This window comes from Mesorhizobium sp. B2-4-3, from assembly GCF_006442815.1.
Taxonomy (GTDB): Bacteria; Pseudomonadota; Alphaproteobacteria; order Rhizobiales; family Rhizobiaceae; genus Mesorhizobium.
The window spans coordinates 226,821-281,934 of the sequence record NZ_VFVL01000001.1 but is presented as its reverse complement, the minus strand read 5'-3'; the positions used below and the strand labels follow the sequence as shown (position 1 = coordinate 281,934).

Here is a 55,114-nt window from a genome sequence, read left to right as displayed (position 1 = left end):
GAGAAGGATTGGACGATGAAGATCATTGCGTGCGGCTCGGTGCCGACAGTCATCGCGCCGGACAAATACTTTACCGGGCGGGTATTGCAGACGCCGATCGTCGAGAAGGAGGCGCCGGCAAGGCTCAGGGCGACGCTGGTCAGCTTCGAGCCCGGCGCGCGCACGCATTGGCACACGCACCCGCTCGGACAGACGCTCTATGTCACCTCCGGCGCCGGGCTTGCACAGACCTGGGGCGGGCCGATCGAAGAGATCAGGGCAGGGGACGTCATCTCCTTCGCCCCCGGCGAAAAGCACTGGCACGGTGCCGGGGCGAAAACCGCCATGACGCATATCGCCATGCAGGAGGCGCTGGACGGCGTCCACGCCGACTGGCTGGAAGAGGTGACGCAGGAGCAATATGGCAGCTGAGGCCAATAAAAAACCCGGCCGAGGCCGGGTTTTCCGATGTGACAGCGTGTGCGCGATCAGGTCAGCGACGCGGTAAAGCGCTGGATGCGCGTGCAGGCTTCTTCCAGCAGCGCGTCCGAGGTGGCGTAGGAGATGCGGAAGTTCGGTCCCAGACCAAAGGCCGAGCCGAACACCACCGCCACACCTTCGGCCTCGAGCAGCTCCGCGCAGAAGGCCTCGTCGGTGTCGATGACCTTGCCGGCTTTGGTCTTCTTGCCGATCAGCTGAGCGCAGGACGGGTAGACATAGAAGGCGCCTTCGGGCGAGGGGCAGGAGATGCCGCGCGCCTGGTTGAGCATCGAGACGACAAGGTCGCGCCGGCCCTGGAAGATCGCCTTGTTCCTGGCAATGAAATCCTGCGGCCCGTTGAGCGCCTCGACGGAAGCCCATTGCGCGATGGTGCAGGCGCCCGACGTCTGCTGGCCCTGGATCATGTCCATTGCCTTGATGAGCGGCACCGGGCCGGCGGCATAGCCGATGCGCCAGCCGGTCATGGCATAGGCTTTCGACACGCCGTTCATGGTCAGCGTGCGCTCATAGAGGCTCGGCTCGACCTCGGCGATGGTCTTGAAGACGAAATCGCCATAGGTCAGGTGCTCATACATGTCGTCGGTCAGCGTCCAGACATGCGGATGTTTGAGCAGCACGTCGGCCAGCGCCCGCAGCTCGGCCTCCGTGTAGGCGGCGCCCGAGGGGTTCGACGGCGAATTCATCAACAGCCATTTGGTCTTCGGCGTGATCGCCTTTTCCAGCACTTGCGGTGTGAGCTTGAAGCCGTTGTCGATCGAGGTGTCGGCGAACACCGACGTGCCGCCGCAGATCGCCACCATTTCGGGATAGCTCACCCAGTAAGGGCGGGGGATGACGACTTCGTCGCCAGGGTTCAGCGTCGCCATGAAGGCGTTGAACAGGATCTGCTTGCCGCCGGTGCCGACGATGGTCTGCTCCGGCCGGTAGTCGAGGTTGTTCTCGCGCTTGAACTTCCTGGCGATCGCCTCGCGCAGCGGCACGATGCCGGAAACCGGCGGATATTTGGTCTCGCCGCGGCGGATCGCCTCGATCGCCGCGTTCTTGATGTTGTCGGGCGTATCGAAATCCGGCTCGCCGGCGCCGAGGCCGATCACGTCACGGCCGGCATTTTTCAGCTCGCGCGCTTTCTGCGTCACCGCGATGGTCGCGGAAGGCTTAACGCGGGAAAGGGCGTCGGCGAGAAAGGCCATGACAAAATGTCTCCTAGGAAAGCGGCCAGGAGCGGCCGCGGCGCCTCTCATGTCGCATCGTGGCGCGGAGCGCAAGCATTGTGCGATGAGCCAGAGGTCAAGGAGGCGTGACCAAAGTCAGCCTGCGTGAGCGGCAACGCTAAATTCATCAACGGCCGGTAAACCCTTGGCTGGCAGGATCGCAGATCGGATTGCGCCTGTTCGCGGAGCGAGAAACCTTGTCGCGCAGCATCGGACTTGCCCACACCATCCGTCATGATGACGGCACCTCGACCGGTGTCTGGGGCATCTATACGCTGCAGAGCGCGTTCCAGCCGATCTTCGCCTTCAAGGAGGGCAAGCTTTCGGTCACCGCTTTCGAGGGGCTGATCCGGCCGTTCCGCGACGGCGAGCCGCAGTCGCCGGGGACATTTTTCGGCACCTGCCCGGCGGCCGACCGGCTGCATATCGAGGCGCTGACGCGCACTCTGCATCTTCTGAACGCCGGTGCCTGCCTCCCACAAGAGGCGTCCATCTTCGTCAATTTCGACCCGTCGGTCTTCACCGATCGCAGCATCGCCGACAAGGCCCTGCGCGACATGCGGCTGGTGCTGCACGAAGCCGGCATCGATCCGCGCCGTATCGTCTGCGAGGTCACCGAGCAGAAGTCGGCTTCGCAGGAAACACTCTACGATTTTGTCGAGGCGCTGAGGGCCAACGGCTTCCGCATCGCGGTGGACGACTACGGCGCCGATGAATCCGACATCAACCGGATCAAGGAACTCAAACCCGACATCGTCAAGTTCGACGCGCATTGGATCACCCAACTGATGGAGTCCGGCGCTGGCTTCGCGTTGCTGACGGCGATGGTGCAGAGCTTCGAGAACCAGGGCATCCGCACCGTCTTCGAAGGCATCGAGGAAGGCTGGCAGCTGGAGCTTGCCGAGAGGTCCGGCGCCTCCATGGTGCAGGGCTATGTGCTTGCCCGGCCGGAACTTGCCCCCACCAGCTTTCGCATTTTCAGCAAGGATGCGCTGCCTTCGACCGGAGACAGCAAGGCATCGGCCGCCGCAAGCCCGGCGGCTGCAAAGCTGCATGGGCGGCCGGCAAGGGTGTTCGGGCGCAAGGTCACGCCATGAGCGAACAGCCAGACAGGCGGCGCAACGTCGCCGAGGCGATCTTCGCCGACGAGATCGGCCTCCAGTTCGGCGTCTATGGCGAGTTCCGGCTGTGGAGCGCCTATCAGCCGATTTTCGCGCCGGAGGGCAAGGTGCTCAGAGCCGTCGCCGTCGAGGGGCTGATCGAGCCGCGCCGAGTCGCGCAGCCGGTAGCCTCTTCGGTCTTCTTCGGCGGCATTCCCGCGCCCGACCTGCTGTTTGTCGAAACGATGTGCCGGATGCTGCATCTCGGCAATTATCGCAACATCGGTGTCGAGGGATTGACGCTGTTCTTCAACTATAATCCGACCATCAACGACCATCTCGGACGGGCGCTCGCCGAGATCCGGCTGATGACCAGGCATCTCGGCGATTGGGAGCTTGAGCCCAGCCTGCTGGTCTGCGAGATCACCGAGCAGGCAGCCGACGACCAGGTTCTTGCCAGCCTGGTGCGCGAAATGCGGCGCGACGGCATCCGCATCGCCATCGACGATTTCGGCACGGGGCATTCGACCGAGGCCCGCATCGATCTGCTTGCGCCCGACATCGTCAAGATCGATGGCGCCTGGTTTGGCGAGCTCTGCCGCCATGCCGCCGCCGAACGCTTCTTCCGGCCGTTGGTGGCGGTGCTGCACGAGCGCGGCGCCAAAGTGCTGGTCGAGGGCATCGAGAACGCACGGCATTTGCGCGTCGCGCTCGAGGGCGGCGTCGACCTGCTGCAGGGTTTCCATCTCGCCCGTCCGGCGCTCGCCGGCACGATCTTCAAGGAAGAACCGCTTTCCGTCGACGCCCTGCTCGGCGCCGTCAACAAGGTCGTGCCCCTGCATCAGCATCGCTGATGCAGACCAAAGAAAACGTATCAGCATCGCTGATGAAGCGGGACTTCAAAGGACGCATCAGCGCCGCTGATGTTTCGTCTCAAAAACAAATCACTGGATGGGAACTAGCCGCGCGCGTTAGAGCGTTCCCAGGAGACGCGAGAGGGCAACAGGCATGATCCTTTACGATATGGCCGACAGCGGCAATTGCTACAAGCCGCGGCTGTTGATGGCGAAGCTCGGCATCCCCTTCACCCGGGTCGAGGTGAGCTCGCATACCGGCGAGACGCGCAAGCCCGACTATGTCGCCAAGAATCCGAATGCGATGGTGCCGATGCTCGAGCTCGACGACGGCAGGCGCATCGCCGAGAGCAACGCCATCCTGCTCTACCTCGCGGAAGGGACGCGCTTCCTGCCGGCCGACAAATACGAACGCGCATTGGCTTACCAATGGCTGTTCTTCGAGCAATACAGCCATGAGCCCAATATCGCGGTGCGCAAGGCGCTTTTGACTTTCCCGGAGCGGGCGAAGGACGCGACGGCGGAACGATTGGCGCAGACGCTGGAACGCGGCAACAAGGCGCTCGGCGTGATGAACAGCCACCTGCAGCAAAACGCGTTCTTTGCCGGCAGCGCCTACAGCGTCGCCGACATCGCTTTATATGCCTATACCCACACCGCCGGGATGGGCGGCTTCCAGCTCGACGCCTATCCGGCGGTCGCCGCCTGGCTGAAGCGGGCCGAGGCGGACAAGGGGCATGTGCCGATCGAGTGGAAGGGATAATTCCTTACGCGGTCGCCGCATTGCACCTGACCTGTACGGGTGGCCAACGAGCCGCTCGGTATGCATACGGCCGTAAGCAGCTATTTCAAAAGGCGTTCATATTCCGAGTGAGTGCCGATCCAAAACCAGATCATGTCGTCCTGGTCACGGACTGCAACAGCACGATAGTCCAGATCAACTCGAGCTGACCAATAACGTCCAACCCGCTTGAAATGGAGCGAAGGATGAAACGGATCTGCACGCAGCTTGGCGAAGCTGCTGTCAGCCTTCATCTTGATTGCTTTAGGTAGTTTATCGTAGGCATCCCAAAACGCAGGGGCGGCAAAGTGGTTCACAGGGGTCGGGTCCGACCCGCGCGATGGTCAGCCAGTGCTTGTTCTGCAAGCTTGTCCAGCCGGCCCGCCTTCGCGTCGGCTTCGATCTGCTTGTCCCACAAATCGGCCCGCAGAGCCTCGAACCAGGCGGCAAATGCCTTCAGCTCTTCAGGGCTCAGTTCGGCGACGGATTTTTCGATCTGTTCAAGCTTGGTCATGCGCCAATGGTACCATTATTGGGCTAAAATGGTACCACCAGTGGGACCATTCAACCCAGACAGCAACTCGCCAAAATCCAGACAACAAAAAAGGCGGGCAATGCCCGCCTTCCTATGCCGGTAGCCTGATCGGGAGCGTCTGGTCCGGGCCGGCAGCTATCTGCTGTTCCAGCTTGTCGGGTCTTTTCGCTCCGGCGCGCTTCTCGCGCGACCGTCAGTACATCCGTGACTTGCCGCGCGCCCCGAACCTTCGTCCGGCGCGCGCCTTTGCTTACGCATTTCTGCAACGCCAAGCGATTCCGCTTGGCTGCAAAATGCTTAAGCCAAATCAGGCTGCCTTGCTAAGAGACCCAGCAGCGGACTTGCCGGTGCGGCGGTCCTGCTCGATCTCGAAGTTGATTTTCTGGCCTTCAGCCAGGCTCGTCATGCCAGCGCGCTCGACAGCGGAGATGTGGACGAAAACGTCCGCGCCGCCATTGTCAGGCTGGATGAAGCCGTAGCCCTTGGTGGCGTTGAACCACTTGACCGTACCAGTTGCCATATAGAATGCCCTTCACATTTGCTTTTGTTTGACCGGACCAACGTCCGGCCGGCGGTATCGAAATTTTGGAGATAGACGTCAGCAAACGCGAAGATCGCGGCCCGATCGATCGGCCAAATTCAATGCTGCGGATATAGGATAGTTTGAGCAAGAAAACAAGACGGGTTGCTTGGACGCTGCCCCGCATCCCGGATCGAGCGGAATACAAGCGTGGAAGTTTTGACAGCGGTCCCGCGTTGTGAAGGGATGGGATGCTTGCCCTTCCGAGGAGAGAAGCCATGAAGACCATTCTGCTTGCCGCCTGCTTCGTGCTGCTGGCCGCCGAGGCGCAGGCGGTGTCGCGCTACGATCCGACACGCATGAGCTGCGACCGGGTGCAGGCGACGATCGCAAGACAGGGGGCCATCATCCTGCGCTACCAGTCGACGCGCGTGCCGGGGCTGCCGCTCTACGACCGCTATGTTCGCGACGAGCGCTTCTGCAACGCGGGCGAAGTGAGGGCGCGCGCCTATGTGCCGAGCGCCGACACCAGGTCCTGCATGGTCTATGTCTGCAAGCGTCCGGATTTCGAGCGGCGCTTCCGCCGGCGGTTCCTGCAGGACTGATACGCAGCGCTTTAGAACCCGAATGAGGCCTGCGTCGCCGGCGGTGGGCCGACGCGCACGCCTTCCATGGCCAGCATCTTTTCCTTGGTGGCCGAGCCGCCGGGCGCGGAGAAGCCGCCGATCTTGCCGCCGGCCGCCAGGATGCGATGGCATGGAATGACCAGCGGCACCGGATTGGCGCCGAGCGCCGCGCCCGTTTCGCGCGGAAGGCCGGCATGGCCGGCGCGCTTAGCCAGTTCGCCGTAGGTGGTGGTCTCGCCGAAGCGGAGCTTGCGCGCCGCGTCATAAATGGCGAGGCGGAAATCGTCGATGCCGTCGAGATCGACCGGCACGCTGGAGAAGTCGATGTCCTCGCCGGCTGCATAGGCCTTGATCGAGGCGATCAGCTTGACCACCCAGGACGGCTGGTCTGTCGAGGCTGAGACGCCGGGGTGGCGAAGCAGCCGGCGCTCGACCGCTTCGCGGCTGCGTTCCGGCAGGCAAAGCCGGATCAGGCCCTTCTCGCTCCAGGCGATGCCCATGAAGCCGATCACTGTTTCTAACACTGCGTGGCCGGCCGTGATCTGGGATGTGGGTTTCATGACGTATTCCTTCCGCAAAACAGCGAAAAACGAGTACATATCCAGAACAATATGGCACTTCGGCCCTGTTGTCGCCACCCGAAAACCGCCTGGTGGCCCCGATTGCCGGGTGTGAATCGCTGGTGTAAGGACTTCTTAACAACCGACAACCGGACCCGCACGGCTTGGCAGCGAAAATCATAATCACCGCGCTCGGCGTGCTCGTTGCCGCTGCTGGCCTGAGCGGTTGCACCTCGACCTCGCAGATGAAGGCCGCGCCCGCGCTTGCGGCGGCATCGACGCCTGTCGCCGCGGACGACACGCCGACGCTTGCGCTGCCCGAAACGGTGGCCGTATTGCCGGAGCCGTCCGGCCTCGCGCAGGTGCAGACCGTGGCGCTGGCCGGTGATGCCGCTGCAGCGGCAACCATGCCAGGCTCGCCCGCGACGCAAGGCGCACCCGCGACGCATGGCGCGCCCGCGACGCAAAGCGCACTGTTGCCGCCGCCTGTCCAACCTGGCGCGCCCGCCGCGACGCTGGCTCAGCCCGCGGCCTTCGCGGGAGCGACGCCGATGGCCGGCCAGTTTCCGCCGCCGCCGGTGCTGACGGCCGGCGGCTCGCCGACCGGCCCTGGATCCATCAGCGGAGCGGCATCCATCAGCCGAGCAGCGGCCTATACGACCGCGGGCGTCGCCATGCCGGTCACCGGCCAGTCGGCGAAAGTCGCCCCGATGCCCGGCGTCCAGCAGGTCGCCTATATGGTGCCCGAAAATCCGGCGCTGCTTGCGGCACCCAGCCAACCCGAGCAGCACGCCAGCGGCCCGCGCGGCGAGATCGAACGGCTGATCGAGAAATATTCGGCGATCTATGAGGTGCCGATCGACCTGGTACGCCATGTCGTCAATCGCGAAAGCACCTTCAACCCGAAAGCCTACAATCACGGCCATTGGGGACTGATGCAGATCAAGCACGCGACGGCGCGCGGCATGGGCTATGACGGACCGGCGACCGGCCTGTTCGACGCCGAGACCAATCTCAAATATGCGGTCAAATATCTGCGCGGCGCCTGGCTGGTTTCGGGTGGCAACGCCAAGCGGGCCGACACGCTCTACCAGACCGGCTATTACTACGACGCCAAGCGCAAGGGGCTGCTCGAGGCGACGGGCCTGGGCGTCGATCGCAAGCGGCATCGCCTGCCACCCGACGCCTGAGCGGGCGGTCCGGTCCCGCGCGGCCGTTTCGAGACAGCGCCATGCATGAAAACACAACGCCCCGCCCGCCGGCTCCCAACGACATCCGCCTGCGCAAGCTGCTCGACGATACGCTCACCGCGCCGCACTGGCCGGAGGGCTTCGTCATGCGCGCGTTCGAGCAGCGGGACGCGTCAGAGACGGAGCATGATGTTGCCCGAAAACCGCTTCACACTTTTCGGCATCATGCTCTGGCCTTGCACGCGCTGCTGGAAGAGGTGTTCGACGACGGCACCGACGGGCCGTTCGACGAATGGTGGCCGCGCATTGCCGGCAATGCGGAATTCGACCCCGCCCTCTGTTTCCTGGCGATCGACGGCAAGGGCCTGCTGGCGGGCGCGGCGCTTTGCTGGACGTCCGGTTTCGTCAAGGACCTCGCCGTCCATCCGGAATCGAGACGGCAGGGCCTCGGCGAGGCGCTGATGCGGCACGTGTTCCTGACGTTTCGCGAGCGCGGGGCGGCCCATGTCGATCTCAAGACCAACGCGGTTAAGAACACGGCGGCCTTCAGGCTCTACGAGCGGCTCGGCATGACCCCGGTCGACTGGGAGGGCTGACGCGCAAAGCGCGGCGTTGCAACCGCCTGCGCGCGAGCATTGTGAACTTCTTCACATAGGCTGACGTTAGGGCATGCTAATGCGTCGTCGTGCCGGGCGGCCGATCGGCGGATCGACGCGGGCAAGGCGTCGGAGGAGGCTGTGCCGGCATGCGTCAGCCACTCCCAGGCGGGCTCCGGGGCGGGGGTTTCGGAGCCCGTCCGCTTTGCGTGAAGCGAGGCGGACGGAACGGGCCGCCGACGCGGTCGAGCCAACCGAGATCGGCTTCACCGACCCGCCGGCCCGGTCAGCGCGCACAAGCGCGGGAACCCTAAGCGGCGTCGCGCATTCAACGCAGGGGCCTTGATGAGCCGCGACCTGTGCGTCGCTGGCCGCTGAGGGAGGTCCGCAACCCCGTGAAACTCGCTTTAGCATTCCTGGCCGCCGGCATCCTGCTGGGCGCTGTTCAAGCGCGAGCCGTGGAACTGTCGATCGTGTCGGGCGATACCGGCAACGGCATCAAGGTGCTGCGCGAGATACTCGATCGTTACGAGAAGAAGAGCCGCAACAAGGTCGACATCGTCGTCATTCCGCCTTCAACCACCGACCAGTTCGGTCAATACCGGCTCTGGCTCGCCGCCGGCAGCAGCGATATCGACATCTACCAGACCGACGTGATCTGGGCGCCGCAGCTTGCCAGCCAGTTGGTCGACCTGACCGAGGCGACCAGGGATGTGGTGGGTGAGCATTTCCCGTCGATCATCCAATCACAGACGGTCAACGGCAGGCTGGTCGCGCTGCCGATCTTCACCGACGCGCCGGCGCTCTACTACCGTAAGGATCTGCTCGACAAATATGGCGCCAAGGTGCCGACCACCTGGAAGGAGCTCGCCGATACCGCGAAGCTTGTGATGGACAAGGAGCGGGCGGCCGGCAACAGGGATCTCTGGGGCTTCGTCTTCCAGGGCAACGCCTATGAGGGGCTGACCTGCAACGCGCTCGAATGGGTGATGTCGAATGGCGGCGGTCGGATCATCGAGCCGGACGGTGAAATCTCCATCGACAATCCAAAGGCGGCTGCGGCGCTCGACATGGTCAAGGGTTGGATCGGCACCATCGCGCCGCCGGGCGTGCTCGCCTATCAGGAGGAAGAAGCGCGCGGCGTCTGGCAGACAGGCAATGCCGTCTTCATGCGCAACTGGCCCTACGCCTATGCGCTCGGCAACAGCGAGAATTCGCCGATCAAGGGCAAGCTCGACGTGGCGCCGCTGCCGGCCGGCGAAGGCGGGCATCCGGTCGCCACGCTCGGCGGCTGGAACCTTGCGGTCTCCAAATATTCGAAACATCCGGACGCTGCGATCGAGCTGGTCAAGTTCATCGCGTCGCGCGAGATGCAGAAATACCGGACACTCAAAACGTCCAACCTGCCGACCATTCCGGCGCTCTATGACGACCCCGACATTGCCCGGCAGCAGCCGATCGTGCCGCGCTGGAAAGAGATTTTTCTCAACGCGCAGCCAAGGCCCTCGGCAACCGCCAGGATCAAGTACAACGAGGCATCCAGCCAGTTCTGGACGGCCGTGCACGACACGATCTCCGGCCAAGGCACCGCCGCCGACAACCTGGCCGATCTCGCGGCGAGGCTGACCAGGCTGAAAGGCAAGGGCTGGTGAGCGCGGCAAGGCGATCGCCGCTGACGCGCCAACGCGTGCGCACGGCCTGGCTGTTTCTCGCGCCGATGCTTCTCGTGCTCGCCGCCGTTGCCGGCTGGCCGTTCCTGCGCACGGTCTATTACAGCTTCACCGATGCTTCGCTGGCCGACCTGGACGCGCGGCAATGGATCGGCTTCGACAATTACTTCTCGGTGTTGCGCCTGCCGAGCGGCCGCCTGCTCTATGACGGGTTGCTGGTCGATCCGGTCTGGTGGCGCGCGGTGTGGAACACGGTGCGCTTCGCCGTGGTGTCGGTGGCCTGCGAGACGGCGCTGGGCATGGTCGTGGCGCTTGCGCTCAACGCCGAATTCCCTGGACGCGGCATCGTGCGGGCTGCGATCCTCGTTCCCTGGGCGATCCCGACCATCGTCTCGGCCAAGATGTGGCAGTGGATGCTCAACGACCAGTTCGGCATCATCAATGTCGCGCTTCTCAATCTCGGCCTGATCGACACCAAGATCGCCTGGACTGCCAATGCCGACACCGCGATGATCGCTGTGCTGATCGTCGATATCTGGAAGACGACGCCGTTCATGGCGCTGCTGATCCTGGCGGCCCTGCAGATGCTGCCGCGCGAGATCCTCGAGGTGGCGAAGCTGGATGGCGCGAACCCGTGGCAGATCTTCTGGCGCGTGACGCTGCCGCTGATCCGCCCGGCGGTGATGGTCGCGGTGATCTTCCGCGCGCTCGACGCGCTGCGCATCTTCGACCTGATCTATGTGCTGACGCCCAACAACGTCCAGACCAAGTCGATGTCGATCTTCGCGCGCGAGAACCTGTTCGAGTTCGACAAGTTCGCCTATGGCTCCGCCGCTTCGACGCTGCTTTTCCTGATCATCGGCCTGCTCACCATCGCCTATATCCGGCTCGGACGGCTGAGTTTCGACGGAGGGCGCTGACATGAAAATGCTGAAGCGCGCCGCCTTCTATCTTTTGCTCCTGGCGATCGTCTTCGTCGCGGTGTTTCCGTTCTACTACGCCATCGTCACCAGCCTGAAATCTGGAACCGAGCTGTTCCAGGCGGGCCTGTGGCCGCGATCGTTCAGCCTCGCCAATTACCGCAACGTGCTGAGCGAAGGTCCTTTCCTGCGCAATCTCGTCAATTCGCTGATCGTCTCCGGCGCGGTCGTGGCGATCTCGCTGCTGCTCGGCGTCACCGCGGCCTACGCGCTGGCGCGCATTCGTTTCCGCGGGCGCTCGGCGCTGATGCTGGCCATCCTGTCGGTGTCGATGTTTCCGCAGGTCGCCGCATTAGCCGGGCTGTTCGAGATCATCCGGGCGCTGCACCTCTACAATTCGCTGCTCGCGCTCATCCTGTCCTACATGATCTTCACACTGCCGTTCACCGTCTGGGTGCTCACCACTTTCGTGCGCGACCTGCCGGTCGAGATCGAGGAAGCGGCGATCCTCGACGGCGCGGGAGCGTGGACCATCCTCACGCGCATCTTCCTGCCGCTGATGTGGCCGGCTTTAGCCACCACCGGGCTGCTCGCCTTCATCAGCGCCTGGAACGAGTTCCTGTTCGCGCTCACCTTCACCTCAACCAATACGCAGCGCACCGTGCCGGTGGCGATCGCGCTGCTCTCAGGCAATTCGCAGTTCGAGATTCCGTGGGGCAACATCATGGCCGCCTCGGTGATCGTCACCGTGCCGCTGGTGGCGCTGGTGCTGATCTTCCAGCGCAGGATCGTGTCAGGTCTCACGGCAGGCGGCGTCAAAGGCTAGATGCGACGCAAAAAAGTGACCGGAAAGCGTGTGCCGAAATGTCGGACCAGATCGCGGCGAGCCGTCCTTGGATCGTAGAGCAACCCGCGCCGGGACGCCGGCGCCAAGGAGAAGATCATGATCACCTTTCCCAATGAATCCGCCAAATATCGCACCGCGCGTGAAAAATTGCTGCGCAAGGAAATCGAGCTGCGCCGCGCCATGGAAGCGGTGGCGGAGGCAAGGCGCGCTTTGCCGCCCGGCGGCTTGGTGTCGCAGGACTATGTGTTCGACGCCCTGGACGGCGAAGGCAAGCCGGCGAAGGTGCGGCTGCCGGACCTGTTCGCGCCGGGCAAGGATTCGCTCATCCTCTACCAGATGATGTTCCCGCGTCACCCACAGGAGACGCGCGAGGTGGCGAAAGGCGGCGAGACCGCGAAGCTTGCCCGGCAGGACCAGCCATGTCCGTCCTGCACGGCGCTGCTCGACCAGCTCGATGGTGCGATCGGCCATCTCGAAGCGGCGGGGTTCAACTTCGCCGTGGTCGCCAAGACCGCGCTCGACAATCTGGTAGCGCTCGGCCGCGACCGCGGCTGGAAAAACATGCGGCTCGTATCGTCGGCCGGCAACGCTTTCAAGCGCGACTACAACTCCGAAACGGCCGAGGGCGCGCAGATACCGCTGCTTTCGGTGTTCCACCGCGATGGTGACGGCATCCGGCATTTCTGGTCGTCGGAGCTCGGTTTCGCGCCGACAGAGCCGGGACAGGACCCGCGCGCTATCGGCACCTGCGAGATCCTGTGGAACCTGATGGATTTCACGCCCGAAGGCCGGCCGGACTGGCACGAGCAGCTGCAATATGCCGGGCACGCCCCCGGCGCGCACTGCCACTGATGACGATGCGGGCGCCCGGCCCGCGCGCTTCTTTTCGAGGCAACCTCTTAGGCAACCCTGGGGCCGGTGCCGCGTTGGGGAAGGCGGAGGGGCTGTTTCGGATCGGAGATCGAGATGAAAACGCTGCTGCCCCTGGTCGCCGTCGCGCTTCTTGCCGGCGCGCCCGCCGCGTTCGCCCAGTCGGACGACACCAACACGGATGCCGTCGGACCGATGGTGACCGACAACAAGGTCGACACCCAGACCTTCGTCACGACCGTGCCCAACGCCAATGAATTCGAGATCGAGTCGAGCAAGCTGGCGCAAGAGAAGTCGGCGTCGGCCGACGTCAAGGCTTTCGCCGCGCAGATGATCAAGGATCACGGCAAGGCTGCCGAGGATTTCAAGACCGCGTTGAGCCAGGGCCAGACCACGGCATCGATCAAGCCCGCCGGCCCAGCGCTGCAGCCGAAGGAACAGCAACTGCTCGACGACTTGAAGGCTGCCACCGGCAAGGAATTCGACGCCAAATACATCAAGATGCAGGCCGACGCGCATAAGGACGCGGTGGCGCTGTTTTCCACCTATGCCAATTCCGGCGACGACCCGGCGATGAAGGAATTCGCCAAGAAGACGCTGCCGGTGCTGAAGATGCACGAAAAGCACGTGAAGGACCTGGCGGTGGCGCATCAGTGAGGGAGCAGGAGCTAATCGGCCAGCGACGCGCTCTACGGCCCCCCTCTCTGCCCTGCCGGACTGTCCGGCCCTTCGCTGTCGCTCAGGGCTTTCGTCGCTCGGAAAGCCAAGCAATTGGCTTTCCGCCCGCTGCGCGGACCGCTTCTCAACCCCCTCAAGGGGGAGATTGGCAGCTTCGGCGCCTCGCCTTTCCTGCAACGTTGGAGATTGGCGAAAGCCGGCGTGACGGCTAATCTCCCCCCTTGAGGGGGAGATGTCCGGCAGGACAGAGAGGAGGCGAAGGAACGCTACGTTGCGCATTTTTTGCGCAAGGATCGGTCGGCTTATCCGGGGCAGGGTGAGACAAGCGCAGCTTCTCCATGTGCGCCAACGGCTTCGTGTTCATCTCGGCGACGCCGCCGGTCGACATGGTGACAGGCGAGATGGTGCGCGGCGACATCGAGACCCAGACCGATGCGTCGCTGAAGGCGCTGAAACACTGCCTGGAAGCGGCCGGCACTTCGCTGGACAAGGTGGTGATGGTGCGCATCTACGCCCCGGCTTCTACAACGCCATCAACCGGGTCTATGCGAAGTATTTTGCGACCAACCCGCCGGCACGCAGCTTCGTGCCGGTGGCGTCATGGCCGATGGAGTTAGTGTGTGGCGGTGCGTGATTTGCGATAGCCACCGGGCACATTTTTCAAGCCGGCGTAATTTCTGCTTGTCTTTAAAGTAAAGTCGTCCTCAAATCCCGGTGGGGATAGGGAGGGCGAGTCATGAATAAGCTACCTAAGAAGTTCGTCGACCGGATTGCGTCGAATATCAAGAAATACCAACGCATCGCCGTAACACAGCAAAAATCGGATGTGGCCGAAGCTGACACCGTTACGCTGGTGAAAGACATTCTCGCAGAGGTGTTCGGTTACGAGAAATACCAGGAGCTTACGTCAGAGCATCAGATTAAAGCCACTTACGTCGATCTGGCGATTAAAATAGGCGGCAAACTTCGATTGCTTGTCGAGGTGAAATCAGCGGGTGCGGAACTCGCTGACAATCATTTGCGTCAGGTCATCGACTATGGTGCTCATCAGGGTATCCATTGGGTAATCCTGACGAATGCGGTCGAGTGGCGGCTGGTGCGGATTTATGTGGCGAACCAAATCAGCCACGAAGAAGTTTGCCGTATCGTTTTAGCCGACGTGAATCCAAAAAATGAAGACCATCTGCAGTGCCTGTTCCTGTTCGCCAAGGAAGGGCTCACCATCGATGCGATGGACGCCTTTCACCAGCAAGCCCAGCTTTTCAACAAATTCACGGTCTCTGCGCTCATGCGGTCCGAACCGGTGATTTCACTTGTGCGGCGAGAAATCCGCAGACTCTTTCCCGATATTAGGGTTGGGAATGAAAACCTATCACAGTTGATCGAGAATGAGGTGATCAAGCGCGATACGATTGAGGGAGACAAGGCAAAGGAAGCAACCGTGAGGATTAGAAAGGCGGCAGGAAAATTGGAGAGGGCTAAACTCAAGGCCGAAAAGTCGGTCGTACCCGAGGCGATGAGCTAACGTCTTTGATCAATCTCTAAACGCATGAATTTCTGGATACGTTATGACTGATTTGCATCGTTTTATTCGAGTGGACTTTAATCGGTTTAAAGCTTTTGAAAAATTTACGCTCCATCTGCGAAATTTCAACATCCTTGTTGGCCCGAATAACGCCGGGAAGTCGACGATATTGGCTGCCTTTCGGATTTTGGCGGCTGCTCTGCGAAAGGCGACGTCGAGAAAACCAGAAGTTGTAAGTGGCCCACAGGGATCTGTTTACGGGTACATAGTGGATCTCGGCGCGATATCGATTGCTGAGGAAAACATATTTTACAACTATGATGACAGTCAACCAGCTTCCATTCGCTTCAGTTTGTCAAATAGAAACGAACTTTTGTTATTTTTTCCCGAGGCTGGCTCTTGCCATTTAATAGTAACCAATAACAATGGAAAAACCCCTCATTCGCCAAAGGAATTTATTAAGCATTTTAATTGTCCTATCGGATTTGTTCCAATATTAGGACCTGTTGATCACAACGAAATCCTGTATGGGAAAGAAGCCGCCCGTTTGGCGCTTTTCAACTATCGATCAGCTCGAAATTTCAGGAATATATGGCATCACTATCCAGAGAAATTTGATGAGTTTCGAGAGGTGCTTTGCCGAACCTGGCCTGGCATGGATATCGAAGAGCCCATAATTGATTATTCGCACAAAGACGCCAGATTGTATATGTTTTGTCCGGAATCACGAATTCCAAGAGAGATATTTTGGGCTGGGTTTGGATTTCAGGTATGGTGTCAAATGTTGACACATCTTATTCAATCGAGTGACAATTCCATTTTCCTAATCGATGAACCTGATATCTATCTTCATTCTGAGCTACAGCGCCAGCTATTGACTCTGCTTAGGAATCTTGGACCTGACGTACTCATAGCTACTCACTCTACGGAGATAATAACTGAAGCGGAGGCGGATGACATCGTAGTTATAAACAAAAAAAGAAGACAGGCTCAGAGGGTAAAGAACCCTTCGCAATTGGGTGATGTCTTTTCGTCATTGGGGTCAAATTTAAATCCGATCCTCACTCAGTTGGCCAAAACACGACGAGCGCTGTTTGTCGAAGGTAAAGATTTTCAGATACTTGGGAAATTCGCGGGTAAGCTGGGGTTTTCGGATGTAGGCAATCGTGGGAATTTTGCGGTTATACCGGTGGAGGGCTTCAACCCCGAGCGGGCGAAAAACATTAAGGCTGGGATGGAGCTAACGCTCGGGGGAAAGATTTCGTCGGCGATTGTCTTCGATAGAGACTATCGCAGCGAGGATGAATGCGCAGCTATCAAACAGGCTTGCGAGAAATTTTCACAACTAGTTGCGCTTCATCATAGGAAGGAGATCGAGAATTTTTTGCTCGTTCCCACTGCGATCGATAGGGCGGCTGCAAGCAAAGTGAGCGAGGTTCTACGGCGAGGAGGTAGTGCGAAGGCGTATATGCCTATCGCGGAGGCAGTACTTAACAAATTCTCTTCAGAAAAGAAAAACTATGTGGCAGGCCAGTATCTTGCTAACCGGCGTCGGTTTGAAAAGCAAAATTCTCCCGGTTTGAATGATGCAACCGTAAGTGAAGCTGCCATGGATGAATTTGACAAGTCTTGGAACAGTGCGGAGTTAAGATTGGGACTAATCCCAGGAAAGGAGGCACTGACTTTCATAAATCAGGCGCTCCAGGACGAATACAAAATAAGCGTGACGCCAACTTCTATCATAGACGCGATGCGACTGGAGGAGATTCCAGTCGAGATGAAAGAGCTAATCGAGAGGATAGCTGCCTTCTCAAGCTTGGGCGTCGATGACGAGATTGAGGAGAAGTAGAGTCTAGCCTGTGGTTTCGATGGTGCTATCCGTCGCACGCTAAGCAAAATACTCCTGCAGCGGCCGCACTTCGAGGTTCCCCGCCCGCAACGCCGCAATCGCCTCCGCCACAGCAGCCGCACCCGATAGCGTCGTGTAATACGGCACCTTCTGCATCAGCGTGGCCCTGCGCAGCGACTTCGAGTCCGATACCGCTTTCTGGCCGTCCGTCGTGTTGAAGACGATCTGGACCTGGCGGTTGCGGATGGCGTCCTCGATGTGGGGGCGGCCTTCCAGCACCTTGTTGATCTTTTCGGCCGTCACGCCGTTCTCGGCGAGGAAGCGGGCGGTGCCGGAGGTGGCTAAAACCTTGAAGCCCTGGCCGGCGAGGCGTTTTACCGCCGGCAGGATGCCCTTCTTGTCCTCGTCGCGTACCGAGACGAACAGCGTGCCCGCGCGGGGGAGATCGACACCCGCTCCGAGCTGGCTCTTGGCGAAGGCCAGCGCAAAGTCGCGGTCGAGGCCCATGACCTCGCCGGTCGAGCGCATTTCCGGGCCGAGCAATATGTCGACGCCGGGGAAGCGGGCGAAGGGGAAGACGGCTTCCTTGACCGCGATGTGGCCCGGGTTGCGAGGATCGGGCATGGCGCCGTAATGGGCGAAGGCGTTTTCCAGCGTCTCGCCGGCCATGATCCGGGCCGCGATCTTGGCGATCGGACGCCCGATGGTCTTGGCGACGAAGGGCACGGTGCGCGAGGCGCGGGGGTTGACCTCCAGCACATAGACCGTGCCGTCTTGAATAGCGTATTGCACGTTCATCAGGCCGCCGACGTTGAGCGCGCGGGCCAGGGCCGCCGTCTGGCGCTCCAACTCGTCGACGAGGTCGGAGGGCAGCGAGTGCACCGGCAGCGAGCAGGCCGAGTCGCCCGAATGGATGCCGGCCTCCTCGATATGCTCCAGGATGCCGGAGACGAAGGTCGCCTTGCCGTCGCACAGACAATCGACATCGACCTCGATGGCGCCGGAGAGATAGGTGTCGAACAGCAGCGGGTTCTTGCCCAGCAGCGTGTTGATCTGGCCGGTCTTGTCGTTGGGGTATTTCTGCTTGATGTCCTCCGGCACAAGGCCGGGCACGGTGTCGAGCAGATAGGTCTGCAGCATGCCCTCGTCATGGATGATCTGCATGGCGCGGCCGCCGAGCACATAGGAGGGACGCACCACCAACGGGAAGCCGAGCTCGCCGGCGACGAGGCGGGCCTGCTCGACCGAATAGGCGATGCCGTTCTTCGGCTGGCTGAGGTTCAGCTTGTGCAAGAGCTTCTGGAAACGGTCGCGGTCCTCCGCCAGGTCGATCATGTCGGGCGAGGTGCCGAGGATCGGGATGCCGGCCTTCTCCAGCGCGTCGGCCAGCTTCAGCGGCGTCTGGCCGCCGAACTGGACGATGACGCCGACCAGCTCGCCCGAGGCCTGCTCGGCGCGCAGGATCTCCAGCACGTCCTCCGCCGTCAGCGGATCGAAATAGAGCCGGTCGGACGTATCGTAGTCGGTCGAGACCGTCTCCGGGTTGCAGTTGATCATGATCGCTTCGTAGCCGGCGTCGCGCAGCGCGAAGGCGGCATGGCAGCAGCAATAGTCGAACTCGATGCCCTGGCCGATGCGGTTCGGGCCGCCGCCGAGGATCACGACCTTCTTGCGCGACGACACGCGCGCCTCGTTGGCGGGCTCGCCGACGAAGGGCACTTCATAGGTCGAGTACATGTAGGCGGTCGGCGAGGCGAACTCGGCCGCGCAGGTGTCGATGCGCTTGTAGACCGGATGAACGTCGAGCTTTTCGCGAGCCTTCTGAATCACTTCGGCGTCGGTCTTCGTCAGCGACGCGAGGCGGGCGTCGGAAAAACCCATCGCCTTCAGCATGCGCAGATTGACGGCATCCCGCGGCAGGCCCTGCTCGCGGATGCGTTCCTCCATGGCGATGATGCCGGCGATCTGCTCGAGGAACCACGGGTCGATCTTGCACATGGCGTGCACGTCCTCGAGCGAGGTGCCCATGCGGATCGCCTGCGCCACCATGCGCAGCCGGTCCGGCGTCGGCGTGCCGAGGGCGGCGCGGATCGCGTTGCGGTCGTCGGCGTGGCTTGCGGGGGTGCTCCCGTGGCCAAGGCCCGGAATCTCGATCTCGTCCAATCCGGTGAGACCCGTTTCCAGTCCGCGCAACGCCTTCTGCAGCGATTCCTGAAAAGTGCGGCCGATGGCCATCACTTCGCCGACCGATTTCATGGCGGTGGTCAACACCGGCTCGGCGCCGGGGAATTTTTCAAACGCAAAGCGCGGGATCTTGGTGACGACGTAATCGATGGTCGGCTCGAACGAGGCCGGCGTCGCGCCGCCGGTGATGTCGTTCTCCAGCTCGTCCAGCGTGTAGCCGACGGCAAGCTTCGCCGCGACCTTGGCAATCGGGAAGCCGGTGGCCTTGGAGGCCAGCGCGGATGAGCGCGAGACGCGCGGGTTCATCTCGATGACCACCAGCCGGCCGTCGGCCGGGTTGACGGCGAACTGCACGTTGGAGCCGCCGGTCTCGACGCCGATCTCGCGCAGCACCGCGATCGAGGCGTTGCGCATCATCTGGTATTCCTTGTCGGTCAGCGTCAGCGCCGGCGCGACGGTGATGGAATCGCCGGTGTGCACGCCCATCGGATCGAGGTTCTCGATCGAGCAGATGATGATGCAATTGTCCGCCTTGTCGCGGACGACCTCCATCTCATACTCCTTCCAGCCGAGCACGCTCTCCTCGATCAGCACCTCGGTGGTGGGCGAGGCGTCGAGGCCGGATTGGACGATGTCGTAGAATTCGGCGCGGTTGTAGGCGATGCCGCCGCCGGTGCCGCCCATGGTGAAGGAGGGGCGGATGATGGCGGGAAGGCCGACATGGTCGAGCGCCTGGGCGGCGATCGCCATGCCGTGGCTGATATAGCGCTGCTTGCGGTCGCCTTCGCCGAGGTTCCAGCGGGTTTCCAGCGCATCGAGCGCGGCGTCGAGGTTTTCCGGATGTTCGGCCTTCAGCGCGGCGCGCTCGGCCTCATGCGTCTTGCGGTCGGCGTTCTTGACGTCGGTGGCGTTGGCCAGCATCGACTTCGGCGTTTCGAGGCCGATCTTGCTCATCGCCTCGCGGAACAGCGCGCGGTCCTCGGCCTTGTCGATGGCATGCGCGTCGGCGCCGATCATCTCGACATTGTAACGGTCGAGCACGCCCATGCGGCGCAGCGACAGCGCCGTGTTGAGCGCCGTCTGGCCGCCCATGGTCGGCAGCAGCGCGTCAGGCCGCTCCTTGGCGATGATCTTGGCCACCACTTCTGGCGTGATCGGCTCGATATAAGTGGCGTCGGCCAGCTCCGGGTCGGTCATGATGGTGGCCGGATTGGAGTTGACCAGGATGACGCGGAAACCCTCTTCCTTCAGCGCCTTGCAGGCCTGGGTGCCGGAATAGTCGAACTCGCAAGCCTGGCCGATGACGATGGGGCCGGCCCCGATGATCAGGATCGACTTGATGTCGGTGCGTCTTGGCATGTCCACGGGTCCCGTTCGGCGAGCAGCTTGCACGAAAAACCGGGCGGGGGAGGACCCGGCCGGTTGTGCTTGCGATTCTGGTATCAGGCTAGGAGGGCCTTATAGGGAAGAGTTTTGGTGGATGTAACCCCGAAAATGAGGGGAGTAGGGAGTAGGGGAGTAGGGGAGCATTCCCTAACTGTGTTCTCCAAATGCGAACCTACTCCCCTATTCCCCTCCTGCCACCTGATCCGTGATCTCGAAGCGTTCGGAAACGCCGATGCGGATCATGTTGAGGCTGCCTTCGCGCGTGAAGCGGAATTCGTCCGGCGAGTCCGAGCCGGTCGGCTTGCCGCCATGGAAGGTGATGACGCGACTGCCGCCATCCGGCCAGGTCACCGTCACGGTGCTGTCGGCGCCAGTGCGCGCGACGTCTATCTCGCAACGGGTCATCGGCTGGCCGACATGGCGGGCGCAGGGGACGCCGGCGTCCGGGGTGTCGGATCCGGCGCTTGCCGAGGCCGCGAAGGCGAGACCATACGCGTCCTGCATGGCGGTTCTGCCGATCTCGGCCGCAGACGGCGGCTCGGCTGGCTCCCCGCCACCCAGGCGCGCCGCTATATCAGGCTGCGGCTCTTCGGAGGGTTGAGGCGCAATGGCCGCGGCCGCCGGCGCGGCGGCATCTTCGGGCACCGGCGCAGGGTTGTTGGGGCTGAGATAGCGGGCGGGCGCCCATCCGACGATATGCGCGTCCTGCGTATCCTCGACCTTGCACCAGGGATAGCCGTCGACGACGTTGCAGCCGAAATTCCTGACGGCCGTGCCGTTGGGCAGCCGCGCCGCCACCCTTCCACTCGGCGAGGCAGTGGCGCGGATATTGAGGAGATCGTCGGGCGCGAGGCCGCCGATAATCGAAACGATCGGTCCCGGCGCATCCTGAGCCGTGGCCGGCAGGGCCGCCGCCAGCAATGGAGCGACGAAGAGTGCCTTCAGCGTCAGTCGGAGCGTAGTTTTGCGCTTCATCTTTGGCTGCATTTTTCCGAGTCGCGACCAGGACCAAAGCTCCGACCGCCAGGCGATGGGTTATAGTCGGCAAGACCGCGGGGTGTCATGCTGAATTTACGCGGAATTGTGAGGCCAAGGGCACGCGCAGATCGTTCAGGCCGAAACCTCGACTTCGGCGGTGCCGACCGCTGGCAAATCCTTGTCCCCGCCAGCCGCGGCAATCACGCTGTCGAGCAGGCCGGGGAAACGCCTGTCGAGATCGTCACGACGCAATGTGATCAACCGGCTGGTGCCGACCGCCTCGCTGCGGGTGACGCCCGCCTCGCGCAGCTTGGCGAGGTGGTAGCTGAGATTGGTCTTGGAGGCGAGGTCGAGGAACTTGCTGCAGTTCAGTGGCACGCCTTCCTTGCTCGCCAGGTAGCGCACGATGGCAAGCCGGGTCGGGTCGCCGAGCACGGCAAGGACGATCGGCAGGCTGATCTGGTCGGCGGTTGGATGGGGCAGGGTCATGGCCCAGAATTAAGCACAAACGGCACGGACTTCAACGCGGCTCCTCTTTCTACGGCAGGCGCTACTTCTGCATTTTCGTTTCTACGATAGACGCGGCTGCTTCATTCTCTGCCCGTCCTGACACAGGGCTGTCAGCAGGGTTCAGCTATTTTGTCCCGGCTCGGTTGACATCATGCCCTGTTATGTCCAATTGTTCAATAACTTTTGAACTAAGGACAACTCCCCATGGACAAGCGGATCTTCTGGCTTGCGCTCGGATCGTTTGCGATCTCGACCGAAGGCTTCGTCATCTCAAGCCTTCTTCCCGATATCGCCACTGACGCCGGCATATCCGTGCCGCTCGCCGGCTCGCTGATCACGGCCTTCGCGCTCGCCTATGCGATCGGGGCGCCGGTGCTGGCGACGCTGACCGGCGAATGGGACCGGCGCCGCGTCATCCTGTGGACGCTGGTGTTCTTCGTCATCGGCAACATCGTTGCCGCGCTCAGTTCGTCCTTCGAGCTGCTTTTGATCGCGCGCATCGTCATGGCGCTGTCGTCCGGCCTGTTCGCGGCGACCGCGCAAGGGACTGCCGTGGCGCTGGTCGACGACCATCACCGGGCACGCGCCATCGCCGTCGTCGTCGGCGGCACCACGGTGGCGGTTGCTGTCGGCGCGCCGCTCGGCGCGCTGGTCGCGGCCATTGCCGGCTGGCGCGGCACGTTCTTCGCCATTGCCGGGCTCGGCGCCCTGGCCGGCGCGATCCTCTGGTATCGGTTGCCGCGCGGCATCGTCGGCACCAGGCTGCCGCTGGGGCGCAGGCTGGCGGCGGCAGTGCGGCCCGGCGTGATGCCGATCCTGCTGACCACGGTGCTGGCGCTGATCGGAGCCTTCACCGTCTTTGCCTTCATCGCGCCCTTGGCCATAGAAGGCGGCGGGCTCTCGCCGATCGCGCTGCCGGGCATGCTGCTCGCCTTCGGCGTCGGCGCCGTCATCGGCAACATCGCCGGCGGGCAGGCTTCCGACCGATTCGGCGCCACCCGAACCGTCGTCTGGTCGCTGGCGCTCTCCGCCGCGATGCTCGCCACCTTCTCGCTGATCCCGACCTTCCTGCCGCATCATCTCGCCGGACCGGCGCTGATGGCCATGATGGTGCCGTGGGGCATCGTCGGCTGGGCTTTTCCGCCGGCGCAGGCGAGCCGTATCATCAAGATCGCTCCCGACGCCGCGCCAATTGTTTTGTCGCTCAACGCCTCGGCGCTTTACTTCGGCGTCGCGCTGGGCGCCGTGGTCGGCGCCGCCGTGCTGCGCTTCGGCGTCCCGGCCGACCTCGGCCTGATCGCGGCGGTGTTCCCGATCGTCGGGCTGGGCGTCGTGCTTGCGGGCCGGATGTTGGGTCGCCCCGTGGCGATGCCGGCAGAATAAGAGGTGCCGATATTCAGGTGAGCCCGGCCCGACCTGAATCTCAGCACGTCTTCACAGCCAAAGAATTGACCGGCGGCCGCTTCTTCAGGGCGAAGGAGCGGCCGTAGGCATTTCGAGATCGAGGTCAGCCACGGCATCCAGCGCCGCGCGCAGCTTCGCCGCCTGCTCCGCGCCGACCTTGCCCTCGAATTGGCGCTGGGCGACGCTCCAGAGCTTGAGCGCCTCGTCGAGCTTGGCCTGGCCTTGCGGTGTCAGTCGCAAACGCTTGATGCGGCGGTCGTTCGTGTCGGGAAAGGTCTCGACATAGCCGTCGCGGATCAGCGGCTTCAGCGTGTGGCCGAGCGCCGACAGGTCCATGATCAGTGCGTCGGCGACGGTGCTCATCGCAGGCTCGTTGCTGACATGGATCTGAAAGAGCAGTCCGAACTGCGTGCCCTTCAGGCCCGAAGACGCCAGCGCGTCATCGTAGAAGCGGCCGAGGCTGCGCGCGGCGCGGCGCAGCGTCGCATTGTTGCAGTCGCTGAATCCCGGCTTGCGAGCTTCGGTCATGATCACTCCTTGCCGGCGCAAAGCCGCGCCAGCCTGGTGCAGAAATAGTTTTCGCCGCCGCCGTTGACAAGATAGTGGCATATACCTACTTCGGCGAAAGTGGCATATGCCACTAATTAAATCGGAGGCCCGGCGGATGATGCGATCATCGACGCCGAACCAAGCGAAGTGAACAAAGGAACGGGACTATGAGCACGAAGGACAACAAGGGCACGGCTGTCATCACCGGCGCCTCCTCAGGTATCGGCGCGATCTACGCCGACCGGCTGGCGGGGCAGGGCTACGACCTGGTGCTGGTGGCGAGGCGCGCCGACCGGCTGCAGGAAGTGGCGGACAAGGTCGCCTATGCCTATGGCCGCAAGGTCAAGACGATCGTCGCCGATCTTGCGGCCGATGCCGATCTGCGCCGCGTCGAGCAGGCGGTGTCGACGGACGACAGCGTGACGCTGCTGATCAACAATGCCGGCGTGGGTGGCCTGGAGACGATTGCCGACGCCGACGCCGACGCGGCCGAACGCATGATCAAGGTCAATGTCGTGGCGCTTACCAGGCTGACCCGCGCGGTGCTGCCGGGCCTGCTTGCGCGCAATCGCGGCGCCATCATCAACATCGCCTCTGTGGTTGCCTACGGCATTGCCGTCGGCGGCATCTACAGCGGCACCAAGGCCTATGTCGCCAACTTCACCGAAGCGCTGCAGAAGGAAGTCGCCGGCACCAATGTGAGAGTCCAGTCAGTGGTGCCCGGACCGATCCGCACCGAGTTGTGGGACGTCTCCGGCATCAGCCTCGACAGGATCAATCCGGACTGGATCATGAGTGCCGAAAATCTGGTCGATGCGGCACTTGCCGGATTCGCCCAGGGCGAGACCGTCACCGCGCCCGGCCTTGCCGATGCGGCCGGGCTGGCCACCTATCTCGGCGCCAGGGACCAGTTCTTCGGCAGCCTGTTCTCAGGCAAGCCGGCCGCGCGCTACGCCGTCTGAGGGTGTGTTCCTCGCCCCCGCAAAGCGGCTACGGCATGCACACATTTCCAAGCGGCTGGCCTTTGGCGATAGCGTGCATGGCAGCTTGGCGCATGCATTGTCCAATATAGCGCTGGTCGACCCCCACTCCGTCTCGACTTCGCCGAGCCACCTCTCCCCCGATCGACGGGGTAGAGGAAAGGCGCCAAGCTTTTTGCCGTCAACACCCGTCCAGCAACGCTCCTTTCCCTCCGGAGGGGGGAAAGGTGGCGCTGCGAAGCAGCGACGGATTGGGGAACCACCTGGCAGTCAAGCCTCAGGTCGATCAGTCAATCACAAAAGATGTGTGCATAGCGCCATCTTCGTGGGGTGAGGAACCAGCGTTCATACTGGCCGCCACATCTGCAGGATCGAGGCGGCCAGCAGCAGGCCCAGCACGATGTTGAGCATACGCCACTGGCGCTCCGTCTTGAGCAGGCGGGCAAGGAGAGTTCCCGCCACGCACCACAGCGACAGCGAGAAGGCTGCGGTCAGCCCGAACACGGCCCCGAGCAGCAGCGCGAGTTGCAAGGGACCATCGGCGAGCGCCGCGAAAGATGCGGCGGCGCCGAGCCCCATCGCCCAGCCTTTCGGATTCATCCACTGGATGCCGGCGCCGCCGAAAAAGCTGTTCGGCTTGGCCATGCTGATGTCGAGATTGGGCGGACCGCTGCGGCCGATCTTGATCGCTAGCCAGATCAGATAGAGCGAGCCTGCTATCTTCATCGCAAGCTGCAGGGACGGCACCGCGGCGAGCAGGCCGGCGAGGCCCGCCGCGCCCGCAGCCGCCACGGTGGCCAGCCCCGCGGCGCTGCCGGCCATCAGCGGTACCGAACGGCGAAAGCCGAATTGCGCGCCGGACGCGGTCGACAACGTCGTGGCGATGCCCGGCGTGGAGGTCGAGATCAGCGCGAACAGGACCAGCGGGATGATGGTGTCGGACATGCGGGCTTCCCATCGAAGGAGCCGGCATGCTTAGGCGCTTCGTCGCATCAGTAAATGCAATGTTTGATATGGTTCGCATTAGGGAATATAATGCTAATCATGATCCGCGATCTCGACATGACCCTCATCCGCACCTTCGTCACGACGGCCGACAAGGCCAGCATGACGGCGGCGGCCAATGCGCTTCACCTCACGCAAGGCGCCGTCAGCCAGCAGGTCAAGCGGCTGGAAGAGGTGCTCGGCCAGAGCTTGTTCGAGCGCGACCGCCGCGGCCTAAAACTGACGCGATCCGGCGAGCGGCTGCTCGACAGGGCTCGGCGCCTGCTGCAGCTCAACGACGAGATCCTTGCCGAAATCAGGGGCAGGGCGGTTGCCGGGCAGGTGCGGATCGGCGTGCCTTACGATCTCGTCGGCACGCTGCTCGCGCCCGTGCTGAAGGCCTATGCCGAAGCCTATCCGCAGGTGGAGATTTCGCTGGTCTGCGCGTCCTCGCCGGAACTCGCGGCGGCCCTGGCGGCGGGCACGATCGACCTTGCCGTCATCGAGGAGCGCGTTGGTCCGACCGCCGGAGAATGCCTGCTCGTCGACCGGCTGGTCTGGGTCGGCGCCACAGGCGGGGTGGCGCGCCTGAAACGACCGCTGCCGGTTTCCATCGTCGCCGACACCTGCGCCTTCCGGCCGGCGGTGCTGGCAGCGCTCGGCGAGCATGGGCTCGACTGGCGCACGGTGTTCGAGAACGGCAACATCGATGCGACAACCGCCACGGTGCGGTCGGACCTCGCGGTGACCACCTGGCTCGCCTCAACGGTTCCGGCCGACCTCGACATCCTGTCCGATGCCGGCCTACCGGCGCTGCCGAATTTTTCCGTCAACCTGCATCTTCCGAAACATGCCACCCAACCGGCCGCGCAGGCGTTTGCGGCACATATTCGGAAAGGCCTGGTTCGGCGGCGCGAGGCGGCTTGAAAGTCTCACTCCGCTGGAACACCCCTCATCCGTCTCGGCGCTGCGCGCCGATCCACCTTCTCCCACAAGGGGAGAAGGCAAGATCGCGCTGATGGCGCTGCCAATCGTCGATGTCGGAGATTGGCATGCGCCAGGCTCCGCCTTCTCCCCTTGTGGGAGAAGGCGGCCGAGCGAAGCTTGGTCGGGTGAGGGGGTGTTCCAGCTTGGCGACAGGTTCCCCCAGATTCTACTTCCAGTTCTTGCGCCGCTCGAGCTCGGCGTCCGACGGCGCCTGCGTGACAAAGGAGCCGACGCGGATTTCGCCCGCGCGCTCATAGGTCGCGATGATGATGCCGCTGGCGGAGGTCTGCGATTTGACGAGCTTGAAGGCCGCCGGCATCGCGTTGTCGCCGAACAGCCGCTTGCCCTTGCCCAGCAGCAGCGGGAAGATCATCAGACGGATCTCGTCGACCAGCCCGTTGGCGAGCAGGGTCTGGATCAGATTGCCCGATCCCTGGATGAGCAGGTCGGGTCCGTCTTCCTGCTTGAGTTCCTTAAGCCTGGCAACGATATCGGGCCCGAGCGACTGGGTGTTCTGCCAGGTCAGTGAATCCGGCCGGTGCGTGGCCACATATTTGACCGCGGGATTGAAGGCATCCGCGATCGGATCGTTCTGATATGGCCAGTACGCTGCGAAGATGTCGTAGGTTCTGCGGCCGAGCAGCAGGGCGAAGGGTTTGGAGAACAGTTCCTCCATTGCCGCGCCCCCCACCTCGTCGAAGTAATGGAAGGTCCAGCCGCCGAACTTGAAGCCGCCGACCGGATCCTCCTCCGGCCCGCCCGGCGCCTGCATGACGCCGTCGAGGCTTACGAATGTGGCGGCGATGATCTTGCGCATCTGTCTTCTCCGTTTCACGATCCGCGCCGTCAGGGCCGGATTTCTGGTTAGAGCGGTTCGACGCAATTCCCGACGGAACCCGCTTTGCACCTAGGACGAACGGCAACGCGCGTTTTCGACAAGCGCCTTTAAAAATTTCTATCCGGTGCTGTCGGCCCGGACCGTGCGAGATGAGAACCAGACGTCGCCGAACACGGCGGTTGCCGTCCGGTCCGGCGCCTTGTCCTTCCTCAGCCAGATCGAGCGGGTGCGCGCGGCCCGCTCGCGGGTCGGTATTTTCGCGGCCGGCTCGGCAATGGAGGCGCCGACGCAAGGGATGAACCAGGAGCCCATGAACGGTCGGCAGGCAAAGCCGTTTTCCAGGCGTGTTATGAGGACCGCGAGGCCGACGGTTTCGGACGGGCGCCACGGAAAGATCATGCGGCCGCCAAGCTTCAGCGAATTCAGCCACGCGGCGGGCGGAGCGACGACGCCGGCATTGACGTAGATGACGTCGGACGGCGGCAATGGATTGGCGACGGCATCGGCCTGGACAATTTCGACGTTGTCGTAAGCCGCAAGGTTCGCTTTGGCGCGCGCGGCGAGACCAGCCTCCAGCTCGAAGGCGGTGACGCCGCCGCCCGGCTCGACCAGCCTCGCCAGCAGCGCCGTGTAATAGCCGGTGCCGGCGCCGATATGGGTGACGTGCTCGCCCGGCTTCGGCTCGACCTTGCCGAGCCACATGGCATGCAGAAGCGGCTCGCCATTGTTGATGCCTTTGTCGGCATCGAGCACGACAAGCACGTTCTGGTAGATATAGATTGGATCGGCGCTCGGCGTCTCGAACCGGCCTTCGCCGGCAAAAACAGTCCATGGTCCCGGACCCAGGAAAGCCTCGCGCGGCACCGAGGCGAATACCTCCTCGATGCGCGGATCGGACGACCGGGCCTGCGCGGCCATCAGCCTGGCGTAGAATCTGCGGGCTTCGTCCGGTTCGGCCATAGCGCGAAGATAGCGCGGCCGGCGCGAATGTCTCGGTCAGCCGGCGATGGTGTCGTAGAGCAGCTTGAAGTTAAGAACGAGGATGATGGCGGCCACGACCCATGCCAGCGCCGCGACGGCGCGCGGTATGGCGAAATTGCCCATCTTCTTCTTGTCCGACACGAACTGCACCAGCGGCACCACCGCGAAGGGGAGTTGCATCGACAGGATCACCTGGCTGAAGACGAGAAGCTGGCCGGTTCCCTTCTCGCCATAAAGTGCCGTGACAACCACCACGGGGACGATGGCAATGCCGCGCGTCACCAGGCGACGCGCCCATTGCGGGATGCGCAGGCGCAGGAAGCCTTCCATCACGATCTGGCCGGCAAGCGTCGCGGTGACGGTCGAGTTGAGGCCGGAGGCAAGCAGCGCGACGGCGAACAGGATCGAGGCGATGCCCAGGCCGAGCAGCGGCGAGAGCAGCTCGAAGGCCTGACCGATCTCAGCGACGTCGTGATGGCCGGTATCGTGGAAGGCGACCGCCGCGACGATCAGGATCGACGCATTGACGAACAATGCCAGGATCAGCGCGATGGTCGAATCCGTCGTCGCCCATTTGATGGCGTCGCGCTTGCCGCTGTCGGTCCGCTCATAGGCGCGGGTCTGCACGATCGAGGAGTGCAGATAGAGATTATGCGGCATGACCGTCGCGCCGATGATGCCGATGGCGATATAGAGCATCGTCGGATTGGTGACGATCTCGGGTGACGGCACGAACATCGAATGCAGGATCGTGCCGGCCGGCGGCGCGGCGACGAAGATCTGGATGGCAAAGCAGCCGAAGATGATGATCAGCAGCGCGACGACGAAGGCCTCGAGATAGCGGAAGCCCTTGTTCATCAAGAGAAGCACAAGGAAAGCGTCGAGCGCGGTGAGGATGGCGCCGCCGATCAGCGGGATGCCGAACAGAAGCTGCAGCGCGATCGCCGTGCCGATCACCTCGGCGAGGTCGCAGGCGATGATCGCCAGCTCGCAGGCGATCCAGAGCACGTAATTGACGGGGCGCGGATAGTAGGCGCGGCAGGCCTGGGCGAGGTCGCGCCCGGTGGCGATGCCAAGGCGGGCGGACAGCGCCTGCAACAGGATCGCCATCAGGTTCGACAGCATGATGATGAAAAGCAGCGTGTAGCCGAACTGGGCGCCGCCGGCGAGGTCGGTCGCCCAGTTGCCCGGATCCATATAGCCGACGGAGACCATGTAGCCCGGTCCCATGAAGGCGAACAGGCGGCGGAACCAGACTCCAGTCTGTGGCACCGCGATCGAGGCGTTCACCTCGCGCAGGCTGGGCTGCTCGTCGCCGGGCCTGTCGAAACGCCATGCGGGTCGGGCTACGGTTGCTGCATCAGCGTCGGACATGAGGGATTTCCGCTGGAATGTATCGAAGGTGCCTTTTATTTATGCCATGGCTCAACATTATGCAATAGGCTATATTTCATTGATCATGCTTTCGCGATGCGCCGGAGCAGGTCTGGACGCGGGCGCCCGCAAACGCTGGTTGCGCCCGCGCGGGAATGCAAATAAACGGCCGGACCATCAGGGGTTCGTGTTATGGATAACGCCCCCGATTCAAGGAGGAGCGCGTATTGGCGCTTAGGAACAAACCAGTTCGACGCGAGGAGCCGCTTCCCGATGCCGAAATCCATTCGGAGGGTTTCCGGCAGACGCGCGAAGCGCGCCGCGGCGCGCTGGTCGAGGACTATGTCGAGCTGATCGCCGACCTGATCGAGGACGGCAACGAAGCGCGGCAGGTGGATATCGCGGCAAGGCTCGGCGTCGCGCAGCCGACGGTGGCAAAGATGCTGACCAGGCTGTGCGCCGATGGGCTGGTGTCGCGAAAGCCTTATCGCGGCGTGTTCTTGACCGAGGCCGGCCGCAAGGTCGCCGAGGAAAGCCGTATCCGCCACCAGACGGTGGAGGCCTTCCTGCGCTCTCTCGGCGTCAGCGCCGAGACGGCGCGCATCGACGCCGAGGGCATCGAGCACCATGTCAGCGCCGAAACGCTGGAAGCTTTCCGCCGGGCAATGACGAACCGCCAGGCCTAGGTCCGCGGTCTGTCCGAGCGTATCGAAGCGGAACCGACGCATCTGCGCCGCATTACGTCCCACATCGCGCGATTGTCGCGCTTAGGGAGGAAGCAATGGGCGTCGAACAGGCACCGACCGCTAAAGGGAAGCAGGCAGCCAGGGGATTGCGGCAGGCGGCCGCCAAGGACGAGCGCAAGACCGAGGCCGAGACCGGCCGTCCGCTGAAGAAGGGCGCGGCGCGTTTCGAGGAACGTTCGAAAAGTTCGGACGGCAAGAGCGCCGGCGCCAAGCAGAAAAGTCGAGGCTTTTAGCCGGGTTACGGTCTGTGGAATTTTACCCGTCAGATCGGGGTTGCCTGCGCGTGGGCGCTCGTCGAGTGCGAAAAATTCTGTGACTTAGGCCAGCCGTTGCGATAATTGTCTGCAGGGGGCGGTGGCATGCCGGTCCCTCCAGGACATTCGCGTCGCGAGGAGTTGCCATGCTTTGGAGAGGCCGTCGTCAGAGCGACAACATCGAGGATGACCGTAGCGACAGCGGCGGCGGACTTGGCGGTGGATTGGGCGGCGGCGGTCAATTCCGACTTCCCATCGGCGGCCGTACCGGTGGTGGCGGCAGCATTCTCTTGGTCATCCTGGTCGTGCTCGCGGGATGGTATTTCGGCTTCGACCCATCGCAGATCCTGGGTGGCGGCGACGGCGGACTGCTCCCGGGTGGTGGCGGCCAGATCACCGACAACAGCGGCTCGCAGAACAGTGGCGGCGCGCCCGCCAATGACGAGATGAAGCAGTTCGTCGCGACGGTGCTGGCGGAAACCGAAGACACCTGGACCGGCATTTTCAAGTCCCAAGGCCTGACCTATGAGGATCCCAAGCTGGTGCTGTTCAGCGGCCAGGTCCGTTCGGCCTGCGGTTTCGCCTCGGCGGCGGCCGGGCCGTTCTACTGCCCAGGCGATCACAAGGTCTATCTCGACATGACCTTCTTCCAGCAGCTCGACCAGCAGTTCGGTGCTTCCGGCGAGTTCGCGCGTGCCTATGTGGTGGCGCACGAGGTCGGCCACCATGTGCAGAACCTCACCGGCATCATGGGCAAGTTCAACCAGATGCGGCAAGGCATGAGCGAGGCCGACGCCAACCAGCTCTCGGTGCGCATCGAGCTTCAGGCCGATTGCTTCGCCGGCGTGTGGGCGCATTACACCGCGCAAAAAGGCATATTGGAGCAGGGTGATATCGAAAGCGCGCTGAACGCCGCCAAGCAGATCGGCGACGATACGCTGCAGAAGAGGATGCAGGGCTATGTCGTGCCGGAAAGCTTCAACCATGGCACCTCGCAGCAGCGGCAGACATGGCTGGCGCGCGGCTACAAGAGCGGCAAGCTGTCCGACTGCAACACGATGAGCGGTCCTATCTGAGGCGGCGCCCGCCGCTTCATTTTCGGCGACGATCCGCGATAAGCGGCAGCTGGCAAGTGATGTCAGCATAAGACCTTTGCCTTCGTTCGCGGATTGTTCCCGCCGCTAACCTCGCCTATAAGGTCCCTCCCGCCTGTGCCCCAAGGCGGATGAGGAGCTTGTCACCATGATCGACCCGAAAACCGCCAAGCGGGGCCTTGCGCTCGTTTTCACGACGCTGCTGCTCGACATCATCGGCTTCGGCATCATCATGCCGGTCCTGCCGGCCTATCTGGAGGAACTGAGCGGCGTCAGCGTCAGCCAGGCCGCGATCGAGGGCGGCTGGCTGTTCTTCGTCTATGCGGCGATGCAGTTCGTCTTCGCGCCGATCATGGGCGGCTTAAGCGACCGCTTCGGCCGCCGGCCGATCCTGCTTGCCTCGGTGCTGACCTTTTCCATCGACAACCTGATCTGCGCCGTCGCCTGGTCCTATCCGATGCTGTTCATCGGCCGCGTGCTCGCCGGTATTTCCGGCGCCAGTTATTCGACGACGTCCGCCTTCATCGCCGACATCTCGAACGACGAGAACCGAGCGAAGAATTTCGGCCTGCTCGGCATCGCCTTCGGCGTAGGCTTCGTCATCGGGCCGGTGCTGGGCGGGCTGCTCGGCACGTTCGGGCCGCGCGTGCCGTTCTATTTCGCCGCAGCGCTTGCCTTCGTGAATTTCCTGATCGCGATGTTCCTGCTGCCGGAGACGCTGGATGAAAAGCACCGTCGCCGTTTCGAGTGGAAGCGCGCCAATCCGGTCGGCACGCTCATGCAGATGCGCAATTATCCGGGCATCGGCTGGATCGGGCTGGTGTTCTTCCTGATGACGCTCGGCCACATGATGTATCCGGCGGTCTGGTCGTTCGTCTCCACTTATCGCTATGGCTGGAGCCAGCAGCAGATCGGCTTTTCGCTCGGCGCCTTCGGCCTGTGCGGCGCAATCATCATGGCGACGGTGCTGCCGCGCATCATTCCCAAGCTCGGCGAGTGGAGGACGGCGGCGATCGGGCTGACCTTCACCGCGCTCAGCGCCTTCGGCTATGCGTTTTCGACGCAAGGCTGGATGATCTATGCGGTGATCGTGGCCGGCTGCCTGGAGGCGCTGGCCGATCCGCCGCTCAGAAGCCTCGCCGCCGCCAAGGTGCCGCCCTCGGCGCAGGGCGAATTGCAGGGCGCGATGACCTCAATCTTCTCGATCACCTCGATCATCACGCCGCTGCTCTACACGGCGATCTTTTCCTGGTTCACGAGCCCGACCGCGCCGGTCGTGTTCGGCGGCGCGCCCTATGTGCTCGGCGCGATCTTCCTGACGCTGGCGGTCATCGTCTTCGTGACGAAAGTGGCCAAGCCGACGCCGAAGGAAGTCGAGCGCATGCACACGCAGGAGGCGGTGACCGACCCGGCCTGAGGCGTGTCGGTATTCAGGTGAGGCCGGTCCGCAAATGGCGACTTCCTGCGTAGGTCGCTACGCGCGTTCGGCCAGCGCTTTCTCGCCGCGCCGCTCGCGGATCAGATTGACGAAGCGCCGGAACAGGTAATGCGAATCCTGCGGGCCGGGGGAGGCCTCGGGGTGATGCTGGACCGAGAACACTGGCCGGCCGGTCAGCGCGATGCCGCAGTTCGAGCCGTCGAAGAGCGAGACATGGGTTTCCTCGACGCCTTCGGGCAGCGAGTCGGCGTCGACGGCGAAACCGTGGTTCATCGAGACGATCTCGACCTTGCCGGTGGTGTGGTCCTTGACCGGATGGTTGGCGCCGTGGTGGCCCTGGTGCATCTTCTCGGTCCTGCCGCCGAGCGCGAGCGCCAGCATTTGATGGCCGAGGCAGATGCCGAACACCGGGATATCGGTCTTCAAGAGGTCCTGGATCACCGGCACGGCATATTCGCCGGTCGCTTCCGGATCGCCGGGGCCGTTCGACAGGAAGATGCCGTCCGGCTGCATGGCCATGATCTCCTCGGCGCCGGTCTTTGCCGGCACGACGGTGACCTTGGCGCCGAGACCCGCAAGCAGGCGCAGGATGTTGCGCTTGACGCCATAGTCGACGGCCACGACGTGCATGGAAGGCTGGCCTCGCTCGCCATAGCCTTCATTCCAGACCCAGGGCGTCTCGCGCCAGACCGAAGACTGGCCCGACGTGACTTCCTTGGCGAGATCGAGGCCGATCAGGCCCGACCAGGCCGCGGCCTGCCGCTTCAGATCCTCGATGTCGAAGACGCCATCGGGCGCATGCGCGATGACGGCATTGGGCATGCCTTTCTCGCGGATCAGCACGGTCAGCGCGCGGGTGTCGATGCCGGACAGCGCGACGATGCCGCGCCGCTTCAGCCACTGGTCGAGATGGCCGGCGGCGCGATAGTTCGACGGGTCGGTGACGTTGGCCTTGAAGATGGCGCCGACAGCGCCCGCGCGGGCGGCCGGATGCAAATCCTCGATGTCCTCGTCATTGGTGCCGACATTGCCGATATGCGGGAAGGTGAAGGTGACGATCTGGCCGGCGTAAGACGGATCGGTGAGGATTTCCTCGTAGCCGGTCAGCGCGGTGTTGAAGCACACTTCCGCAACGGCCGACCCGGTGGCGCCGAGGCCGCGGCCTTCGATCACCGTGCCGTCGGCGAGGACCAGAAGGGCGGTCGGCTTTTCGGTGGCCCAGGGGGCGGTGGTGGTGGCCATGGCGGCACTCCTGTCAGGCGCGGCAATCGGTCGGCGGGACCATTTGCGCGGCATGGCGCGAAGCTGGATTTCCCGGCTCCCACGCGTCAACTCATTATCTCATGCAGGACCGAGTACATAGGCGAACGCGCCGGAACGGTCAATGCGGCGCCCCCGGACCGTGGCCGATTTGCTTTCGTCCAGCAATATCAGCATCTTGCCGCGATTTGCGTTGGCCGTTCGGCAAAGCTATTGTCCGCCGCATTCGAAGGAGAAGCACGATGCGCGAGAAAATCGCCGAATCCATGAAGAGCGCGATGAAGGCGCAGGACAAGCACCGCTTGCCGACGCTGCGGCTGATCCAGGCCGCCATCCACGATCGCGACATCGCCAATCGGGGCGCCGGCAAGCCACCGGCGAGCGAGGAGGAGATCCTGCAGATCCTCGCCAAGATGGTGAAGCAGCGCGAGGAATCGGCCAAGGCCTTCGAGGACGGGAAGCGGCCGGAACTGGCGGCGCAGGAGCGCGGCGAGATGGCAATCATCCGCGCGTTCCTGCCGACGCAGCTCGACGACTCGGCGATCCAGGCTGCGGCGCGCGAAGCGATCGCGGCGACCGGCGCCGCCAGCCAGAAGGACATGGGCAAGGTGATCGGCGCGCTGAAGCAGAAGTATGCCGGCCAGATGGACTTCGCCAAGGCCAGCGCCATCATCAAGGGGCTGCTGTAGTAAGCGATTACGGCTTCACGGATCCTTGCACATAGGTATCGGCTGCTGCGGCGGCGCCGGATGATCCTTCTTGTACTGTGCGATGATCGGCTCCAGCGTCTTCTTGGGCCAGAATTTCGGCGAGCCGATCTCGCTCAGGCAGGAGGTGCTCCAATAAGTGCCCGCGCCTGACAGCGATTGGCCTGCGGCCTTTGCCCGCGCGACAGCGGCGATGTCGCGCGATTCCGGATAGATGTAGAGCGTCGTCGGTTTGTTCTTCACGAGGGGGATGATCTGCTCGGCGTCAGCGGGCGACCAACTGGTGCAGCCATTGCTGCGGCCGCCGGCATAGTTCACCAGCTTGCCGAACGGAACAAGGCCGTCATGGTCGGCGTATGAGCTGTTCGGGTCTTTGCGCATGCACAGGCCCTTCAAGATGGCAGCCGGATGGCCGCCGATCACGCGCTGCCTGGCGTTCGCCGCTTCGCCTTCGCCGTCGAACTGGATGAAGCTGCGCATGAACACCGCGTTCTGCGCGCCGACACGGTAGTAGCCCTTGAACGACGTCTTGGCCTCCGCGGTCATATAGGCGCCGCCAGCCGTCAGTGACGAGTCCATCGCGTTGCCGAAGTTTTTTGCGCAACGCCTGCCGTTGGAGAAATCGGCAACGCCTTTCAGGTTGCGGCCGCCGCCATGGCCCGAGGAAACCGCGCGGAAGAGCTGCTTGCTTTCGCATATGATGTAATAGCGCTGGCCGAGCACGCTGTTGCCCAAATCCCCGGGACGGGTAGCATCCATGGCGAAGTAGCAGGGGTTGCTGACCGAACCGTCGCTGACCTTCTCCTGATAGAGCGCGCGCGCCCGCTCCAGAACGACCTGCGAAATCTGGCCCTCGCCATCGCCGACATGGCGCTGCAGCCAGTCGGGAACGGTCGACGGCCGCAAGGCCGCAAATGAGCTGACCGATGCCGTCAAGGCAGCAAGGATCGCGACAAGGCAGAAGATGGCCGCGCCCCGCGGAACAGATCTCAACCGCACCCTTTTGCCCCTCCTGTCGAAATGTCTCGTACCTGTGAATCACCTGGGCCGATCATAGAAGGTCTCGCATCCATCGGCGAAACACTTCTAGTTTAGCGACGCCTTTTGGAAGTCGGATTTCCGGACCGCTTCGATTGAGCTATGATCTGATTCCGGCGCGCCCACGCCTCCTCCCTCCATCGGGAAGCATCGTTCATGCGGGGCAATTCACATCCAACCAACTGTTCGAGCGCCAGGCATAAGGAGGGGTTGTCGAGACTGCTCGCGGCAGGAGGTTTTTCGATGCGGCTTTCCGTACCCGTCTATTATCTGAAGCGCCAGGCGAGGCTCTTGTCCCGCCGGGAAAATGTTCCACTCCACACAGCGCTCGACCGCATTGCCGGTGAAGAAGGTTTTGGCAGCTGGAGCCTGCTTGCAGCCAAAGCCGCCGAGGCTGCGCCAGCCGGCGCCCTGTTGGCGCGGCTGATCCCCGGCGACATGGTTCTCGTGGCGGCGCGGCCAGGCCAAGGCAAGACGCTGATGAGCCTCGATCTCGCCGTGGCGGCCATGAAGCAAGGCAGCCGCGCCGTGTTCTTCACCCTGGAATACATGCATGCCGACATCCTCGACCGGTTCCGCGACATCGGGATCGACCCGGCCGATTTCAATCACCTGTTCGATTTCGACAATTCCGACGCCATAAGCGCCAGTTACATCATCGAGAGGTTGCGGTCGGCGCCGCGCGGCATGCTGGCGGTCATCGACTATCTGCAACTGCTCGACCAGAAGCGGGAGAATCCCGAGCTCATGGTCCAGATACGCGCCTTGAGGTCGTTTGCCCGGGAACGCGGACTGGTGCTGGTCTTCATCTCGCAGGTCGACAGGTCCTATGATTCCTCCGGGAGACCGTTCCCGGATATCGGCGATATTCGGCTGCCGAACCCGCTCGACCTGTCTCTGTTCGACAAAGCCTGTTTCCTGAACAAGGGCGAAATCCGGTTCCAGGCGGCTTGAGAGCGATCCGTGTCCCGGCTATGCCGGTCTCGACAGGGAAGCGAACCATGATCGAGATCGTCAAACCCGCCCTCGAACATTTGCCTTCCTACAAGGCGGCGCTGGAGCGTGGGTGGTCGCCCGACAATGTGCGGCTCCTCGAAGCGACGCGCGAGCAGCTCGAGGCGATCGAGAAGGATCCCGTCGCCTTTCTCGCCGACCTTGACGACCCCGAAGCGAAGGGGCCGCCCATCACCTTGCCCGACGGCACGGCTGTGCCGCGCCTGCCGGGCTTCCGGCGCTGGATCTGGGATGGCGAGGCCGCGGGCTCGATCGGCTTTCGCTGGCAGAAGGGCACGTCGGCGCTGCCCTCGCATGTGCTTGGCCATATCGGCTATGCGGTGGTGCCGTGGAAGCGGAACCGTGGCTATGCCACCGAAGCGCTGCGGCTGATGCTGGACGAGGCGAGGGCGGTCGGCCTCGACCATGTCGAGATCACCACTGATCGCGACAATCCTGCCTCGCACAAAGTGGTGCTTGCCAATGGTGGCAGGCTGGTCGGGCGGTTTGCCAAGATTGCAGCCTATGGCGGCGCAGAGAGCCTGAGGTTCAGGATCGATCTTTAAGTTATTCCGCGGCCGCCGGCAGCGGCGGGGTCGCGCGGCTGCGCCACTCCCAGGCCTGCGAGGCGACAGCCACCACCACCGCCACCAGCATGGCGAGCACGCCGGCCAGCGGCAGGCTCCGATAGCCCAGGCCGGCGTTGAGCATCGCCGCGCCCAGCGACGCGGCCAGCGCGATGCCGACGTTGAAGCCGGACGGGATCAGCGAGGAGGCGAGGTTGGAGGCATCGGCCGTCCAGGCGAGGATGCGCGTCTGGATCGGCGCGCCGATGGCGAAGTTGAGACCGCCCCAGATGACGATGGCCGCGATCATCGGCACCGGGTAGGGGCTGACGAGATGGATGATGCCCAGCGCCACCGCCTGCAGGGCGAGCATGACGATAAGCGAGGGCATCAGCTTCCAGTCGGCGAGCTTGCCGCCGACCAGGACGCCGATCGTGGCGCCGACGCCGTTGAGCAAAAGCACGAAGGGGATCTGGCTCTCGTCGAGGCCCGTCACTTCGAGCAGCATCGGCGTGATGTAGGTGAACAGCACAAACTGGCCGATCATCAGCATCAGCATCAGGATCAGCGAGGTCCAGACCTGCTGGCGGCCGAGCACGCGAACTTCGCGCGCCAGCCCTGCTGGCCGATTGGCGGCGCCCGCCGTTCGCGGCAGCAGCGCCAGCATGGCGACGATCGCGACGAGGCCCAGCGCGCCCATCACCCAGAAGGTCGCGCGCCAACCCCACAGGCTGCCGATCGCCGTGCCGGCCGGCACGCCGATGACATTGGAGACCGTCAGCCCCGAGAGGATGACCGCGACCGCCCGGCCGCGCTGGTCCTCGCGCACCAGGCTGACCGCGACCACCATGGCGACGCCGAAATAGCAGCCATGCGCCACGGCGGTCGCGACACGCAGCAGAAGCATCGAGGTGAAATCGGGCGCCAGCGCGCAAGCCGCCTGGCCAAGGGTGAAAGCGATCGTGAGCCCAATCAGCAGCGTCTTGCGCGACACCTTGCCGGTGGCCAAAGCCAGCAGCGGGCCGCCGACAGCGATGCCGCAGGCATAGCCGGAGACGAGATAGCCTGCGGTCGGCACCGAAACGTCGAGGCCCTGCGCCACCTCCGGCAGCACGCCGGCGATGACGAATTCGGTGGTGCCGAAGGCAAAGGCGGCAAGGAAAAGGGCAATCAGCGGAAGCATGGTTCAAAATATATGCGAGGAATGTATAGCCTCAAACCACGCTCGGGCGGTTCCGGCAATGCAGAAATTGGCGATGGCGCTTTAGCTTTTCTTGACTGGACCGATCGAGCCTGCCCGTCTCAAGGATTGCTGGCTGTCCGGCGACCGTAAGGAATTTTCAGCCAAGCCCTCTCGTGCAGATAGTAGAGCAGCGACTTGGTGGCGACTTCGGTCAAACCGATGGTTGCCGCGAGCTTGATGCTTCCGGTCACCACGAGAGAGATGATCATCGTGTCGATCGTGCCGGTTGCGCGCCAGGAAAGCGCTTTGACGAAGCTGCGCGAATGGGTGTCCATCGACTAAATCATCCTCCCGTTGGGCCTCAGGTGTTCCTTAGCCGACGCATGCGTGGATGAGCAAAGACTAAATTTTGTCAGCTCGCTTTGAGCCGCGAGCCGCCAAGCAGGCCGCGTTCCTCTAGCACCGGGTAGGCCATCGAGGCGAGCAGCGAATTGATCTGCTTGAGGTCGCGAATGGTGTCGAGATGGATAGAGCTCGTCTCGACGCTCTTGGCGGTGCCTTCGCGCAGGCGCACGAAATGGCTGGCGCTGGTTTGCTTCTCGCGTTCGCGCAAAAGATCCTTCTCCAGCACCAGCTGGCGCGCGGTTTCCGGATCGCGTGACACCAGAACGTTAAAGGCAAGCCGCGCGTTGGCAAGCACGGAGGAGTGGAAGGCGCAGAGCTCCTGCCAGCCTTCCGGGGTGAATTCCAGGCCGCGCTCCAGCTTCTTCCTGACATGCACCAGCATGTTGCGCACGATGATGTCGCCGACCTGCTCCAGCTTGACGCAGGCGCCGATCAGCTCCTGGCACCGCAATGCCTCGTCCTCGGTCAGCGGATTCCTGGTGATCTTGGCGAGATAGAGCTTGATCGCGGCATGCTTCCTGTCGACGCGGTCGTCGAGCGCTGCCAGCGCCTTGATCTTGTCGGCGTCGGCATCCTCGTAAAGCTCGATGATGCGCTTCAGCATGATCTCGACCGTCTCGCAGACCCGCACCACCTCGCGCGTCGCATTGGCGAGCGCCTGGCTCGGCGTATCGAGGGCGCTCTCGTTCAGCGCCGACAGCTCGACGACCTCGAGCGCGGCGGCCGGTTGAGGCTTGCTGCCCAGCGCCACGATCTTTTCGGAAGCGCGGTAGACGAGGCCGGCCAGCGGCAGTCCGGCCAGCAGGATCAGCACGTTGAACAGGATGTGGGCGTTGACGATCTGATCCGGCGCGGTCTTGCCGAGGAAGGCGACATCCGGCTTGAAGGTCATGATCAGCACCAGCATGATCAGCGAGCCGAGGCCTCGCATCAAAAGGTTGCCGATCGGCACGATGCGCACCTCGGGCGGCGCCGACCGCGTCAGCATCGGCGCGATCAGCGACGAGCCAAGGTTGACGCCAAGCACGAGGACCACGCCGAGTTCCGGCGTGATCAGCCCGCGGCCCGCCAGCGTCGCCATCAAAAGGACCGCGGCGATGCTCGACTGGAACAGCCAGGTGACCAACGCGGCCAATAGATAGGTGGTGATGGAGTCGCCCGAGAAATAATTGATGATCAGCGGCATCAACTGGCTATTGCGCAGCGGCTCCGACGCCTGACCGATCATCTCCAGCGACAGGATCAGCAGGCCGACGCCGATCAGGATACGGCCCATCTGCCGCCAATCGCGCCGCTCGGTGGCCATGAACATGACCGTGCCCGCGATCAGGCAGAGCGGCACCAAAAGCGTCAGGTCGAAGGTGAGCAGCTTGGCCACCAGCGCCGAACCGATTTCGGCGCCGCGCACTGCCAATTGCCCGGCGGCGCCCGAAACGATGCCGGCGCCGGCGAAGGAGCCGACCAGCAGCGTCACCGCGGTCGAGCTCTGCAGCGCAATCGCCAGTCCACAGCCGGCCAGCACCGCCATGACCGGATTGCGCATGGTCGCGCGCAGCCGGTGGCGCAGCAAGTCGCCATAGGCGCGCTCGACGCCGGTCTTGACCATGCGGGTGGCAAACAGCATCAGCGCCACCGCGCCGGCAAGGTGCAGGAGGACGACGGAGCCGCTCACAGCCGACCTCGCAAGGTGACCCTGGCAGTGTGGAGAGGGGGGCGAATCTCAACCATTTCAACGTGTGGAAATATACCAATTAAGATTAGCCGAATAATAGATTTTTCTGATGCGATGATCGTCTCGGCTCGACGGGACATGTCGGAAATGAATGTAGGGCGCATTGGTTGCACGCGCCGCGCGGCGGCGCTTCGCTCGGCATGAAGCGATACTGGGCGGCACAGCCGGCCCGATCCGGAGCTTCGTTGAAGCAGGCTCTGCAAGCGTCGGAAATCATTACAGAATTGTAATTCTCATGTTCAGTTTCGGTTCATCCATTGAAGGCTATTCCTCTGTCTATCGACAACCAAGGAGTACCAACCATGAAGCGTCTCATACTTTGCGCCATCACCGCCTCGATGCTGGCCGCCTCGGCCTTCTCCGGCCAGGCCGCGCCGCTCGCCCGGCCGAGCGCGCCGCAGTCAAGCTACACGCAGGTCGACTGGCAGAAGCCCGGCAGGCATGTCGACAAGCGCGTCATCGTCAAGAAGAAGGTGGTAAAGCGCAGCCATTGGCGCAACGGCCAGAGATATTCCAACTGGAAGCGCCACCAGCCGGTCCGCGACTGGAACCGCTACGGCCTGCGCCGCCCTGGTCCCGGCCAGGAGTGGATCCGCGTCGGCAACGACTACGTGCTGGTCAGCATCCTCTCCGGCATCATCTTCGGCGCGATCGCCGCGCAGTAATCCGCGGCAATCCGGAAATTCGGAAGGCGGCCTCCCGGCCGCCTTCTTTTCGTCTGTGAAAAGCGGGTACGATGGGCCGGACGGAGTCGCCCTGCCCGGGCGGCTTGATTATATGGAGGGCAAACGAGTTTCCCCGATGCGCTTTCCGCCCGCCTTCCTCGACGAGATACGCGACCGCGTGCCGATTTCATCGGTCATCGGCGCGCGTGTCGCATGGGACAGGAAGAAGACCAACGCCTCGCGTGGCGACTATTGGGCGTGCTGCCCGTTCCACGGCGAGAAAAGCCCGTCCTTCCACTGCGAGGACAAGAAGGGGCGCTACCACTGTTTCGGCTGTTCGGTGTCGGGCGACCATTTCAAGTTCCTCACCGAGCTCGACGGCATGAGCTTTCCCGAAGCGGTCGAGAAGATCGCCGACATGGCCGGCGTGCCGATGCCGGTGCGCGATGAACGGGAAGAGCGGCGAGAAAAGGAACGCGCCAGCCTCACCGAAGTCATGGAAATGGCGACCACCTTTTTCCAGGAGCGGCTGCAGAGCCCGGAAGGGGCAAAAGCCCGCGCCTATCTCAGGGAACGCGGACTGACGTCGGCGACACAGCAATCGTTTCGGCTTGGCTTCGCGCCTGACAGCCGCAATGCCTTGAAAGAGCACCTGGCGGCAAAGGGCGTGCCGAAGGCCGATATCGAGGCCTGCGGACTGGTGCGGCATGGCGACGACATCCCGGTCTCCTATGACTGGTTCCGCGACCGCATCATGTTCCCGATCCCGGATTCGCGCGGCAAGATCATCGCCTTCGGCGGCCGCGCGCTGGCGCCCGATGCGCTCGCCAAATACATGAACTCGCCCGACACCGAGCTCTTCCACAAGGGCAACGTGCTCTACAATTTCGCCCGCGCCCGCAAAGCTCTCGCCAAGGGCGGCACGGTGATCGCGGTCGAAGGCTATATGGACGTGATCGCGCTGGCGCAGGCCGGCTTCGAGAACGCCGTGGCGCCGCTCGGCACGGCGCTTACCGAAAACCAGCTCGAGCTGTTGTGGCGCATGGCCGGCGAGCCGGTTCTGTGCTTCGACGGCGACCAGGCGGGGCTGAAGGCGGCATGGCGCGCCGCCGACCTGGCGCTGCCGGCAGTCCAACCCGGCCGCTCGGCGCGCTTTGCGCTGCTGCCGGAGGGCAAGGACCCTGACGATCTGGTCAAGGCAGACGGGCCGGACGCATTTCGCGCGGTGCTGGCGGAGGCGCGACCGCTGGTCGACCTGTTGTGGATGCGCGAGACCGCGGGCGGCGTCTTCGACACGCCGGAGCGTCGGGCGGAACTTGGAAAGAGGCTGCGTGAGCTCGCAAGTCGTATACGCGACGAAAGTACACGCTATCACTACCAACAGGAAATGCGCGAGCGGGAGCTGAGCTTCTTCGGCTCGCAGCGCGGCCCGCGGCAGGGCCGTCAGGATGGCGGCCGGCCAGGCGAGCGCGGCCAAGGCAAAGCCCCGGCACCTGGTGGACAGTTCGCCAAGGGCGGAAGCGGGCGCATCGCGATCAGCGAAAGCCTCGGCAAGTCGGCGCTGGTCAAGCGGGGCGAGGGGATGTCGGTGCGCGAGGCAACGATCATCGTGGCGCTCGTCAACCATCCGGCGCTGATCGACGAGAATTTCGCGCATGTCGAGTTCCTCGACCTCGCCAATTCGGATTTGAAGAAACTCCACGCCGCCATACTCGACGCCATGGCGCATGACGCGGCCGACGAGCGCGGCGCGGTTATCGCCACCATCGAGCGCGCCGGCTGCGGCGGCATCTGGGAGCGGGCGGTGGAGCTGATCAAGCGCGCGCGGCAGTGGCCGGCGCTGGAGACCGCGGCGCTCGACGATGCCCGCGACGCCTTCAACCAGGCGATGCACTTGCAGCGTAGCGCCCGCACATTACATAGAGAGCTGAAACAGGCGCAGGCGGCGCTCGATGCAGACCCTTCGGACGAAAACTTCCGGCATCTCGTCGAGATTCAAGCGCAATTCAACGATGTGCAGGCAACGGAAGCGCTGATCGAAGGGTTTGGCGTTTTATCGGGCAGGGTTGGTCGCGTTTAGGGCCGAACACCTCCATTGGAAGTGAAGTGGAAATGCGCAGCGCGTCGAATCGACGCCTCTAAGTCGGGTAATTGATTCGCTTTTTTCATGCGAATCATGCCAGAGGCGCTTGACCTTCTGGCAGATTGGCGGAATCAGGACGATTCGAAACGTTAACCGTGCCCCGGCGTCGGTGGGAAATCCGAGCGATGCGAGGCACTGGTGACGACTGGACAGGCAGAGTGCCCGCTCCAGATATCAGGGTTAATCTGGACTTAATGCATGTCGCCCAAAAGTGGAAACCGGTTTGGGACAGCGACATGCACAAAACAAAAGAGATGACGCGGTTGCTGGGCCGATGAGAAGCGTTCCGGCGCGAGCGCGTCCAGCATAAACGGTACGGCAGTTTACGCGGCCTCGATATTCGGCCGCTTGGAGACGACAAAGAATGGCGACAAAGGAAAAGGAAGAGGTCGAGACCGAACGCGAAGGCGCCACCGATGGCCCCCTGCTCGACCTTTCCGACGATGCTGTCAAGAAGATGATCAAGGCCGCGAAGAAACGCGGCTATGTCACGCTCGACGAGCTCAACGCGGTGCTGCCCTCGGAAGAGACGGATCCGGACCGCATCGAAGATATCAATGCGATGCTCAGCGACATGGGCATCAACGTCGTCGAGGACGACGAGGTGGGCGAGGAGACCGAAGCCGAGCCGGCCGCCGACGCCGAGGAAGACGCCAACGAGCTCGCCGAGCAGACCGGCACCGCGGTTGCCGCCACGACCACCAAGAAAGAGCCGACCGATCGCACCGACGACCCGGTGCGCATGTATCTGCGCGAGATGGGCTCGGTCGAGCTGCTGTCGCGCGAGGGCGAAATCGCGATCGCCAAGCGCATCGAGGCCGGCCGCGAAACGATGATCGCGGGTCTGTGCGAAAGCCCGCTGACCTTCCAGGCCATCATCATCTGGCGCGATGAGCTCAACGAATCGAAGATCCTGCTGCGCGAGATCATCGACCTCGAGGCGACCTATGCCGGCCCCGAGGCCAAGCAGGCGCCCGTGGTCGAACGCGTCGAGGAAGCGCCCAAGCCCGAAGAGAAGCCGCGCGGCCGCGCGGCGGCGCGCGAGGAAGAAGACGACATCACCAATGTCGGCGGCGACACGCGCGGGCTGGAGGAAGAGGAAGACGACGAGGACGAGGCGAGCCTGTCGCTGGCCGCGATGGAAGCGGAACTGCGTCCGCAGGTGATGGAGACGCTCGACGTCATCGCCGACACCTACAAGAAGCTGCGCAAGTTGCAGGACCAGCAGGTCGAGAACCGCCTGGCCGCGGCCGGCACGCTCTCGCCCAGCCAGGACCGCCGCCTGAAGGAGCTGAAGGACCAGCTGATCAAGGCGGTGAAGTCGCTGTCGCTCAACGCCGCGCGCATCGAGGCGCTGGTCGAGCAGCTCTACGACATCAACAAGCGCCTGGTGCAGAACGAGGGCAAGCTTTTGCGCCTCGCCGAAAGCTATGGCGTGCGCCGTGAGGAATTCCTCAGGGAGTATCAGGGCTCGGAGCTCGATCCCAACTGGACCCGTTCGATCGCCAACCTGACCTCGCGCGGCTGGAAGGAGTTCACCAAGAACGAGAAGGATGCGATCAAGGAACTGCGCGCCGAGATCCAGAACCTCGCCACCGAAACGGCGATCTCGATCCTGGAATTCCGCAAGATCGTGAACCAGGTGCAAAAGGGCGAGCGCGAGGCCGCGATCGCCAAGAAGGAAATGGTCGAGGCGAACCTTCGTCTGGTCATCTCCATCGCCAAGAAATACACCAACCGCGGCCTGCAGTTCCTCGACCTGATCCAGGAAGGCAATATCGGCCTGATGAAGGCGGTCGACAAGTTCGAGTACCGCCGCGGCTACAAGTTCTCGACCTACGCCACCTGGTGGATCCGGCAGGCCATCACCCGCTCGATCGCCGACCAGGCGCGCACCATCCGTATTCCGGTGCACATGATCGAGACGATCAACAAGATCGTGCGCACCTCGCGCCAGATGCTGCACGAGATCGGCCGCGAGCCGACGCCGGAGGAACTGGCCGAGAAGCTCGCCATGCCGCTGGAAAAAGTGCGCAAGGTGCTGAAGATCGCCAAGGAGCCGATCTCGCTCGAAACGCCTGTCGGCGACGAAGAGGATTCGCATCTCGGCGACTTCATCGAGGACAAGATGGCGATCCTGCCGATCGACGCGGCGATCCAGGCCAATCTGCGCGAGACGACGACGCGCGTGCTCGCCTCGCTGACGCCGCGCGAGGAACGCGTGCTGCGCATGCGTTTCGGCATCGGCATGAACACCGACCATACGCTGGAAGAAGTCGGCCAGCAGTTCTCGGTGACGCGCGAGCGTATCCGCCAGATCGAAGCCAAGGCGCTGCGCAAGCTCAAGCACCCGAGCCGCAGCCGTAAGCTGAGAAGCTTCCTGGATAGCTGAGCGGAATATAATCACACGAAATCGAAAGGGCGCCTCGGGCGCCCTTTTTGCGATTCCGGAGACCTCTCATGCCGCCTTGCCGGGTTTGCCCGACAGGGGGATAATCCAGGGTCGGATGCATTTGTGGGCGACAAGCCGGATGCCCGCCCCGGCGTCGGCCGTCAACGGCCAGACGCCCGCACCGTGGCGCCGGAGGGAGGTGTGCCATGACAACCTACATCGTGCTTATCAACTGGACCGAGCTCGGCGCCTCGCTGGAGGATATCCGCCGGCGCCTGCACGCGACCGATAGCGAAGGCCGGCTGCTCGTTGGCGCCGACGTGGCGATCGCGGTCTGGCGGCTCACGCCGGGCGAGGGGTGGCTGGCGTCCCTGTTCGGTAACGTGATCGCGCTGCCTTTGACGCGCATCGCCTATGACCGTTTCGCCGACCTCCTCTACGCCTGGAACCGGCGTAAGGGCCGTTGGTAGCGCTCTCGGCCCAGCCGTACGAAGACGCATAAGCGGTCTTGGCGCACCGTAAGATACATCTTAAGATATATCTTGACTCTGAAAGCGGTGCGCCTTACTTACGATGTATCGTAAGATATAACTCAAGGAGCAATCCATGCACAAACAAGGTCACTTCGGGCACAACCACTTCGGCGAGCGCATGTTCATGCACATGGCCGGCAAATTCGGCGGCCGCGGAGGCGGCGGCTTTGGCCCGTTCGGCCATGGCGGCAGGGGCGGCGGACGCGGCGGCCCGGGCGACATGTTCCGTGCCGGGCGCATGCTGGCCGACGGCGATCTCAAGCTGATCACGCTGTCGCTTCTGGCCGATGCGCCGCGCCACGGCTACGACATCATCAAGGCGCTGGAAGAGCGCACCAGCGGCGTCTACAGCCCGAGTCCGGGCGTGGTCTATCCGACGCTGACCTTCCTGGAGGAGGCGGGCTACGCGGTGTCCTCGAGCGAAGGCAACAAGAAGGTGTTTTCGATCACCGAAGCCGGCAAGGCGCATCTGGACGAGAATCGTGAGATGATCGACAGCGTGCTCGACCATCTTGAGCGTTTCGGCCGCAAGATGGCCGCGGCGCGTGAATGGTTCGGCTGGGGCGACGACAAGGACGACGGGCGCCGCGGCCGCTCGGAAACGCGCGACCGGTTCCGCGCGCTGCGCCACCGGCTGCGCGCCGCGCTCGGCGACATCGCCGACGCGCCGGAAGACAAGCAGGCCGAGGCGATCAGCATCCTGGAAGACGCCGCCGAGGCGATCGAGGCCTTGGCTCGCCGCTAAGATATTCTCACAGGGAAACCCAAAAGCCCGGATCGCTCCGGGCTTTTGCATTCAGTCCGTGATCGGCAAGGGCAGGGGATCAATCCTTGCCGACATATTCGCTGATCAGCTTCTCGTTGCGCGCCTTCTCGATCTTGGCGGTGGTCTCGGCCGCGATCCGCTCGTCGGTGCGGTACTTGACCAGGTTCACCAGGCTGCCGGTGAGCAAGAGGACGCCCATCGCCCAATAGCCTTTGGTCGAGAGGTCGACCGGCGCCAGCCACAGCGACAGGGCCAGCATGAAGTAGGCGGCGCCCACCGACACGGTGTTGAACAGGATGTAGGTCTGATTGCCGTTCATCGTGGTGTTCCTTTGGTTTGATCTGTTTGGAATTCCGGGTTCAGTTCAGCGATTTCAGGCGTGCCAGGACATGCTCAGCGCGCACCTTGGTGGCAGGTCCGTGGCCTGCTTCGGCGAGGCGTTCGCGGATCGCCTCGTGGCGCAGCTCGCCGTCGATCTCGTCGAGGATGCCGGCTTCCTCGAATGGATCGCTGCTGTCCTTGATGCGGGCTAGCAGTTCCTCCGCTTCGTTGATGCTCGCCGTGCGGCCGATCGAACGGTTGAGGCGGGACTGCGCCTTGCGTTCGGCATCGATCGCCCTGGCGGAGATCATGCCCTGGTTGAGATCGATGATACGGCGATGCGCCCGTTCGACGGACAGTCGCATCCGCAAGGTCTTCTCGCCGAGGCTCTTGACCGTGGCGCGGCGGACCTCGCGCTCGTTCTCGAGTTCGGCGATCGCGGAAGCGCCGCCCTCGGCAAGCGCCTGGTTGTTGGCCGAGAGCGCGCTCAGCGTGCGAGTCTCCAGATCGGCGATGCGGCGATCGAGCTGGTCGAGGCTGGTCTGCTCGGCTCGCTGGCGCACGATCAGCGAGGCGAGCGTCTGCTTGGCGGCGGCAAGGCCCGCCTCCGCGTCGCGGATACGCTGGGCCAGAAGGTCGATGGCAAAACGGTCCTTCAGATTGTCCTCGGCCCGGGCGCTGGCGCCGTCCAGCAATGTCTTGATCAGACTAAGCATGGTCTACTCCCTGTTGCTGTGAACAATGTTCACGATGTCAACATAGCAGGAAATGAACACTGTTCAAGAATTATTTTGAACGCTGTTCATGAGGTGTTGGGCATGGTAAACGCGGGAATGAATCCGGCCGGGTGCACCGGCTCCGGAGACAAGAACAGGAAAGAGCATGGCGCTGGACAAGGAAGAGATGAGCGAGAAGGTGCTCGTCATTGCCGAGGCGCTGCTCAACGAGGGCGGCGCCGACAATCTGAAGGCGCGCACCATCGCCGAGCAGGCCGGCATCTCCGTCGGATCCGTCTATAACCTCTTTGCCGATCTCGACGAGGTGCACCGCGCCGTCAACATGCGGCTGCTCGACCGGTTGGGCGCGACAGGCTTGGCGGCGATGGCCGATCTCGAGGGGCAAGGGGTGACCGATGTCCGGCATCGCATCCTGGCGATGGCGGCCGCCTATGTGCGCTTCGTGGAGGCGCATCCCGGCAGTTGGCCGGCGGTGCTCGCCTTCAACCGCCGCCGCGCCACGCGGCCAGGCCCGGACGCCTATGACGCGCTGCTCGACGCACTCTTCGACATCGTCGCCGGCGTGCTCAAGGCCGGAGATTTCGACCTCGACGACGACCGCCGCGCGCTTGCGGCGCGGACCTTGTGGTCAAGCGTGCATGGCATCGTGACCAGTGGCTATGTGGCGAATTCGAACAGCCGGCAGGCCGAGGAGATTTGGCACCAGGTCGAGCTTCTGGTCGGCGTTTTCGTCAAGGGGCTGGAACACGGCGGCGCATTCGCGCATGCTGAGACGAAGCCTGCGTGAACAGGGGCCTGCGCGAACAGGGGATGCCGTGATTCTTCTTGTGTGGGCGTGAATGGGAGTTTTGAAAAATGTCTTTTCTGAAGAAGCTTTTTGGCGGCGGCAGTAGCGAGGCAACGGAGACTGGCTCCGCCAAGCCGGCCAAGCAGGTCGAGCACAAGGGATTCCTGATCAGCGCGACGCCCTACAAGGCTGACGGCCAATACCAGACCTGCGGCGTCGTCTCGAAGGAAGTGGACGGCGTGATGAAGGAGCACCGCTTCATCCGCGCCGACCGCTTCGCCGGGCTGGACGACGCCGTCGACATCTCGATCAAGAAGGGCATCCAGTTGGTCGACGAGCAAGGCGAGCGGATGTTCGGCTAGGCCGTGATGGCGTTTCGTTGAATCGCCATCACGGCCTAGCTCTTTGTTGGAGCATGATCTTTCTCCGAAAACCGGTTCCCACTTTTCGGGATCATGCTCTAGGCGTTACGGCGGCTCTTTGCCTTTCGTCGATCAGAACGAAACCTTGTCGCCGCCCTTGAGCTGCAGGATTTGCCGCGCCTCGTCGGGCGTGGCGATCGACGCGCCGAGGCCTTCGATGATCTGGCGCACCTTGGTCACCTGTTCGGCGCTGGAACGGGCTAGCTTGCCCTTGCCGATCCACAGCGAATCCTCCAGGCCGACGCGCACATTGCCGCCCAGCGCGATGGCCTGCGTGGCGATCGGCAATTGGTGGCGGCCGGCGCCTAGCACCGACCAGTGATAGTCGTTGCCGAACAGGCGGTCGGCGGTGCGCTTCATATGGGCGACGTCCTCCGGATGCGTGCCGATGCCGCCGAGGATGCCGAACACGCTCTGGACGAAGAACGGCGCCTTGACCAGGCCGCGCTCGACGAAATGCGCCAGCGTGTAGAGGTGGCCGATGTCGTAGCACTCGATCTCGAAGCGCGTGCCGTTGTCGGCGCACGTGCGCAAGATGTGCTCGATGTCGCCGAAGGTGTTGCGGAAGATGCGGTCGCGCGAGGATTCCAGATAAGGCCGCTCCCAGTCATGCTCGAAGGTCTTGAAGCGCTCCAGCATCGGGAACAGCGCGAAATTCATCGAGCCCATGTTGAGCGACGCGACCTCGGGGGCGAACACCTTCGCCGGCCTGACGCGCTCTTCCACGCTCATCGTCGCGGCGCCTCCGGTGGTGATGTTGACGACGCAGTTGGAGCGCTGCTTGATGACCTGCAGGAACGGGGCGAAGGCCTCGGTCGACTGGTCGGGGCGCCCGTCGACCGGGTTGCGGGCGTGGAGGTGGACGATCGCCGCGCCCGCCTCGGCCGCCTCGATCGCGGCGGTGGCGATCTCTTGCGCCGTCGCCGGCAGATGCGGCGACATTGACGGCGTATGGATTGAGCCTGTGACCGCGCAGGTGATGATGATCTTGTTCAGGTTCGCCACTTCGTATGCCTCGATCTCTTCGTTATCTGACTGCGCCTATTTGACAGCGCCTTGCGTGATGTCGGAAATGAGCTGCTTCGACAGCACGATATAGAGCAGGGTAATCGGCAGCGCCGCCAGTGTCAGCCCGGTGAACAGCACCCCCCAGTCGGTGGTGAATTCGCCGACGAACACGGTCAGCCCTTGCGGCAGTGTCTTCAAATTGTCGGAAGTGATCAGCACCAGCGGGAAGAAAAAGTCGTTCCAGATCGGCACCGCGTTCTGGATCGCCACGATGACCAGCGCCGGCTGGGGGCAAGATACAGAAAAAGGCAGGCGCTGGTGGGCGCCTGCCTCTTTCACTTTCGGGATCGGCGATCAGGCCGCGGCTGCGACCTGACTGGCGTTGGCGGCAGCGATCGCATCGACCTTGGCGGTGGCCTTGGCCAGCGCGGCTGTGACCGCATCGGCACCCATGCCGACGCCTTCGACGCGGATGACTTCGACGTCGGTCATGCCGAGAAAGCCGAGCACGCTGCGCAGGTAAGGCACGGCATGGTCCATCTGCACCGCGGCGCCTTCGGAATAGATGCCGCCGGAAGCGAGCACGATATAGACCTTCTTGCCGTTGACGAGGCCCTTCGGGCCGCCTTCACCATAGGCAAAGCTCTTGCCCGAGCGGGCGACATGGTCGACCCAGGACTTCAACGTCGAGGAGATGTTGAAGTTGATGAAGCCGGTGGCGAGGATAACCGTGTCGGCGGCGAAAAGTTCGTCGAGCGCGGCGTCGGAAACGCCGACGACCTCGGCCTGGCGCGGCGTGCGTGCTTCGGCCGGCGTGTAGATGCCGGTGGCGTAGTCGGGATCGATATGCGGCAACGGATTGGCGACCAGATCGCGCACGACAAGCGTGTTGGACGAATCGGCGGCAGCGAGCTTCTGGGCAAGATCGGTGGCGACGCGCGTCGAATGCGAAGCGGCGCCGCGCGGGCTAGAGGTAACGAGGAGAATAGACATGGCGGTGTCCCCTTGGGGGTTGGATTGAAACTTTCCACCCCAATATGGGATTGCTCTCCATCAGGATAACTGGTATAAAATGTATACAATCCATCAACAAAACGGATGGAGAGAGCATGCAACCGAACCCGACATTGGATCAGCTCCAAATCCTGGTGGCGGTGGCTGACACCGGCAGCTTCTCGGCCGCGGGGCGCAAGCTCAACCGGGCGCAGTCGGTGGTGAGCTACGGCATCGCCAATCTCGAGGCGCAGCTCGGCCTGAAACTGTTCGAACGCGAAGGCGTGCGCGAGCCGCAACTGACCGATGTCGGCAAGGCGATGCTGGAAGACGCGCGGCGCATGATCGGGGTGCTGCATCGCATCCGCTCGCGCGCCGACGGCTACCGGCAAGGGCTGGAGGCAGAAGTGGTGGTGTCGGTTGACGTGGCGCTGCCTTCACCGGCGCTGGTGCACGTGCTCAAGGCCTTCGAGGCCCAGTTCCCGGCGGTGATGTTGCGGCTTTATATCGGCTCGCTCGGCCTGATCGTCGACCAGGTCCTCAACGGCCAGTCGGATCTCGGCTTCGGCGGCCTGCACGGCGATGCCGACGTCAATCTGCTGCGCATAGGCTTCACTTCGATGGTGCCTGCGGCGGCACCCGATCACCCATTGGCCAAACTACCGAAGCCGGTTGCCGTCGAGGACCTGCGCGAGCATATCCAGCTCGTCGTCTCCGACCAGTCGGAGCGGACGCGCGGGCGCGACTACGGCGTGTTTGCCTATCGGACCTGGCGATTGACGGATGTGCGCACCAAGCATGCTTTGATGCGCGAAGGCCTCGGCTGGGGCGGCCTGCCGCGCTGGCTGATCGCCGACGATCTTGCCAGCGGCCGGCTGGTCGAGCTCGATCTGGAGCCCTATCGCGAGGTGCGCTCCCCGCTTTATGCCATGCACCGCACCGACCGCAGTCCCAAGCCGGCGGCATCCTGGCTGATCGACGAGTTCAAGCGGCAGCTCGGCTGCTTCAACGAGACGGAGCCGGGCGTCTGGACGGAGGAGGAACCGGAGACAAGCCGTCCATGAGCGCGATCATCACCGCGCGGTAGTCCTCGCCGGACGCGCCGGCCTCGATGGCTAAAGCGGCCCGATCGAAGGCGGCCGCCAGCAAAGCGGTCAACGCGTCGGCCGGCAATCTGGTCATTGCCTGCGCGCGCATCGCAGCGACCAAACCTTCGCGCAGCGAGCGATTGCCGTGGCGATTGTCGATCTCGTCCATGGCGGCGCGGCCGAGCACGGCCGGCCCGTCGAGCAGCAGGAGCCGCGTGCGGCCGGGCGCTCGCATTGCCTCGAGATAGGCGTCCGAGCCGGCGATCAGCGCGTCACGCGCGGATAGCGACGGCGGCGAGGCATGGTCGATCTCCGCCGCCACGGCCGCTGCCTCCTGCTCGACGACCGCCGCGAACAGCGCCTGCTTGTCGGCGAAATGATGGTAGAGCGCGCCGCGCGTCACGCCCGCCTCGGCGACGATCTCCGGCGTGCCGGTCTCGGCATAGGATTTTTCCGTGAACAGCCTTCGCGCCGCGCGGATCAGATCGGCGCGCGTCGCCTCGGTGCGGTCGCGGTTGGAGCGGCGTCCGGACTCCTGTTGCATACATGCAGCCTGTATGTTATTTGTATTTACATACAGACTGTATGTTGGATGAGAGGAGAAGGGAAGATGAAGACGACCAGCTATTATCCGGTGCTGATGACGGACGATGTCGCTGGCACGGCGGCCTTTTACGTCGAGCATTTCCGCTTCACCCCGCTCTTCGAGAGCGACTGGTATGTGCACCTGCAGTCGGTCGAGGACAGGCGCGTCAACCTCGGCGTCGTCCAGGGCGACCACGAGACGATCCCGCAAGAGGGACGCGGGCGCGCGTCCGGCCTGCTGATCAATTTCGAGGTGCGCGATCCCGACGCGGTCTATGATCGGGTCGTCGCCGCTGGCCTGCCGATCCTACGCTCGCTCCGCGACGAGCCCTTCGGTCAGCGCCATTTCATCACCAGGGACCCCAATGGCGTGCTGATCGACGTCATCAAGCCGATCCCGCCAAGCGAGGAGTTCCTGGTGCAATATGCCGAAGGCGCGGCCGGGGGCTGAACCGGAATCCTGGGCCTCAGCTCGCCCGCGCCACCGGCGTCACCGCCACCTGGCTGACGCCCGTGCGGCGCACGACGGTGCAGAGCGTCTCGCGGCCGATACGCTCTGCATCGAGCATGCGCACGAGGTCGTCGACGCCGGTGACCGGCCGGCCGTCTATTGCCGCGATGATGTCGCCTTCCTTCAGTCCGGCCTTGGCGGCGGGACTGTCCTTCTCGACGCTGCGCAGGCGCACCGCCGTGTTCGTGGTCACTTGCGACAAGAGCGCGGCCCGGCGCGGCAGGTTGGTCGTGTCGGCCGAGACGCCGATGAAGGCGCGGCGCACGCGGCCGAAGCGGATGATCTCCGAGATGACGAAATTGGCGGTGTTGGAGGCGACCGCGAAGGCGATGCCCTGCGCGCCGTGGATCATGGCTGTGTTGACGCCGATCACCTCGCCCGCCGACGACACCAGCGGTCCGCCCGAATTGCCCGGATTGAGCGCGGCATCGGTCTGGATGACGTCGTCGATCAGCCGCCCGGTCGAGGCGCGCATCGAGCGGCCGAGCGCCGAGACGACGCCGGCGGTGACGGTCCATTCGAAACCGAGCGGATTGCCGATAGCGATGGCGATCTGGCCACGACGCAGGCGCTTGGAATCGCCGAGCGGCGCGATGTCGGCGAAATTGCCGTCGGCACGCACCAGCGCGATGTCGGTGTCTGGATCGCGGCCAAGCACGTGGCCTTCGCGCGAAGCGCCGTCCGGCATGGTGACACGCACGGCGCGCGCATCGCCGACGACATGGAAATTGGTGACGACGAGACCGTCCTGCGCGATGACGAAGCCGGAGCCGTGACCGC

Annotated in this window: 57 protein-coding genes and 2 pseudogenes (1 of these 59 running past the window's edge); 34 read left to right on the top strand and 25 right to left on the bottom strand. The window is 63.4% G+C overall.

Annotation, left to right across the window (positions count from 1 at the left end; genetic code table 11):
* The first annotated feature begins 15 nt into the window (after nt 1-15).
* Nucleotides 16-411: a cupin domain-containing protein gene (locus FJ956_RS01330; protein WP_140676011.1), complete on the top strand. Its 396-nt coding sequence runs from the start codon at nt 16-18 to the stop codon at nt 409-411.
* Between the two features lie 56 nt (nt 412-467).
* Here FJ956_RS01330 and FJ956_RS01325 read toward each other — a convergent pair whose 3' ends face one another.
* Nucleotides 468-1,670 carry a pyridoxal phosphate-dependent aminotransferase gene (locus tag FJ956_RS01325; protein WP_140676008.1) on the bottom strand — a complete coding sequence of 401 codons (1,203 nt, stop codon included), beginning with the start codon at nt 1,668-1,670 and terminating at the stop codon, nt 468-470.
* 218 nt (nt 1,671-1,888) lie between these two features.
* Here FJ956_RS01325 and FJ956_RS01320 point away from each other — a divergent pair, with 218 nt between their 5' ends.
* From FJ956_RS01320 to FJ956_RS01310, 3 genes are all read left to right on the top strand, one after another.
* Entirely contained in the window at nt 1,889-2,788 is a 900-nt protein-coding gene (locus tag FJ956_RS01320) for an EAL domain-containing protein (protein WP_140676005.1), read from the top strand.
* Entirely contained in the window at nt 2,785-3,645 is an 861-nt protein-coding gene (locus tag FJ956_RS01315; RefSeq protein WP_140676002.1) for an EAL domain-containing protein, read from the top strand. Before FJ956_RS01320 ends, FJ956_RS01315 begins: the two co-directional genes overlap by 4 nt.
* 154 nt (nt 3,646-3,799) lie before the next feature.
* Complete coding sequence (locus tag FJ956_RS01310) at nt 3,800-4,408, top strand: glutathione S-transferase family protein (protein ID WP_140675999.1); 609 nt, start codon at nt 3,800-3,802, stop codon at nt 4,406-4,408.
* 80 nt (nt 4,409-4,488) lie between these two features.
* Here FJ956_RS01310 and FJ956_RS01305 read toward each other — a convergent pair whose 3' ends face one another.
* The 3 genes from FJ956_RS01305 to FJ956_RS01295 form a co-directional block, all read right to left on the bottom strand.
* On the bottom strand, nt 4,489-4,743 hold the full coding sequence (locus FJ956_RS01305) for a hypothetical protein (RefSeq protein WP_140675996.1): 255 nt from the start codon (nt 4,741-4,743) through the stop codon (nt 4,489-4,491).
* Nucleotides 4,740-4,940 carry an iron-containing alcohol dehydrogenase gene (locus tag FJ956_RS01300; protein ID WP_140675993.1) on the bottom strand — a complete coding sequence of 67 codons (201 nt, stop codon included), beginning with the start codon at nt 4,938-4,940 and terminating at the stop codon, nt 4,740-4,742. Before FJ956_RS01300 ends, FJ956_RS01305 begins: the two co-directional genes overlap by 4 nt.
* A gap of 328 nt (nt 4,941-5,268) precedes the next feature.
* Nucleotides 5,269-5,481, bottom strand: coding sequence for a cold-shock protein (locus tag FJ956_RS01295; RefSeq protein ID WP_027168154.1), 213 nt, complete (start codon nt 5,479-5,481; stop codon nt 5,269-5,271).
* Between the two features lie 278 nt (nt 5,482-5,759).
* Between FJ956_RS01295 and FJ956_RS01290 the strand changes: the two genes are divergently transcribed.
* On the top strand, nt 5,760-6,086 hold the full coding sequence (locus FJ956_RS01290) for a hypothetical protein (RefSeq protein ID WP_140675990.1): 327 nt from the start codon (nt 5,760-5,762) through the stop codon (nt 6,084-6,086).
* 11 nt (nt 6,087-6,097) lie between these two features.
* Here FJ956_RS01290 and FJ956_RS01285 read toward each other — a convergent pair whose 3' ends face one another.
* Nucleotides 6,098-6,667, bottom strand: a complete 570-nt coding sequence (locus tag FJ956_RS01285; protein WP_140675988.1) for a methylated-DNA--[protein]-cysteine S-methyltransferase — start codon at nt 6,665-6,667, stop codon at nt 6,098-6,100.
* A 164-nt stretch (nt 6,668-6,831) separates the two neighbouring features.
* Here FJ956_RS01285 and FJ956_RS01280 point away from each other — a divergent pair, with 164 nt between their 5' ends.
* The 10 genes and pseudogenes from FJ956_RS01280 to FJ956_RS01235 all read left to right on the top strand — a co-directional run bounded on the left by FJ956_RS01280 (nt 6,832) and on the right by FJ956_RS01235 (nt 16,812).
* Nucleotides 6,832-7,857 (top strand): lytic transglycosylase domain-containing protein, encoded by a 1,026-nt coding sequence (locus FJ956_RS01280; RefSeq protein ID WP_246672045.1) that lies wholly within the window; start codon nt 6,832-6,834, stop codon nt 7,855-7,857.
* Between the two features lie 41 nt (nt 7,858-7,898).
* On the top strand, nt 7,899-8,453 hold the full coding sequence (locus tag FJ956_RS01275; RefSeq protein WP_140675985.1) for an N-acetyltransferase: 555 nt from the start codon (nt 7,899-7,901) through the stop codon (nt 8,451-8,453).
* 395 nt (nt 8,454-8,848) lie between these two features.
* Nucleotides 8,849-10,105, top strand: coding sequence for an ABC transporter substrate-binding protein (locus FJ956_RS01270; RefSeq protein ID WP_140675982.1), 1,257 nt, complete (start codon nt 8,849-8,851; stop codon nt 10,103-10,105).
* 65 nt (nt 10,106-10,170) lie between these two features.
* Nucleotides 10,171-11,043, top strand: a complete 873-nt coding sequence (locus FJ956_RS01265) for a sugar ABC transporter permease (protein ID WP_140676172.1) — start codon at nt 10,171-10,173, stop codon at nt 11,041-11,043.
* Between the two features lies 1 nt (nt 11,044).
* Nucleotides 11,045-11,869 carry a carbohydrate ABC transporter permease gene (locus FJ956_RS01260; protein ID WP_140675978.1) on the top strand — a complete coding sequence of 275 codons (825 nt, stop codon included), beginning with the start codon at nt 11,045-11,047 and terminating at the stop codon, nt 11,867-11,869.
* Nucleotides 11,870-11,986: 117 nt separating this feature from the next.
* Nucleotides 11,987-12,742, top strand: coding sequence for a DUF899 family protein (locus FJ956_RS01255; RefSeq protein WP_140675976.1), 756 nt, complete (start codon nt 11,987-11,989; stop codon nt 12,740-12,742).
* 114 nt (nt 12,743-12,856) lie between these two features.
* Nucleotides 12,857-13,417: a DUF4142 domain-containing protein gene (locus tag FJ956_RS01250; protein ID WP_140675973.1), complete on the top strand. Its 561-nt coding sequence runs from the start codon at nt 12,857-12,859 to the stop codon at nt 13,415-13,417.
* Between the two features lie 365 nt (nt 13,418-13,782).
* Nucleotides 13,783-14,072 (top strand): annotated as a pseudogene (locus FJ956_RS01245) (Rid family hydrolase); the annotation flags it as partial.
* 102 nt (nt 14,073-14,174) lie between these two features.
* Nucleotides 14,175-14,963 carry a type I restriction enzyme HsdR N-terminal domain-containing protein gene (locus FJ956_RS01240; protein ID WP_140675971.1) on the top strand — a complete coding sequence of 263 codons (789 nt, stop codon included), beginning with the start codon at nt 14,175-14,177 and terminating at the stop codon, nt 14,961-14,963.
* A gap of 43 nt (nt 14,964-15,006) precedes the next feature.
* A complete protein-coding gene (locus FJ956_RS01235) occupies nt 15,007-16,812 on the top strand; it encodes an AAA family ATPase (RefSeq protein WP_140675968.1) in 1,806 nt (601 codons plus the stop codon).
* A gap of 39 nt (nt 16,813-16,851) precedes the next feature.
* On the opposite strand, the gene carB is transcribed toward FJ956_RS01235, so the two are convergent.
* The 3 genes from carB to FJ956_RS01220 form a co-directional block, all read right to left on the bottom strand.
* Entirely contained in the window at nt 16,852-20,355 is a 3,504-nt protein-coding gene (gene carB / locus FJ956_RS01230; protein WP_140675966.1) for a carbamoyl-phosphate synthase large subunit, read from the bottom strand.
* A 207-nt stretch (nt 20,356-20,562) separates the two neighbouring features.
* Nucleotides 20,563-21,357: an SH3 domain-containing protein gene (locus FJ956_RS01225; protein WP_140675963.1), complete on the bottom strand. Its 795-nt coding sequence runs from the start codon at nt 21,355-21,357 to the stop codon at nt 20,563-20,565.
* Between the two features lie 135 nt (nt 21,358-21,492).
* Nucleotides 21,493-21,849, bottom strand: a complete 357-nt coding sequence (locus tag FJ956_RS01220; protein WP_140675960.1) for a helix-turn-helix transcriptional regulator — start codon at nt 21,847-21,849, stop codon at nt 21,493-21,495.
* A gap of 225 nt (nt 21,850-22,074) precedes the next feature.
* Between FJ956_RS01220 and FJ956_RS01215 the strand changes: the two genes are divergently transcribed.
* Nucleotides 22,075-23,253 carry an MFS transporter gene (locus FJ956_RS01215; protein WP_140675958.1) on the top strand — a complete coding sequence of 393 codons (1,179 nt, stop codon included), beginning with the start codon at nt 22,075-22,077 and terminating at the stop codon, nt 23,251-23,253.
* A gap of 84 nt (nt 23,254-23,337) precedes the next feature.
* On the opposite strand, the gene FJ956_RS01210 is transcribed toward FJ956_RS01215, so the two are convergent.
* Nucleotides 23,338-23,802: a MarR family winged helix-turn-helix transcriptional regulator gene (locus tag FJ956_RS01210; RefSeq protein WP_140675955.1), complete on the bottom strand. Its 465-nt coding sequence runs from the start codon at nt 23,800-23,802 to the stop codon at nt 23,338-23,340.
* A gap of 188 nt (nt 23,803-23,990) precedes the next feature.
* On the opposite strand from FJ956_RS01210, the gene FJ956_RS01205 reads away from it, so the two are divergent.
* Nucleotides 23,991-24,785 carry an SDR family oxidoreductase gene (locus FJ956_RS01205; protein ID WP_140675952.1) on the top strand — a complete coding sequence of 265 codons (795 nt, stop codon included), beginning with the start codon at nt 23,991-23,993 and terminating at the stop codon, nt 24,783-24,785.
* A gap of 363 nt (nt 24,786-25,148) precedes the next feature.
* Here the strand turns inward: FJ956_RS01205 and FJ956_RS01200 are convergent, their stop codons facing one another.
* Nucleotides 25,149-25,748 (bottom strand): LysE family translocator, encoded by a 600-nt coding sequence (locus FJ956_RS01200; RefSeq protein WP_140675949.1) that lies wholly within the window; start codon nt 25,746-25,748, stop codon nt 25,149-25,151.
* Nucleotides 25,749-25,847: 99 nt separating this feature from the next.
* Here FJ956_RS01200 and FJ956_RS01195 point away from each other — a divergent pair, with 99 nt between their 5' ends.
* Nucleotides 25,848-26,714 (top strand): LysR substrate-binding domain-containing protein, encoded by an 867-nt coding sequence (locus FJ956_RS01195; protein ID WP_140676169.1) that lies wholly within the window; start codon nt 25,848-25,850, stop codon nt 26,712-26,714.
* Nucleotides 26,715-26,940: 226 nt separating this feature from the next.
* On the opposite strand, the gene FJ956_RS01190 is transcribed toward FJ956_RS01195, so the two are convergent.
* The 3 genes from FJ956_RS01190 to FJ956_RS01180 form a co-directional block, all read right to left on the bottom strand.
* Nucleotides 26,941-27,591, bottom strand: a complete 651-nt coding sequence (locus FJ956_RS01190) for a dihydrofolate reductase family protein (protein WP_140675946.1) — start codon at nt 27,589-27,591, stop codon at nt 26,941-26,943.
* Between the two features lie 138 nt (nt 27,592-27,729).
* Complete coding sequence (locus FJ956_RS01185; protein ID WP_140675944.1) at nt 27,730-28,572, bottom strand: methyltransferase domain-containing protein; 843 nt, start codon at nt 28,570-28,572, stop codon at nt 27,730-27,732.
* A gap of 36 nt (nt 28,573-28,608) precedes the next feature.
* Complete coding sequence (locus tag FJ956_RS01180; RefSeq protein WP_140675941.1) at nt 28,609-29,967, bottom strand: Nramp family divalent metal transporter; 1,359 nt, start codon at nt 29,965-29,967, stop codon at nt 28,609-28,611.
* Between the two features lie 227 nt (nt 29,968-30,194).
* On the opposite strand from FJ956_RS01180, the gene mntR reads away from it, so the two are divergent.
* The 4 genes from mntR to FJ956_RS01160 all read left to right on the top strand — a co-directional run bounded on the left by mntR (nt 30,195) and on the right by FJ956_RS01160 (nt 33,478).
* On the top strand, nt 30,195-30,653 hold the full coding sequence (mntR, locus tag FJ956_RS01175) for a manganese-binding transcriptional regulator MntR (protein ID WP_140675938.1): 459 nt from the start codon (nt 30,195-30,197) through the stop codon (nt 30,651-30,653).
* A 95-nt stretch (nt 30,654-30,748) separates the two neighbouring features.
* Nucleotides 30,749-30,946: a hypothetical protein gene (locus tag FJ956_RS01170; RefSeq protein WP_140675934.1), complete on the top strand. Its 198-nt coding sequence runs from the start codon at nt 30,749-30,751 to the stop codon at nt 30,944-30,946.
* Nucleotides 30,947-31,113: 167 nt separating this feature from the next.
* The gene (locus FJ956_RS01165; protein WP_140675931.1) at nt 31,114-32,043 is read left to right on the top strand and encodes a neutral zinc metallopeptidase; all 930 of its coding nucleotides are present in this window, start codon (nt 31,114-31,116) and stop codon (nt 32,041-32,043) included.
* A 166-nt stretch (nt 32,044-32,209) separates the two neighbouring features.
* Complete coding sequence (locus tag FJ956_RS01160; protein WP_140675928.1) at nt 32,210-33,478, top strand: TCR/Tet family MFS transporter; 1,269 nt, start codon at nt 32,210-32,212, stop codon at nt 33,476-33,478.
* A 57-nt stretch (nt 33,479-33,535) separates the two neighbouring features.
* Here the strand turns inward: FJ956_RS01160 and carA are convergent, their stop codons facing one another.
* A complete protein-coding gene (gene carA / locus FJ956_RS01155; protein WP_140675926.1) occupies nt 33,536-34,741 on the bottom strand; it encodes a glutamine-hydrolyzing carbamoyl-phosphate synthase small subunit in 1,206 nt (401 codons plus the stop codon).
* Between the two features lie 260 nt (nt 34,742-35,001).
* On the opposite strand from carA, the gene FJ956_RS01150 reads away from it, so the two are divergent.
* The gene (locus FJ956_RS01150) at nt 35,002-35,448 is read left to right on the top strand and encodes a GatB/YqeY domain-containing protein (protein WP_140675924.1); all 447 of its coding nucleotides are present in this window, start codon (nt 35,002-35,004) and stop codon (nt 35,446-35,448) included.
* Between the two features lie 15 nt (nt 35,449-35,463).
* Here FJ956_RS01150 and FJ956_RS01145 read toward each other — a convergent pair whose 3' ends face one another.
* Nucleotides 35,464-36,465, bottom strand: a complete 1,002-nt coding sequence (locus FJ956_RS01145; RefSeq protein WP_140675921.1) for a hypothetical protein — start codon at nt 36,463-36,465, stop codon at nt 35,464-35,466.
* Between the two features lie 282 nt (nt 36,466-36,747).
* On the opposite strand from FJ956_RS01145, the gene FJ956_RS01140 reads away from it, so the two are divergent.
* A complete protein-coding gene (locus FJ956_RS01140; RefSeq protein ID WP_140675919.1) occupies nt 36,748-37,458 on the top strand; it encodes a DNA helicase in 711 nt (236 codons plus the stop codon).
* A gap of 47 nt (nt 37,459-37,505) precedes the next feature.
* The gene (locus FJ956_RS01135; RefSeq protein ID WP_140675916.1) at nt 37,506-38,063 is read left to right on the top strand and encodes a GNAT family N-acetyltransferase; all 558 of its coding nucleotides are present in this window, start codon (nt 37,506-37,508) and stop codon (nt 38,061-38,063) included.
* 1 nt (nt 38,064) lies between these two features.
* On the opposite strand, the gene FJ956_RS01130 is transcribed toward FJ956_RS01135, so the two are convergent.
* The 3 genes from FJ956_RS01130 to FJ956_RS01120 all read right to left on the bottom strand — a co-directional run bounded on the left by FJ956_RS01130 (nt 38,065) and on the right by FJ956_RS01120 (nt 41,323).
* Complete coding sequence (locus FJ956_RS01130) at nt 38,065-39,246, bottom strand: MFS transporter (RefSeq protein WP_140675913.1); 1,182 nt, start codon at nt 39,244-39,246, stop codon at nt 38,065-38,067.
* 119 nt (nt 39,247-39,365) lie between these two features.
* Nucleotides 39,366-39,581: a DUF2061 domain-containing protein gene (locus FJ956_RS01125; RefSeq protein ID WP_140675910.1), complete on the bottom strand. Its 216-nt coding sequence runs from the start codon at nt 39,579-39,581 to the stop codon at nt 39,366-39,368.
* A gap of 77 nt (nt 39,582-39,658) precedes the next feature.
* Entirely contained in the window at nt 39,659-41,323 is a 1,665-nt protein-coding gene (locus FJ956_RS01120; protein ID WP_140675908.1) for a Na/Pi cotransporter family protein, read from the bottom strand.
* Nucleotides 41,324-41,685: 362 nt separating this feature from the next.
* Between FJ956_RS01120 and FJ956_RS01115 the strand changes: the two genes are divergently transcribed.
* From FJ956_RS01115 to FJ956_RS01095, 5 genes and pseudogenes are all read left to right on the top strand, one after another.
* Nucleotides 41,686-42,048: an RcnB family protein gene (locus FJ956_RS01115; RefSeq protein ID WP_140675905.1), complete on the top strand. Its 363-nt coding sequence runs from the start codon at nt 41,686-41,688 to the stop codon at nt 42,046-42,048.
* 136 nt (nt 42,049-42,184) lie between these two features.
* Nucleotides 42,185-44,128, top strand: coding sequence for a DNA primase (gene dnaG / locus FJ956_RS01110; RefSeq protein WP_140675903.1), 1,944 nt, complete (start codon nt 42,185-42,187; stop codon nt 44,126-44,128).
* Nucleotides 44,129-44,555: 427 nt separating this feature from the next.
* Entirely contained in the window at nt 44,556-46,583 is a 2,028-nt protein-coding gene (gene rpoD / locus FJ956_RS01105; protein ID WP_140640674.1) for an RNA polymerase sigma factor RpoD, read from the top strand.
* A gap of 245 nt (nt 46,584-46,828) precedes the next feature.
* A pseudogene (locus tag FJ956_RS01100) lies at nt 46,829-47,053 on the top strand (DCC1-like thiol-disulfide oxidoreductase family protein); the annotation flags it as partial.
* A gap of 136 nt (nt 47,054-47,189) precedes the next feature.
* Nucleotides 47,190-47,861 carry a PadR family transcriptional regulator gene (locus tag FJ956_RS01095; RefSeq protein ID WP_140675900.1) on the top strand — a complete coding sequence of 224 codons (672 nt, stop codon included), beginning with the start codon at nt 47,190-47,192 and terminating at the stop codon, nt 47,859-47,861.
* A 79-nt stretch (nt 47,862-47,940) separates the two neighbouring features.
* Here FJ956_RS01095 and FJ956_RS01090 read toward each other — a convergent pair whose 3' ends face one another.
* Both FJ956_RS01090 and FJ956_RS01085 read right to left on the bottom strand, forming a co-directional pair.
* The gene (locus tag FJ956_RS01090) at nt 47,941-48,201 is read right to left on the bottom strand and encodes a YiaA/YiaB family inner membrane protein (RefSeq protein ID WP_140675897.1); all 261 of its coding nucleotides are present in this window, start codon (nt 48,199-48,201) and stop codon (nt 47,941-47,943) included.
* 40 nt (nt 48,202-48,241) lie between these two features.
* Nucleotides 48,242-48,919 carry a PspA/IM30 family protein gene (locus tag FJ956_RS01085; protein WP_140675894.1) on the bottom strand — a complete coding sequence of 226 codons (678 nt, stop codon included), beginning with the start codon at nt 48,917-48,919 and terminating at the stop codon, nt 48,242-48,244.
* Nucleotides 48,920-49,085: 166 nt separating this feature from the next.
* Here FJ956_RS01085 and FJ956_RS01080 point away from each other — a divergent pair, with 166 nt between their 5' ends.
* Together FJ956_RS01080 and FJ956_RS01075 are read left to right on the top strand one after the other, a co-directional pair.
* Nucleotides 49,086-49,727 (top strand): TetR/AcrR family transcriptional regulator, encoded by a 642-nt coding sequence (locus FJ956_RS01080; RefSeq protein WP_140675891.1) that lies wholly within the window; start codon nt 49,086-49,088, stop codon nt 49,725-49,727.
* Nucleotides 49,728-49,795: 68 nt separating this feature from the next.
* Entirely contained in the window at nt 49,796-50,089 is a 294-nt protein-coding gene (locus FJ956_RS01075; protein ID WP_140675888.1) for an HlyU family transcriptional regulator, read from the top strand.
* Between the two features lie 132 nt (nt 50,090-50,221).
* Here FJ956_RS01075 and FJ956_RS01070 read toward each other — a convergent pair whose 3' ends face one another.
* The 3 genes from FJ956_RS01070 to FJ956_RS01060 all read right to left on the bottom strand — a co-directional run bounded on the left by FJ956_RS01070 (nt 50,222) and on the right by FJ956_RS01060 (nt 52,150).
* Nucleotides 50,222-51,154 (bottom strand): 3-keto-5-aminohexanoate cleavage protein, encoded by a 933-nt coding sequence (locus FJ956_RS01070; protein ID WP_140675884.1) that lies wholly within the window; start codon nt 51,152-51,154, stop codon nt 50,222-50,224.
* 36 nt (nt 51,155-51,190) lie between these two features.
* Nucleotides 51,191-51,427: a hypothetical protein gene (locus tag FJ956_RS01065; protein WP_246672044.1), complete on the bottom strand. Its 237-nt coding sequence runs from the start codon at nt 51,425-51,427 to the stop codon at nt 51,191-51,193.
* A gap of 84 nt (nt 51,428-51,511) precedes the next feature.
* Entirely contained in the window at nt 51,512-52,150 is a 639-nt protein-coding gene (locus tag FJ956_RS01060) for an FMN-dependent NADH-azoreductase (protein WP_140675881.1), read from the bottom strand.
* Nucleotides 52,151-52,266: 116 nt separating this feature from the next.
* On the opposite strand from FJ956_RS01060, the gene FJ956_RS01055 reads away from it, so the two are divergent.
* Entirely contained in the window at nt 52,267-53,214 is a 948-nt protein-coding gene (locus tag FJ956_RS01055; protein WP_140675878.1) for a LysR family transcriptional regulator, read from the top strand.
* On the opposite strand, the gene FJ956_RS01050 is transcribed toward FJ956_RS01055, so the two are convergent.
* Nucleotides 53,156-53,782 (bottom strand): TetR/AcrR family transcriptional regulator, encoded by a 627-nt coding sequence (locus FJ956_RS01050; RefSeq protein ID WP_140675876.1) that lies wholly within the window; start codon nt 53,780-53,782, stop codon nt 53,156-53,158. The two genes, FJ956_RS01055 and FJ956_RS01050, sit on opposite strands and share 59 nt — an antisense overlap.
* A 66-nt stretch (nt 53,783-53,848) precedes the next feature.
* Here FJ956_RS01050 and FJ956_RS01045 point away from each other — a divergent pair, with 66 nt between their 5' ends.
* Nucleotides 53,849-54,274, top strand: coding sequence for a VOC family protein (locus FJ956_RS01045; RefSeq protein WP_140675873.1), 426 nt, complete (start codon nt 53,849-53,851; stop codon nt 54,272-54,274).
* Nucleotides 54,275-54,290: 16 nt separating this feature from the next.
* Here FJ956_RS01045 and FJ956_RS01040 read toward each other — a convergent pair whose 3' ends face one another.
* Nucleotides 54,291-55,114: the 3' portion of a trypsin-like peptidase domain-containing protein gene (locus FJ956_RS01040; RefSeq protein ID WP_140675871.1), read on the bottom strand. It continues 124 nt past the right edge of the window; 824 of the gene's 948 nt are visible here — the last part of the coding sequence; its start codon lies off the right edge, out of view; it ends in the stop codon at nt 54,291-54,293.

Bases quoted from the DNA above. Each gene is read 5' to 3' on its own strand.
- FJ956_RS01170 (WP_140675934.1), top strand. From the start codon at position 30,749: ATGGGCGTCGAACAGGCACCGACCGCTAAAGGGAAGCAGGCAGCCAGG.
- FJ956_RS01050 (WP_140675876.1), bottom strand. From the start codon at position 53,782: ATGCAACAGGAGTCCGGACGCCGCTCCAACCGCGACCGCACCGAGGCG.
- FJ956_RS01045 (WP_140675873.1), top strand. From the start codon at position 53,849: ATGAAGACGACCAGCTATTATCCGGTGCTGATGACGGACGATGTCGCT.
- FJ956_RS01300 (WP_140675993.1), bottom strand. From the start codon at position 4,940: ATGACCAAGCTTGAACAGATCGAAAAATCCGTCGCCGAACTGAGCCCT.
- FJ956_RS01310 (WP_140675999.1), top strand. From the start codon at position 3,800: ATGATCCTTTACGATATGGCCGACAGCGGCAATTGCTACAAGCCGCGG.
- FJ956_RS01060 (WP_140675881.1), bottom strand. From the start codon at position 52,150: ATGTCTATTCTCCTCGTTACCTCTAGCCCGCGCGGCGCCGCTTCGCAT.
- FJ956_RS01130 (WP_140675913.1), bottom strand. From the start codon at position 39,246: ATGCTTCCGCTGATTGCCCTTTTCCTTGCCGCCTTTGCCTTCGGCACC.
- FJ956_RS01265 (WP_140676172.1), top strand. From the start codon at position 10,171: ATGCTTCTCGTGCTCGCCGCCGTTGCCGGCTGGCCGTTCCTGCGCACG.
- FJ956_RS01160 (WP_140675928.1), top strand. From the start codon at position 32,210: ATGATCGACCCGAAAACCGCCAAGCGGGGCCTTGCGCTCGTTTTCACG.
- FJ956_RS01135 (WP_140675916.1), top strand. From the start codon at position 37,506: ATGATCGAGATCGTCAAACCCGCCCTCGAACATTTGCCTTCCTACAAG.
- FJ956_RS01165 (WP_140675931.1), top strand. From the start codon at position 31,114: ATGCTTTGGAGAGGCCGTCGTCAGAGCGACAACATCGAGGATGACCGT.
- rpoD (WP_140640674.1), top strand. From the start codon at position 44,556: ATGGCGACAAAGGAAAAGGAAGAGGTCGAGACCGAACGCGAAGGCGCC.
- FJ956_RS01075 (WP_140675888.1), top strand. From the start codon at position 49,796: ATGTCTTTTCTGAAGAAGCTTTTTGGCGGCGGCAGTAGCGAGGCAACG.
- FJ956_RS01260 (WP_140675978.1), top strand. From the start codon at position 11,045: ATGAAAATGCTGAAGCGCGCCGCCTTCTATCTTTTGCTCCTGGCGATC.
- FJ956_RS01115 (WP_140675905.1), top strand. From the start codon at position 41,686: ATGAAGCGTCTCATACTTTGCGCCATCACCGCCTCGATGCTGGCCGCC.
- FJ956_RS01150 (WP_140675924.1), top strand. From the start codon at position 35,002: ATGCGCGAGAAAATCGCCGAATCCATGAAGAGCGCGATGAAGGCGCAG.
- FJ956_RS01235 (WP_140675968.1), top strand. From the start codon at position 15,007: ATGACTGATTTGCATCGTTTTATTCGAGTGGACTTTAATCGGTTTAAA.
- FJ956_RS01215 (WP_140675958.1), top strand. From the start codon at position 22,075: ATGGACAAGCGGATCTTCTGGCTTGCGCTCGGATCGTTTGCGATCTCG.
- FJ956_RS01290 (WP_140675990.1), top strand. From the start codon at position 5,760: ATGAAGACCATTCTGCTTGCCGCCTGCTTCGTGCTGCTGGCCGCCGAG.
- FJ956_RS01225 (WP_140675963.1), bottom strand. From the start codon at position 21,357: ATGAAGCGCAAAACTACGCTCCGACTGACGCTGAAGGCACTCTTCGTC.
- FJ956_RS01220 (WP_140675960.1), bottom strand. From the start codon at position 21,849: ATGACCCTGCCCCATCCAACCGCCGACCAGATCAGCCTGCCGATCGTC.
- FJ956_RS01195 (WP_140676169.1), top strand. From the start codon at position 25,848: ATGATCCGCGATCTCGACATGACCCTCATCCGCACCTTCGTCACGACG.
- FJ956_RS01250 (WP_140675973.1), top strand. From the start codon at position 12,857: ATGAAAACGCTGCTGCCCCTGGTCGCCGTCGCGCTTCTTGCCGGCGCG.
- FJ956_RS01325 (WP_140676008.1), bottom strand. From the start codon at position 1,670: ATGGCCTTTCTCGCCGACGCCCTTTCCCGCGTTAAGCCTTCCGCGACC.
- FJ956_RS01210 (WP_140675955.1), bottom strand. From the start codon at position 23,802: ATGACCGAAGCTCGCAAGCCGGGATTCAGCGACTGCAACAATGCGACG.
- FJ956_RS01315 (WP_140676002.1), top strand. From the start codon at position 2,785: ATGAGCGAACAGCCAGACAGGCGGCGCAACGTCGCCGAGGCGATCTTC.
- FJ956_RS01275 (WP_140675985.1), top strand. From the start codon at position 7,899: ATGCATGAAAACACAACGCCCCGCCCGCCGGCTCCCAACGACATCCGC.
- carB (WP_140675966.1), bottom strand. From the start codon at position 20,355: ATGCCAAGACGCACCGACATCAAGTCGATCCTGATCATCGGGGCCGGC.
- carA (WP_140675926.1), bottom strand. From the start codon at position 34,741: ATGGCCACCACCACCGCCCCCTGGGCCACCGAAAAGCCGACCGCCCTT.
- FJ956_RS01090 (WP_140675897.1), bottom strand. From the start codon at position 48,201: ATGAACGGCAATCAGACCTACATCCTGTTCAACACCGTGTCGGTGGGC.
- FJ956_RS01055 (WP_140675878.1), top strand. From the start codon at position 52,267: ATGCAACCGAACCCGACATTGGATCAGCTCCAAATCCTGGTGGCGGTG.
- FJ956_RS01180 (WP_140675941.1), bottom strand. From the start codon at position 29,967: ATGTCCGACGCTGATGCAGCAACCGTAGCCCGACCCGCATGGCGTTTC.
- FJ956_RS01185 (WP_140675944.1), bottom strand. From the start codon at position 28,572: ATGGCCGAACCGGACGAAGCCCGCAGATTCTACGCCAGGCTGATGGCC.
- FJ956_RS01190 (WP_140675946.1), bottom strand. From the start codon at position 27,591: ATGCGCAAGATCATCGCCGCCACATTCGTAAGCCTCGACGGCGTCATG.
- FJ956_RS01140 (WP_140675919.1), top strand. From the start codon at position 36,748: ATGCGGCTTTCCGTACCCGTCTATTATCTGAAGCGCCAGGCGAGGCTC.
- FJ956_RS01085 (WP_140675894.1), bottom strand. From the start codon at position 48,919: ATGCTTAGTCTGATCAAGACATTGCTGGACGGCGCCAGCGCCCGGGCC.
- FJ956_RS01295 (WP_027168154.1), bottom strand. From the start codon at position 5,481: ATGGCAACTGGTACGGTCAAGTGGTTCAACGCCACCAAGGGCTACGGC.
- FJ956_RS01240 (WP_140675971.1), top strand. From the start codon at position 14,175: ATGAATAAGCTACCTAAGAAGTTCGTCGACCGGATTGCGTCGAATATC.
- FJ956_RS01200 (WP_140675949.1), bottom strand. From the start codon at position 25,748: ATGTCCGACACCATCATCCCGCTGGTCCTGTTCGCGCTGATCTCGACC.
- FJ956_RS01255 (WP_140675976.1), top strand. From the start codon at position 11,987: ATGATCACCTTTCCCAATGAATCCGCCAAATATCGCACCGCGCGTGAA.
- FJ956_RS01095 (WP_140675900.1), top strand. From the start codon at position 47,190: ATGCACAAACAAGGTCACTTCGGGCACAACCACTTCGGCGAGCGCATG.
- FJ956_RS01125 (WP_140675910.1), bottom strand. From the start codon at position 39,581: ATGGACACCCATTCGCGCAGCTTCGTCAAAGCGCTTTCCTGGCGCGCA.
- FJ956_RS01330 (WP_140676011.1), top strand. From the start codon at position 16: ATGAAGATCATTGCGTGCGGCTCGGTGCCGACAGTCATCGCGCCGGAC.
- FJ956_RS01285 (WP_140675988.1), bottom strand. From the start codon at position 6,667: ATGAAACCCACATCCCAGATCACGGCCGGCCACGCAGTGTTAGAAACA.
- dnaG (WP_140675903.1), top strand. From the start codon at position 42,185: ATGCGCTTTCCGCCCGCCTTCCTCGACGAGATACGCGACCGCGTGCCG.
- FJ956_RS01080 (WP_140675891.1), top strand. From the start codon at position 49,086: ATGGCGCTGGACAAGGAAGAGATGAGCGAGAAGGTGCTCGTCATTGCC.
- FJ956_RS01205 (WP_140675952.1), top strand. From the start codon at position 23,991: ATGAGCACGAAGGACAACAAGGGCACGGCTGTCATCACCGGCGCCTCC.